This is a genomic window from Rhodococcus zopfii NBRC 100606 = JCM 9919, assembly GCF_001895025.1.
GTDB classification, from domain to species: Bacteria; Actinomycetota; Actinomycetes; order Mycobacteriales; family Mycobacteriaceae; genus Rhodococcus; species Rhodococcus zopfii.
Map to the genome: position 1 here is coordinate 1 of NZ_BCXI01000020.1, position 57,054 is coordinate 57,054.

56 protein-coding genes and 1 pseudogene (1 of these 57 only partly in view) are annotated in these 57,054 nt (G+C 69.4%); 32 read left to right on the forward strand and 25 right to left on the reverse strand.

Annotated features, from left to right (window positions below):
- Nucleotides 1-624: 624 nt before the first annotated feature.
- Nucleotides 625-1,451 (reverse strand): annotated as a pseudogene (locus tag RZ1_RS14835) (flavin-containing monooxygenase); the annotation flags it as partial.
- A 400-nt stretch (nt 1,452-1,851) separates the two neighbouring features.
- On the opposite strand from RZ1_RS14835, the gene RZ1_RS14850 reads away from it, so the two are divergent.
- The 5 genes from RZ1_RS14850 to RZ1_RS14870 all read left to right on the forward strand — a co-directional run bounded on the left by RZ1_RS14850 (nt 1,852) and on the right by RZ1_RS14870 (nt 6,512).
- Entirely contained in the window at nt 1,852-2,139 is a 288-nt protein-coding gene (locus RZ1_RS14850; protein ID WP_072813014.1) for an Rv0250c family protein, read from the forward strand.
- Nucleotides 2,136-2,945: a succinate dehydrogenase subunit SdhC gene (sdhC, locus tag RZ1_RS14855; protein ID WP_072813016.1), complete on the forward strand. Its 810-nt coding sequence runs from the start codon at nt 2,136-2,138 to the stop codon at nt 2,943-2,945. The genes RZ1_RS14850 and sdhC overlap by 4 nt, the downstream gene beginning before the upstream one ends.
- 39 nt (nt 2,946-2,984) lie before the next feature.
- Nucleotides 2,985-4,901, forward strand: a complete 1,917-nt coding sequence (locus RZ1_RS14860; RefSeq protein WP_072813017.1) for a fumarate reductase/succinate dehydrogenase flavoprotein subunit — start codon at nt 2,985-2,987, stop codon at nt 4,899-4,901.
- Nucleotide 4,902: 1 nt separating this feature from the next.
- Nucleotides 4,903-5,649, forward strand: a complete 747-nt coding sequence (locus RZ1_RS14865) for a succinate dehydrogenase/fumarate reductase iron-sulfur subunit (protein WP_072813019.1) — start codon at nt 4,903-4,905, stop codon at nt 5,647-5,649.
- A gap of 65 nt (nt 5,650-5,714) precedes the next feature.
- Complete coding sequence (locus tag RZ1_RS14870; RefSeq protein WP_072813021.1) at nt 5,715-6,512, forward strand: SMP-30/gluconolactonase/LRE family protein; 798 nt, start codon at nt 5,715-5,717, stop codon at nt 6,510-6,512.
- A gap of 42 nt (nt 6,513-6,554) precedes the next feature.
- Here RZ1_RS14870 and RZ1_RS14875 read toward each other — a convergent pair whose 3' ends face one another.
- Nucleotides 6,555-6,833, reverse strand: a complete 279-nt coding sequence (locus RZ1_RS14875) for a hypothetical protein (protein WP_139281854.1) — start codon at nt 6,831-6,833, stop codon at nt 6,555-6,557.
- A gap of 221 nt (nt 6,834-7,054) precedes the next feature.
- On the opposite strand from RZ1_RS14875, the gene RZ1_RS14880 reads away from it, so the two are divergent.
- The 3 genes from RZ1_RS14880 (at nt 7,055) to RZ1_RS14890 (ending at nt 10,160) form a co-directional block, all read left to right on the forward strand.
- Nucleotides 7,055-7,684 (forward strand): hypothetical protein, encoded by a 630-nt coding sequence (locus tag RZ1_RS14880; protein ID WP_072813024.1) that lies wholly within the window; start codon nt 7,055-7,057, stop codon nt 7,682-7,684.
- A gap of 234 nt (nt 7,685-7,918) precedes the next feature.
- Nucleotides 7,919-9,511, forward strand: a complete 1,593-nt coding sequence (locus tag RZ1_RS14885) for an MFS transporter (RefSeq protein ID WP_083583712.1) — start codon at nt 7,919-7,921, stop codon at nt 9,509-9,511.
- An 82-nt stretch (nt 9,512-9,593) separates the two neighbouring features.
- Nucleotides 9,594-10,160: a class I SAM-dependent methyltransferase gene (locus tag RZ1_RS14890; RefSeq protein WP_072813027.1), complete on the forward strand. Its 567-nt coding sequence runs from the start codon at nt 9,594-9,596 to the stop codon at nt 10,158-10,160.
- Between the two features lie 184 nt (nt 10,161-10,344).
- On the opposite strand, the gene RZ1_RS14895 is transcribed toward RZ1_RS14890, so the two are convergent.
- From RZ1_RS14895 to RZ1_RS14935, 9 genes are all read right to left on the reverse strand, one after another.
- Complete coding sequence (locus RZ1_RS14895; protein WP_072813029.1) at nt 10,345-10,833, reverse strand: SRPBCC family protein; 489 nt, start codon at nt 10,831-10,833, stop codon at nt 10,345-10,347.
- Complete coding sequence (locus RZ1_RS14900) at nt 10,833-11,543, reverse strand: hemerythrin domain-containing protein (RefSeq protein ID WP_072813030.1); 711 nt, start codon at nt 11,541-11,543, stop codon at nt 10,833-10,835. The genes RZ1_RS14895 and RZ1_RS14900 overlap by 1 nt, the downstream gene beginning before the upstream one ends.
- Before the next feature lie 14 nt (nt 11,544-11,557).
- On the reverse strand, nt 11,558-12,214 hold the full coding sequence (locus RZ1_RS14905) for a TetR/AcrR family transcriptional regulator (RefSeq protein WP_072813032.1): 657 nt from the start codon (nt 12,212-12,214) through the stop codon (nt 11,558-11,560).
- 85 nt (nt 12,215-12,299) lie between these two features.
- On the reverse strand, nt 12,300-13,457 hold the full coding sequence (locus RZ1_RS14910; protein WP_072813034.1) for a VWA domain-containing protein: 1,158 nt from the start codon (nt 13,455-13,457) through the stop codon (nt 12,300-12,302).
- The gene (locus tag RZ1_RS14915; RefSeq protein WP_072813036.1) at nt 13,454-15,712 is read right to left on the reverse strand and encodes a DUF5682 family protein; all 2,259 of its coding nucleotides are present in this window, start codon (nt 15,710-15,712) and stop codon (nt 13,454-13,456) included. The genes RZ1_RS14910 and RZ1_RS14915 overlap by 4 nt, the downstream gene beginning before the upstream one ends.
- Entirely contained in the window at nt 15,670-16,773 is a 1,104-nt protein-coding gene (locus RZ1_RS14920) for an ATP-binding protein (protein WP_072813038.1), read from the reverse strand. The genes RZ1_RS14915 and RZ1_RS14920 overlap by 43 nt, the downstream gene beginning before the upstream one ends.
- Nucleotides 16,770-18,239 (reverse strand): DUF5691 domain-containing protein, encoded by a 1,470-nt coding sequence (locus RZ1_RS14925; protein ID WP_244899334.1) that lies wholly within the window; start codon nt 18,237-18,239, stop codon nt 16,770-16,772. The genes RZ1_RS14920 and RZ1_RS14925 overlap by 4 nt, the downstream gene beginning before the upstream one ends.
- Nucleotides 18,236-19,531 (reverse strand): SWIM zinc finger family protein, encoded by a 1,296-nt coding sequence (locus RZ1_RS14930; RefSeq protein ID WP_072813039.1) that lies wholly within the window; start codon nt 19,529-19,531, stop codon nt 18,236-18,238. The genes RZ1_RS14925 and RZ1_RS14930 overlap by 4 nt, the downstream gene beginning before the upstream one ends.
- A 42-nt stretch (nt 19,532-19,573) precedes the next feature.
- On the reverse strand, nt 19,574-20,200 hold the full coding sequence (locus RZ1_RS14935; RefSeq protein WP_072813041.1) for a TetR/AcrR family transcriptional regulator C-terminal domain-containing protein: 627 nt from the start codon (nt 20,198-20,200) through the stop codon (nt 19,574-19,576).
- A 125-nt stretch (nt 20,201-20,325) separates the two neighbouring features.
- Between RZ1_RS14935 and bioB the strand changes: the two genes are divergently transcribed.
- Both bioB and bsaP read left to right on the forward strand, forming a co-directional pair.
- Nucleotides 20,326-21,339, forward strand: coding sequence for a biotin synthase BioB (gene bioB, locus RZ1_RS14940; protein WP_072813042.1), 1,014 nt, complete (start codon nt 20,326-20,328; stop codon nt 21,337-21,339).
- A gap of 1 nt (nt 21,340) precedes the next feature.
- Nucleotides 21,341-21,541: a biotin synthase auxiliary protein BsaP gene (gene bsaP, locus RZ1_RS14945; protein ID WP_072813044.1), complete on the forward strand. Its 201-nt coding sequence runs from the start codon at nt 21,341-21,343 to the stop codon at nt 21,539-21,541.
- 69 nt (nt 21,542-21,610) lie between these two features.
- On the opposite strand, the gene RZ1_RS14950 is transcribed toward bsaP, so the two are convergent.
- Nucleotides 21,611-23,317 (reverse strand): cutinase family protein, encoded by a 1,707-nt coding sequence (locus tag RZ1_RS14950; protein ID WP_072813045.1) that lies wholly within the window; start codon nt 23,315-23,317, stop codon nt 21,611-21,613.
- A 229-nt stretch (nt 23,318-23,546) separates the two neighbouring features.
- Complete coding sequence (locus RZ1_RS14955; protein ID WP_072813047.1) at nt 23,547-24,257, reverse strand: NUDIX hydrolase; 711 nt, start codon at nt 24,255-24,257, stop codon at nt 23,547-23,549.
- A 79-nt stretch (nt 24,258-24,336) separates the two neighbouring features.
- On the opposite strand from RZ1_RS14955, the gene nadA reads away from it, so the two are divergent.
- The 5 genes from nadA to RZ1_RS14980 all read left to right on the forward strand — a co-directional run bounded on the left by nadA (nt 24,337) and on the right by RZ1_RS14980 (nt 31,107).
- Nucleotides 24,337-25,368: a quinolinate synthase NadA gene (gene nadA / locus RZ1_RS14960; RefSeq protein WP_072813049.1), complete on the forward strand. Its 1,032-nt coding sequence runs from the start codon at nt 24,337-24,339 to the stop codon at nt 25,366-25,368.
- On the forward strand, nt 25,365-26,951 hold the full coding sequence (locus RZ1_RS14965; protein WP_072813051.1) for an L-aspartate oxidase: 1,587 nt from the start codon (nt 25,365-25,367) through the stop codon (nt 26,949-26,951). Before nadA ends, RZ1_RS14965 begins: the two co-directional genes overlap by 4 nt.
- Nucleotides 26,952-26,954: 3 nt before the next feature.
- Nucleotides 26,955-27,821, forward strand: coding sequence for a carboxylating nicotinate-nucleotide diphosphorylase (gene nadC / locus RZ1_RS14970; protein WP_072813053.1), 867 nt, complete (start codon nt 26,955-26,957; stop codon nt 27,819-27,821).
- A gap of 126 nt (nt 27,822-27,947) precedes the next feature.
- Nucleotides 27,948-29,531: an MDR family MFS transporter gene (locus RZ1_RS14975; RefSeq protein WP_083583720.1), complete on the forward strand. Its 1,584-nt coding sequence runs from the start codon at nt 27,948-27,950 to the stop codon at nt 29,529-29,531.
- Nucleotides 29,532-29,709: 178 nt separating this feature from the next.
- Nucleotides 29,710-31,107, forward strand: coding sequence for a WS/DGAT/MGAT family O-acyltransferase (locus RZ1_RS14980; RefSeq protein WP_174565207.1), 1,398 nt, complete (start codon nt 29,710-29,712; stop codon nt 31,105-31,107).
- A 9-nt stretch (nt 31,108-31,116) separates the two neighbouring features.
- Here RZ1_RS14980 and RZ1_RS14985 read toward each other — a convergent pair whose 3' ends face one another.
- Complete coding sequence (locus tag RZ1_RS14985) at nt 31,117-31,545, reverse strand: CBS domain-containing protein (protein ID WP_072813058.1); 429 nt, start codon at nt 31,543-31,545, stop codon at nt 31,117-31,119.
- Nucleotides 31,546-31,705: 160 nt separating this feature from the next.
- Between RZ1_RS14985 and RZ1_RS14990 the strand changes: the two genes are divergently transcribed.
- The gene (locus RZ1_RS14990; protein WP_072813060.1) at nt 31,706-32,002 is read left to right on the forward strand and encodes a DUF2470 domain-containing protein; all 297 of its coding nucleotides are present in this window, start codon (nt 31,706-31,708) and stop codon (nt 32,000-32,002) included.
- Between the two features lie 26 nt (nt 32,003-32,028).
- Here RZ1_RS14990 and ctaD read toward each other — a convergent pair whose 3' ends face one another.
- The 7 genes from ctaD to RZ1_RS15025 all read right to left on the reverse strand — a co-directional run bounded on the left by ctaD (nt 32,029) and on the right by RZ1_RS15025 (nt 39,719).
- Complete coding sequence (gene ctaD, locus RZ1_RS14995) at nt 32,029-33,783, reverse strand: aa3-type cytochrome oxidase subunit I (protein WP_072813195.1); 1,755 nt, start codon at nt 33,781-33,783, stop codon at nt 32,029-32,031.
- Nucleotides 33,784-33,936: 153 nt separating this feature from the next.
- A complete protein-coding gene (locus tag RZ1_RS15000; protein WP_072813197.1) occupies nt 33,937-34,569 on the reverse strand; it encodes a LysE family transporter in 633 nt (210 codons plus the stop codon).
- Between the two features lie 27 nt (nt 34,570-34,596).
- Nucleotides 34,597-35,784, reverse strand: coding sequence for a glycoside hydrolase family 1 protein (locus RZ1_RS15005; protein ID WP_072813199.1), 1,188 nt, complete (start codon nt 35,782-35,784; stop codon nt 34,597-34,599).
- 5 nt (nt 35,785-35,789) lie between these two features.
- A complete protein-coding gene (locus RZ1_RS15010) occupies nt 35,790-36,914 on the reverse strand; it encodes a DUF3141 domain-containing protein (RefSeq protein WP_072813061.1) in 1,125 nt (374 codons plus the stop codon).
- A 76-nt stretch (nt 36,915-36,990) separates the two neighbouring features.
- Nucleotides 36,991-37,380, reverse strand: coding sequence for a hypothetical protein (locus tag RZ1_RS30550; RefSeq protein ID WP_072813063.1), 390 nt, complete (start codon nt 37,378-37,380; stop codon nt 36,991-36,993).
- A gap of 86 nt (nt 37,381-37,466) precedes the next feature.
- Entirely contained in the window at nt 37,467-39,155 is a 1,689-nt protein-coding gene (locus RZ1_RS15020; protein ID WP_072813064.1) for a PHA/PHB synthase family protein, read from the reverse strand.
- A gap of 168 nt (nt 39,156-39,323) precedes the next feature.
- Nucleotides 39,324-39,719, reverse strand: coding sequence for a helix-turn-helix domain-containing protein (locus RZ1_RS15025; RefSeq protein WP_072813201.1), 396 nt, complete (start codon nt 39,717-39,719; stop codon nt 39,324-39,326).
- 142 nt (nt 39,720-39,861) lie between these two features.
- On the opposite strand from RZ1_RS15025, the gene hisD reads away from it, so the two are divergent.
- From hisD to hisF, 10 genes are all read left to right on the forward strand, one after another.
- Entirely contained in the window at nt 39,862-41,190 is a 1,329-nt protein-coding gene (gene hisD, locus RZ1_RS15030; protein ID WP_072813066.1) for a histidinol dehydrogenase, read from the forward strand.
- The gene (locus tag RZ1_RS15035; protein ID WP_072813068.1) at nt 41,187-42,329 is read left to right on the forward strand and encodes a histidinol-phosphate transaminase; all 1,143 of its coding nucleotides are present in this window, start codon (nt 41,187-41,189) and stop codon (nt 42,327-42,329) included. The genes hisD and RZ1_RS15035 overlap by 4 nt, the downstream gene beginning before the upstream one ends.
- Nucleotides 42,326-42,940, forward strand: coding sequence for an imidazoleglycerol-phosphate dehydratase HisB (gene hisB / locus RZ1_RS15040; RefSeq protein WP_072813069.1), 615 nt, complete (start codon nt 42,326-42,328; stop codon nt 42,938-42,940). Before RZ1_RS15035 ends, hisB begins: the two co-directional genes overlap by 4 nt.
- 3 nt (nt 42,941-42,943) lie before the next feature.
- Entirely contained in the window at nt 42,944-43,099 is a 156-nt protein-coding gene (locus RZ1_RS30555) for a hypothetical protein (protein WP_169917967.1), read from the forward strand.
- A complete protein-coding gene (locus tag RZ1_RS15045; RefSeq protein ID WP_072813071.1) occupies nt 43,096-44,265 on the forward strand; it encodes an MFS transporter in 1,170 nt (389 codons plus the stop codon). Before RZ1_RS30555 ends, RZ1_RS15045 begins: the two co-directional genes overlap by 4 nt.
- A complete protein-coding gene (gene hisH / locus RZ1_RS15050) occupies nt 44,262-44,897 on the forward strand; it encodes an imidazole glycerol phosphate synthase subunit HisH (RefSeq protein ID WP_072813073.1) in 636 nt (211 codons plus the stop codon). The genes RZ1_RS15045 and hisH overlap by 4 nt, the downstream gene beginning before the upstream one ends.
- Nucleotides 44,894-45,145 carry a hypothetical protein gene (locus RZ1_RS15055; RefSeq protein ID WP_072813074.1) on the forward strand — a complete coding sequence of 84 codons (252 nt, stop codon included), beginning with the start codon at nt 44,894-44,896 and terminating at the stop codon, nt 45,143-45,145. Before hisH ends, RZ1_RS15055 begins: the two co-directional genes overlap by 4 nt.
- A gap of 163 nt (nt 45,146-45,308) precedes the next feature.
- A complete protein-coding gene (gene priA / locus RZ1_RS15060) occupies nt 45,309-46,043 on the forward strand; it encodes a bifunctional 1-(5-phosphoribosyl)-5-((5-phosphoribosylamino)methylideneamino)imidazole-4-carboxamide isomerase/phosphoribosylanthranilate isomerase PriA (RefSeq protein WP_072813075.1) in 735 nt (244 codons plus the stop codon).
- Between the two features lie 4 nt (nt 46,044-46,047).
- Nucleotides 46,048-46,875 carry an inositol monophosphatase family protein gene (locus RZ1_RS15065; RefSeq protein WP_072813076.1) on the forward strand — a complete coding sequence of 276 codons (828 nt, stop codon included), beginning with the start codon at nt 46,048-46,050 and terminating at the stop codon, nt 46,873-46,875.
- Complete coding sequence (gene hisF, locus RZ1_RS15070) at nt 46,872-47,645, forward strand: imidazole glycerol phosphate synthase subunit HisF (protein WP_072813078.1); 774 nt, start codon at nt 46,872-46,874, stop codon at nt 47,643-47,645. Before RZ1_RS15065 ends, hisF begins: the two co-directional genes overlap by 4 nt.
- Nucleotides 47,646-47,713: 68 nt before the next feature.
- Here hisF and RZ1_RS15075 read toward each other — a convergent pair whose 3' ends face one another.
- The gene (locus RZ1_RS15075; RefSeq protein ID WP_238072267.1) at nt 47,714-48,841 is read right to left on the reverse strand and encodes an RNA-guided endonuclease InsQ/TnpB family protein; all 1,128 of its coding nucleotides are present in this window, start codon (nt 48,839-48,841) and stop codon (nt 47,714-47,716) included.
- 119 nt (nt 48,842-48,960) lie between these two features.
- Between RZ1_RS15075 and hisI the strand changes: the two genes are divergently transcribed.
- On the forward strand, nt 48,961-49,311 hold the full coding sequence (hisI, locus tag RZ1_RS15080; protein ID WP_072813079.1) for a phosphoribosyl-AMP cyclohydrolase: 351 nt from the start codon (nt 48,961-48,963) through the stop codon (nt 49,309-49,311).
- A gap of 27 nt (nt 49,312-49,338) precedes the next feature.
- On the opposite strand, the gene RZ1_RS15085 is transcribed toward hisI, so the two are convergent.
- Nucleotides 49,339-49,779 (reverse strand): hypothetical protein, encoded by a 441-nt coding sequence (locus RZ1_RS15085; RefSeq protein WP_072813080.1) that lies wholly within the window; start codon nt 49,777-49,779, stop codon nt 49,339-49,341.
- 61 nt (nt 49,780-49,840) lie between these two features.
- On the opposite strand from RZ1_RS15085, the gene RZ1_RS15090 reads away from it, so the two are divergent.
- Both RZ1_RS15090 and pepN read left to right on the forward strand, forming a co-directional pair.
- Nucleotides 49,841-50,020, forward strand: coding sequence for a tautomerase family protein (locus RZ1_RS15090; RefSeq protein WP_072813081.1), 180 nt, complete (start codon nt 49,841-49,843; stop codon nt 50,018-50,020).
- A gap of 24 nt (nt 50,021-50,044) precedes the next feature.
- A complete protein-coding gene (gene pepN / locus RZ1_RS15095) occupies nt 50,045-52,543 on the forward strand; it encodes an aminopeptidase N (protein ID WP_072813083.1) in 2,499 nt (832 codons plus the stop codon).
- Nucleotides 52,544-52,670: 127 nt separating this feature from the next.
- Here pepN and RZ1_RS15100 read toward each other — a convergent pair whose 3' ends face one another.
- Nucleotides 52,671-52,937 carry a helix-turn-helix domain-containing protein gene (locus tag RZ1_RS15100; protein WP_072813084.1) on the reverse strand — a complete coding sequence of 89 codons (267 nt, stop codon included), beginning with the start codon at nt 52,935-52,937 and terminating at the stop codon, nt 52,671-52,673.
- 97 nt (nt 52,938-53,034) lie between these two features.
- On the opposite strand from RZ1_RS15100, the gene map reads away from it, so the two are divergent.
- Nucleotides 53,035-53,808, forward strand: a complete 774-nt coding sequence (gene map / locus RZ1_RS15105) for a type I methionyl aminopeptidase (RefSeq protein ID WP_072813203.1) — start codon at nt 53,035-53,037, stop codon at nt 53,806-53,808.
- 45 nt (nt 53,809-53,853) lie between these two features.
- Here the strand turns inward: map and RZ1_RS15110 are convergent, their stop codons facing one another.
- Complete coding sequence (locus RZ1_RS15110) at nt 53,854-54,282, reverse strand: Hsp20/alpha crystallin family protein (RefSeq protein ID WP_169917973.1); 429 nt, start codon at nt 54,280-54,282, stop codon at nt 53,854-53,856.
- Between the two features lie 189 nt (nt 54,283-54,471).
- Between RZ1_RS15110 and acsA the strand changes: the two genes are divergently transcribed.
- Nucleotides 54,472-56,265 carry an acetate--CoA ligase gene (gene acsA, locus RZ1_RS15115; protein ID WP_238072274.1) on the forward strand — a complete coding sequence of 598 codons (1,794 nt, stop codon included), beginning with the start codon at nt 54,472-54,474 and terminating at the stop codon, nt 56,263-56,265.
- On the forward strand, nt 56,262-57,054 hold the 5' portion of the coding sequence (gene pdhA / locus RZ1_RS15120) for a pyruvate dehydrogenase (acetyl-transferring) E1 component subunit alpha (protein ID WP_072813087.1). It continues 224 nt past the right edge of the window; only the first 793 of its 1,017 coding nucleotides appear in the window; the start codon lies at nt 56,262-56,264; its stop codon lies beyond the right edge, outside the window. The genes acsA and pdhA overlap by 4 nt, the downstream gene beginning before the upstream one ends.

The window sequence follows — 57,054 nt, forward strand, 5'->3', positions numbered from 1 at the left end:
GTACCGCGGCGGCGGCTCCGGCGAGAAGAACGAATTCCCAGCCGGGGACCGTCCCCGCGGTGGCTCCGATGACCGCCGCCGCTGGAGAGTGAGGCACGCGACATACCATCATCGCCGCCGTTGCGTGAGCGCCGGCCACAGCGCCCAGCCACAGGGAGTGCCCGCCCAGCCACAGGGAGTGCCCGCCCAGTCCGACCAAGGGGAACATGCCACGGCCACGATCGGAACACCCCGCGCCGCAGCCGAAATCCGGCTTCCGGGGTCCCGGTAGTAACGGCGCAGAAACAACGAAGTTCGCGTAGCGCCTGCTCGGCGGTGATCTGCCGGTTCGGGGCTGCGGGCTGGATTCGATGGTGCTTGGCTGCGTGATGAGGTCGATCGGCGCGGGTGGAGGCTGGGTTGGTGGCTATGCGGGTGTTCGCGGACGAGGAGTTGCAGCGGCTGCGCGAGTTCCCGGAGATCAGCCGCGAGGAGCTTTCCGGTACTTCACGCTGACCCCGGACCGGATGCGGCGACCTCTCCCGGGAAGTTCGTCGAACCACCATGCATGGACGCCACCGGTTTTCGGTACTGGAGTCTCCCGCACTCGTTCTGACGCAATTCGAGCATGCAGGTCGCTACTGAGAAAACCTCGTTGTAACCGGTCGCGTAGACGATGACGTCGAACTCGCCGCACGTCCCGTCCTCGAAATGCACCGTGCGGCCGTCGAGCCGGCGGATATCGGGCTTCGGGGGTAGGTCACCGGAACCGAGGCGCAGCGGGCAGTTCCACCGACTGAGTCGGGTGTGCTTCGAAGAAGCGGTGATTCGGGGTGGCAGACCGTACGGTTCCGGGCGTCCCGTCAGCAGCGGCTGGCCGAGCTGCGCGGCCTTGCGCTGCCACGCGAGCGGCAGATACGGGCTGGTGCTGTTGCCGAGTCCGACGACGAGGATGCTCCGGCCGGTGAAATCCAGCGGGGTCTGCGGGTCGATGTAGTGGTGCGAATGGATCTCGGTGCCGGTGAACTCCGCCATCCGCGGATCCCAGTGATGGCCGTTGGCGACGACCAGCAGATCGGAGTGCCGGATGCTGCCGTCCTCGAGGTCGAGATCCCAGCCGCCGCCGTCGACGGGTTCGGCGTGCACCACACCGTTGCGGAACTCGATGTTCTTCTCGAGGTCGAACGCGCGTGCGTAACCGTCCAGGTACGTCTTGATCTGGTGTGGTGCGGGGAATCGGGATACGACTCGGGCATCGGATAGTCCTTGAAGGACAATTGATGCTTCGAGGTGTCGATGTGCAGCGACCGGTAGGCGCTGCTGCGACCGTTCGGGTTCCCGAACGCCCAGTTGCCGCCGATGCGGTCGGAGATCTCGAAACAGGTGTAGGGAATGTCGTAGTCGCTCAGCATTTTTGCGGTGGTCAGCCCGCTGATACCTGCTCCGATGACGGCCGTGGTCGGTGCCGGCATGCGTCAGCTCCTCGATCCTGCCGCCGGAGCGGTCCGGCGCGGTGCCGCCAATCTAGAACATGTTCCGCCAGGTGGGTACACAGATCTCGAAAGCTGTCGACTGCGCGCATCGTCGCGGTCGTCACGGTGTCGTAGCGGACAGGTGGGCCGGCAGGTCGGGTGCCGGCGAGCGTGGGCGCCGCCGTTGATGTCGGTGCTTGACGCTGGACTCGTTCCGCACGTCGACAGGCCTGGTACCCCGGTTCCGGATCCCCCGCTGCCGCGAGCGTGGAGAACCGGCTGGAGGGGCGGTGACGATTGCTGAGAACCCGCCGATCGTCTGCCAGGTTTGTCGTACTGTGAAGAGCACCACATCGTGTCGGCCGGCCCGACGTGCCGACCCGCCAGCTCGGAGGTTCGGATGTCCACCACCGAAATGCAGGAACTGCAGCGCACCATCGGTCACCTGCGGCAATGCGTCGGATCGCTGCGCTCGCGCTACGGCGATGCCGCCGCGGTCAAGCGTCTGGCCAACGATCTCGACCGCCTCGACATCGACGCCAAGGATCTCGACGGAGCGCCGCCCGCCGAATTGCGGGGGAGAACGGCCGAGCGTATCCCGGTTCCCGACTCGCCCTATGACGAAAGCCTGTTCCGGGGCGTCGACGCCGACGACGAAGGGCTCGGCGGACTTCACGGGGAGCGGTGAGCGCCCCGGCGGCCACCGGTGTCCGTTCCGCGACCCGCGCGAGGATCGCGGAACGGACGCTGCGCAGCGACCGATGGTGGCTCACTCCGCTGCTCACCGTTCTGGGTCTGACGGTCTTCGTCGTCTACGCCACGATCCGGTCGTTCGTGCGCACCGCGTACTGGGTCGACGACTACCACTACCTGACGCCGTTCTATTCGCCGTGTGTCAGCGCGTCGTGTGCCCCGGGCTCGAGCCACTTCGGGGTGTGGGTGGGCGAGCTACCCATGTGGATACCGCTGGCATTCCTGTCGCTGCCGTTCCTGCTGGGCTTCCGGCTGACGTGCTACTACTACCGCAAGGCGTACTACCGGTCGTTCTGGCTGTCGCCGCCGGCTTGCGCGGTCGCGGAACCTCGCGCCCGCTACACCGGCGAGACGCGACTGCCGCTCATCCTGCAGAACGCGCACCGCTACTTCTTCTACGTGGGTTTCGTGATCTCGCTGGTCAACACGTACGACGCGATCCTCGCGTTCCACAGTCCGGGTGGATTCGGGTTCGGGCTCGGCAACGTGATCCTCGTCGTCAACGTGATCCTGCTGTGGGGGTACACGCTCTCGTGTCACTCCTGCCGGCACGTCACCGGCGGGCGGCTCAAGCATTTCTCGAAACATCCTGTGCGCTACCGTATCTGGACGTTCGTCTCGAAACTCAATACCCGGCACATGCAGTTCGCATGGATCACTCTGGGCACGTTGATCATCACCGACTGCTACATCATGCTCGTCGCGAGCGGCACCATCTCGGATCTGCGGTTCGTCGGCTGACGGCACCGTGCGGGGCACCAGGGGACAGGGAGGGCAGCGATGCCGGAGGTCGAACGGCACGAATACGATGTCGTGGTCATCGGAGCGGGCGGAGCGGGCCTGCGCGCGGTCATCGAGGCACGGCAGCGTGGGCTGCGCGTCGCGGTCGTGTGCAAGTCGCTGTTCGGCAAGGCTCACACCGTCATGGCCGAGGGGGGCTGTGCCGCCGCCATGGGCAACGCCAATCCGCGCGATTCGTGGCAGGTGCACTACCAGGACACCATGCGCGGCGGGAAGTTCCTCAACAACTGGCGGATGGCAGAACTGCACGCCCGGGAGGCCCCGGACCGGGTGTGGGAACTGGAGACGTACGGAGCGCTGTTCGATCGCACTCCCGACGGCCGGATCAGCCAGCGCAACTTCGGCGGGCACACCTATCCGCGGCTCGCCCACGTCGGTGACCGCACCGGACTCGAACTGATCCGGACCATGCAGCAGAAGATTGTGTCGCTGCAGCAGGAGGACCACGCCACCCGCGGCGATTACGAGGCCCGGGTCAAGGTGTTCGCCGAATGCACGATCACCGAACTGCTCGTGGACGAGTCCGGTCGCATCGCCGGGGCGTTCGGATACTGGCGTGAATCCGGCCGGTTCGTGCTGTTCGACGCGCCCGCCGTCATCATCGCGACCGGCGGCATCGGTAAGTCCTACAAGGTGACCTCGAACTCGTGGGAGTACACCGGTGACGGTCACGCCCTCGCGCTGCGGGCCGGCGCGGCGCTGATCAACATGGAGTTCATCCAGTTCCATCCCACCGGCATGATCTGGCCGCCGAGCGTGAAAGGCATCCTCGTCACCGAGGGGGTACGGGGCGACGGCGGGGTGCTCAAGAACTCCGAGGGCGAGCGGTTCATGTTCTCGTACGTTCCGGCCGTGTTCAAGGGCCAGTACGCCGAGACCGAGGAGGAAGCCGACCGCTGGTACGAGGACCAGGAGAACAACCGTCGCACCCCGGATCTGTTGCCCCGCGACGAGGTGGCCCGCGCCATCAATTCCGAGGTCAAGGCCGGTCGCGACAGCCCGCACGGCGGGGTGTACCTCGACATCGCCTCCCGTATGCCGGCCGCCGAGATCGTGCGGCGGCTGCCGTCGATGCACCACCAGTTCCTCGAACTCGCCGACGTCGACATCACGAAGGAGCCGATGGAGGTCGGTCCCACCTGCCACTACGTGATGGGCGGCATCGAGGTGGACCCGGACACCGCGGCCGCGTCGGTGCCCGGACTGTTCGCCGCCGGGGAGTGCTCCGGTGGCATGCACGGATCCAACCGGCTCGGCGGCAACTCGCTGTCGGACCTGCTGGTGTTCGGCCGGCGCGCCGGGCTCGGCGCCGCGGACTACGTGGACGGGCTCACCGACCGGCCGCGGGCGTCCGACGCCGACATCGACGCGGCGGCGCGAACCGCGCTGTCGCCGTTCGCCCCCGACATGCCCGACCGTGCCGAGAACCCGTACACGCTGCACGCGGAGTTGCAGCAGTCGATGCACGACCTGGTCGGCATCATCCGCCGCGCCGACGAGATCGAGCGTGCCCTGACCGAACTCGATGCGCTGCGCACCCGCATCCGCAACGTCGCGGTCGAGGGCAACCGGCAGTTCAACCCGGGCTGGCATCTCGCGCTCGACCTGCGCAACATGCTCCTGGTCTGCGAGTGCGTCGCGCGAGCGGCGTTGCTGCGCACCGAAAGCCGGGGTGGGCACACCCGCGACGATCATCCGTCGATGGATGCGCAGTGGCGGCGGACACTGCTGGTGTGCCGCACCGGCGGCGACGACAGGGCGATCCCCGACGTGACGGTGACCCCCGAACAGCAGCAGCCGATGCGGCCGGACCTGCTCGCGCTGTTCGACATCGACGAATTGGGCAAGTACTACACCGACGAGGAACTCGTCGATCATCCGGGACGGAGGTCCTGACATGGGCTACCAGGCGGCCTTCCGGGTGTGGCGCGGCGACGCCGCCGGCGGTGACCTGCGCGACTACACCGTCGAAGCCAACGACGGCGAGGTGGTGCTCGACGTCGTGCACCGGTTGCAGGCCACCCAGACCCCGGACCTGGCGGTGCGCTGGAACTGCAAGGCGGGGAAGTGCGGTTCGTGTTCGGCGGAGATCAACGGCCGTCCCCGGTTGATGTGCATGACGCGGATGTCCACCTTCGACCCGGACGAGACGATCACCGTCACCCCCGTGCGCACCTTCCCGATCATCCGCGACCTCGTCACCGACGTGTCGTTCAACTACGAGAAGGCCCGCGAGATCCCGTCGTTCACACCGCCGCCCGGGCTGGCGCCGGGGGAGTACCGCATGCAGCAGGCCGACGTCGAGCGCTCGCAGGAGTTCCGCAAGTGCATCGAATGCTTCCTGTGCCAGAACGTGTGCCACGTCGTGCGCGACCACGAGGACAACAAGTCCGCCTTCGCCGGTCCCCGCTACCTCATGCGCATCGCCGAACTCGAGATGCACCCGCTCGACGTCGCCGATCGACGCGACGCCGCGCAGGATCAGCACGGCCTGGGCCTGTGCAACATCACCAAGTGCTGCACCGAGGTGTGCCCGGAGAACATCCACATCACCGACAACGCGCTGATCCCGATGAAGGAACGCGTCGCCGGCCGGCGCTACGACCCGATCGTCTGGCTGGGCAACAAGCTGTTCCGGCGCTGAGGGCGCCTGGCGCACCGGGCACGCCGTCGGTGTGCAGGCGCCGCCGCATCGTCTATATGTATGGGATGGAAAACGCGAGCATCGTGTGCGAAGCGGAGGGGCTGCTCGAGGCCCCGCTCGTGCACGCGGACGGATCCGTGCTGTTCGTCGACACCACCGGGGGAGGTGTGCACCACTGGACCTCGACGGGTACGGAGACGGTCCTCGGGCGCCGCCGCGGGATCGGCGGGCTCGCAGCGCACGCCGACGGAGGGCTTCTCGTGAGCGGACGCGACCTGACGTACGCCGACCACGGGGAGACCAGCACGATCCTCGCGCCGGACGGAGCCACCGGCATCAACGACATCGCGGTCGCGGCCGACGGGTCGCTGTTCGCGGGTGTGCTGCGGCACCGACCCGCGCTGGGTGAGACCGCGCCGCCGAGCGAACTGCTGCAGATCGCGACCGACGGATCCGTGCGGATCGTCGCCGACGATCTGCTCTGGCCCAACGGGATCGGATTCTCCCCCGACGGCGCGTCCACCTACGTCTCAGAGTATGCGGCGTCGCAGGTGCGGATCCTCGGTGGCGATGGATCGGAGGTGTTCGCCGAGGCTCCGCGCGGTGAGTGCGACGGTCTCGCGGTCGACGTCGAGGGTGGCGTGTGGGTGGCCCTGGGGAGCGGTGGCGGGATCGCCAGGTTCACGCAGGCAGGAGAGCTCGACGAAATCATCGAACTGCCGGGACGTTTCGTGTCCTCGCTCGCCTTCGCAGGCACGAGCATCTACGTCACGACGGCAGGGGCCCTGCTGCGACTCCACGTCGGGGTCGCCGGCGTGCCCGTCTCCGACGCGACGATCCCCACCGGCCGCACCCTGGGATGATCCCGGTCCGGGGGCGGCGGGTTTGCGAACGTGTTCGAACGTTCAGCGCGACCTCAGCGCGCCCGCCGCGCCCGCGACGGCGGACGCGGCTCCGGCGCCGGCCAGTCCCGTCACCATCACCGCCGCGACGGTCGCGGAGAACACGGTGCCGACCGCCGATTCGACGACGGCCCGCAGCCCCGTGGCGTGGGACGTCGACGGCGCCGGGTCGATCGCGGCGATCGGGGCGTGCGCTACCGGGAACCTGGCCTGCGCCACGTGCAGGGGCCGCCGATCTGTCCGATCGGCGATGAAGTCGGTGGCGAAAGCGATCTCAGTCATGTCCGGGTCCTCCCCGTGTGCCATCTCACAGTGGCCTCCAGTGTTCCGGTCCACTATCGCCGGGATGTGGCGTCGACTTGAACTCTGTGTTTCGGAACCGGGCTACTTCGGCAAACGAGGCCCCGATCCCTCTGGACCATTGCCTGCATGGGGGCGGAGGAGCAGTCTGGAACACGGGGAAAGGACCGGCGACGCCGCGCGGCGCCGCCCTGAGGAGAAGGGTGCAGATCGTGTTTGCACGCTCGACCACACTTCATGCGCATCCGTCGTACATCGACGCCGGAATCAAGCACGTACGAGACACTGTGATGCCCGCGTTGACGGACATCGAGGGCTGCTTGGGAATGTCCCTGTTGATCGATCGCGGCTCGGGCCGCTGCATCGCGACCAGTTCGTGGCGGGACGAGGAATCGCTACGCGCCAGCGAGGGACCGGTGCGCGCCCTGCGCGACACCGCCGCCGAGATCTTCCACGGCACCACGGAGGTGTCGCGGTGGGAGATCGCTGTCATGCATCGCGACCACCATTCCGAGCGTGGGGCCTGTTGCCGGGTCACGTGGATCAAGACCGAGCCGGCCGACATGGACCGCGGCGTGGACCTGTGGAAGATGACCGCACTGCCCAGGATGGAGGAACTGCCCGGCTTCTGCAGCGCCAGCCTGATGTTCGACCGCGCGGCAGGCCGCGGAGTGTCGTCACTGACGTTCGACAGCGCCGAGGCAATGGAAGGCAACAGGGAGCGTCTCGACGGCATCCGGTCCGAAGTGGTGCGCGCGGCGGGTGCCGAGGTACTCGATACGTGCGAGTTCGAGCTCGCCATCGCGCACCTGCACGTCCCGGAGATGGTGTGACCTGTTGAGCTGGTCGCGAAGGACGACCCCATCGGGTCCGGTGGCCGTCGCAGCCGGGCGGTTATCCGAAAGTCGAATACGCGCTCGAAGTGCCCGATGGTCCGCGAACGGCGTCGTGGAGGATACGTCCGTCCGTTGACCGTCCTGTCTCGGACAGGATGACAACTTCCGCCGAACCCGAGTCATCCTCCCGAATCCGGGCGCAGGACAGCCGCGATCGCGCACCATTGTTCCGTGACCACATCCGACGTGGAACGTCCCACCCGGGCACCGCTGGTGCTCGCATCGCTGATCCTCGTCGCGGCGGTAGCGAACCTGAACCTCGCCGTCGCGAACGTGGCTCTCCCCGACATCGGGAAGGCGTTCGATGCCGGCCAGACCGAGTTGAACCTGATCGCGGTCGGCTACTCGGTGGGGCTGGCGGCGTCGGTGCTCTACCTGGGTGCCGTCGGTGACCGCTACGGCCGCAAGACCATGCTGGTGCTCGGCATGGTGTTGTCGGTGCCGGCGTCGCTGGTGGCCGGGTTCGCGCCGAACACCGAGGTACTGTTCCTGGCGCGGCTGCTCGGCGGTGTGTCCGCCGGTCTCGCCTTTCCCACGACACTGGCGCTGATCACCGCGTTGTGGTCGGGTCCGGTGCGGACCCGGGCGATCGCGTTGTGGTCGTCGATCGGTGGTGGTCTCACCGCCCTCGGTCCGCTCGTCGCCGGGGCCCTGTTGGAGGGGTTCTTCTGGGGATCGGTGTTCCTGGTGACGATCCCGCTGGCGTTGCTGGCGCTGGCGCTGACGTGGATGTTCGTGCCGAGTCACGTCAACGAATCCACCGATCCCGTCGACCATCTCGGCGGGATCGTCTCGGTGGTCCTGGTCGGTTCGCTCGTGCTCGGCATCAACTTCGTGCCGGTCGACGGGATGCAGACCGTCGCCGTGTCCGCATTGGTGATCGCGCTCGCGTCCGGTATCGCCTTCGTGCTCCGGCAATTGCGGGCGCGCAATCCACTGTTCGATCTCCAGGTCGCGCGGCGGCGCATCTTCTGGGTCGCCGCGGTCGCGGGCATCGTCGTGTTCGGCACGCTGATGGGCACGATGTACATCAGCCAGCAATATCTGCAGAACGTGCTCGGGTATTCGACATTGGCGGCAGGGTCGGCGGCGCTGCCCGCGGCCCTGGTGATGGTGCTGGTCGCGCCGCACTCCGCGAAGCTCGTCGAGTCGCGGGGGTCGCGATTCACCCTGCTGTCGGGCTACGTGGCGATCGTGGTGGGACTCGTCGTCGCGCTGGTGCTGTGGGACGAGGATGCGCACTACTGGGTGATCGCGCTCGGATTCATGTGCCTCGGTGCCGGTGTGGGTCTCGCGGGGACACCGGCGTCGCATTCGCTGACCGGTTCGGTGCCGGTGTCCCGGGCCGGAATGGCCTCGGGCACAGCAGATCTCCAGCGCGACCTCGGCGGGGCGATCGTCCAGTCGGTCCTCGGTGCGCTGCTCACGGCCGGCTACACGGCGTCGCTGACGGCCACCATCGCCGCGAGCCCGCAGGCGACATCGGTCAGCGAGCAGACGCAGGCGGCCCTGGAGAAGTCCTTCGCGGGCGCGGTGAATATCGCCGAGCGGTATCCGCAGTACGCGCAGCAGATCATCGCGGCGGCGCGGTCGGCGTTCCTCGACGGCGACAGCCGAGCGTATGCCGCGGCCATCGGGATCGTGCTGATCGGCGCGGCGCTCGTGTTCTTCGTGTTCCCCAAGCGCGACGCCGAGGTCGCGCTGCTCGCCGCCTATGCGGCGCAGGATGCGACGGTGAGATCCGGTAGCGCCTGCGAGCGGTGACCGACTGCCGACCGGCATCCTCGATTGCTCGCGGGGCGGGAGCGGCCTACCGTCGAATTGAGCTTGTCGAGGAGCTGGTCGCATGAGCATCTTGTATCGCTTCGCCTACGGGATCGGCTTCCGGCCGTGGGAGCACGCGGATGTTTCGCGGGGCGCCCATTTCGAGGCGCTGCTCGAATCGGTTCCCGGTCCCGGTCGTGCGCTCGATGTGGGGTGCGGCGGCGGCGAGTTGTCGATCCGGCTCGCGCGACACGGCTGGGATGTCACCGGGATCGACAACGTGCCGGCGGCCATCGAGTCGGCGACCGCTGCGGCCGAGGGGGCCGGGGTCGAGGTGAGATTCGTCGAAGGCGACGTCACGGTGATGGCGGACACGGTCGGGACCGGCTACGGCCTGATCGTGGATTTCGGTTGTTTCCACGGGCTTTCGGGCAGTGAGCGAGCCGCGTATCGCCGGCAGCTCGACCGCGTGTCCGCACCTCACGCGACACTGCTGATGTTCGCGTTCGAGCCGCATTTCCGGGGGCCGTTGCCGCGCGGGGTGGGATCGGCCGACATCGAGCAGATCTTCGCCGGCTGGTCGGTGGAGGACGAGGTTTCGGTGCGGGTGGGGTTCCATGCGAAGTGGTATCGGCTGGTTCGATGCTGACGGGTGCCCGAGCGGATAGCTGTCGCTGAAGTCGACGGTCGGATCGTGCAGTTTCGATGGTATGGAATCTGCACGATACGGAATTGATAAATTATCCGAATCTATGTCGATGGGTCTCCCACCATGTCTCGCCGCCGGCGCCGAGCGGTGCCGACTCGCCTCGTATTCGGAGGTCGCGCAGGACCTACGCCGCCTGCCTGGACCCGGAAGCCTCGGCGAGCCGAGCCAGCCGCTGCAGGTCGTCGGCGAGCGCGTTGCGGCGGTCCCGGTGTGCCCTGACGAGGAGCCAGTACACGCGGTCGAGTCCCGGGGCGACGTGCACGACCTCGTAGGATTGCACGATCCGTGTGCCGGTTCCGTTCGGGTTCAGGTCGATTCGCCACACCGTGCTGTCGACCTTCCCCCACAGGCCGACCGTTCTCCATGCGAGGGATCGCGGGGGATCGACCGCGGTGAACCGGCACGAGCGCGTCCAGACGAAGATGCCGGACCTGTTCGTGCCTCGGAACCGAACGTCCGCCGCAGCTCGTCGGTCGGCGCCGATCCAGTGGGCGGCCCGGCATTCGTGACTCCATTCACCGATCCTGGTCACGTCGGTGATGATGCGCCACACGGCTTCTGCCGGGGCGGCGGTGACCGCTTCGGAACGCCCGTGCCGTGCCGGCGTGCCCATCAGGAACGCTCCTTGATCGGCGTCACGTGCAGCGCCGGCACGGAGGCTGCCGGACCTGTTCCCCGGCGCAGCGCCGCCTGCCGGCGGTACCTGCGGGCGAATCCGTGGAGGATCAGGAAGCGGGGCACGGCGGGCACGACGCTCAGGATCGCGTCGCGATCGTCGGAGGGCGCTCCGTCGATGACCCAATGCCCCTCCATGCCGAGCTCCACGAACCCCTTCGGCTTCACGAAGTACTCGTGCTCGAGTGCGCGATACTCCGCGGTCGTGATCGTGGCCGCGACGACAGGCATCATCTCGAGTTCCTCGCGACGGAGGTGCGGAAGCAGGACGTCGTCGAGGCTGCTCAGCGCGGTGAGTAACCGCCCCCGCGCCGACGCGTCCTCGTCGTATGCCTGGGCGGCCTCCTCCACCGCGGCGAGTGCCGGTGCGATCTGTGCGTGGTCGGCCTCCATTCGGTCGAGCAGCGCACCGGCGGTCCGATTGCGCTTCCGGATCAACGGCCACAGTCCGGCGTCCTCGCCGGCATGGTGCCGGTGCAGGAACCGGCACATCCAGAGGACGTGCGCGGCGAGTGCTCGTCGACGAGACTCGTCGGGATAGGGCGGAGTCTCGAGCGCCATGTGCGTTCGTCGCAGATCACGACGCAATGCGCTGTGCACGATTCCCATGCTTCGTGTGTCGGCGGGCTCGTTCCGGTAGGTGTTCATGGCCCGCGCTCCTTTCAGTCGTCGAGGGTCAACAACCTGACGATCGTGTCGGTGAGCCACTGCTCGTACCGGACAGGGGTCCACCCTGCGCTGCCGGTGAGAAGGTCGTAGACCTCCATCGTGATCACCACCCAGAGGCCGTCCCCTTCGACCGGGGTGAGTTCGCGGCCCGCGATGGCTGCACCCGCGATGCGAACGGTCTGCCGCTGGGCCTGTCGTATCTCGTCGAGCCTGGACGCGAGATCCGGGTCCGCTGCCGCCCCCTCGCGCAGCGCGCGTTGCAGGCCGGCGGTGCGCCCGTTCACGCCGGCGACCAACCTCGCGGCCGCGGCGGCCCGTTGCAGCCGACTGCCGCGGGAAAGCGCGGCGAACTCGGGCCGGTCCATCAGCGCCACCGGCTCGTCGTCGCCCACGACCGCGACGTCGACCACCTGGCTGAACAGTCGAGGCTTCGAACCGAAGTGGCTGTACACGGTCTCGAACGAGACGCCGGCCGCGCGTGCGATCTCGCGCATCCCGACGGACCAGCCGCGCTCGGCGAACAGCGCCGCGGCGGCATCGAGGATTCGGTGCCGGCTCTCTTCTGCCTGACGGCGCCGGAGCGTCGCGTCGTACCGCCGCGCCTTCGGGGTGGTCGATGCAGTCCCGCGTCCGTCCGCGTTCGTGCTCACCACTCCATTGTGTAACGCCATTATTTTCAATACAAGTGTTTGTGGCGAATTATGGACGGAGGCGCCGTTGCACTCGGGCGCTCCCCTACAGCGACTGCGCCCACCGCCCGATATCGCCGCGTTCGAGGGCCAACGCCAGCAGTTCCGGGAACCGGTCGGGTGTGCACGCGAACGCCGGGATGCCCAGCGCGCCCAGCGCCGCCGCATTTTCCCGGTCGAACGCCGGAGCGCCGTCGTCGGACAGTGCCAGCAGCACCACCACCTGCACGCCGGCGTCACGCATCGACGCGATCCGGCTGAGCATCTCCGCGCGGATCCCGCCCTCGTACAGATCGGAGATCAGCACGAACAGCGACTCGGTGGGCCGGGTGATCAGCGATTGGCTGTACGCGATCGCACGGTTGATGTCGGTGCCGCCACCGAGTTGCGTGCCGAACAGCACCTCCACCGGATCGGACAGCTTGTCCGTCAGATCCACCACCGCGGTGTCGAACACCACCAGCGACGTGCGCAGCGCCCGCATCGACGCGAGCACCGCACCGAACACCGACGCATACACCACGCTCGACGCCATCGACCCCGACTGGTCGATGGCCAGCACCACGTCGCGCTGCACGGCCTGCGATCGCCGGCCGTATCCGATCAGCCGCTGCGGCACCACCGTGCGGTACTCCGGCAGATAGTGCGCGAGATTCGCGCGGATCGTGCGATCCCAGTCGATGTCGCGCAACTTCGGATTCGACGTCCGCGCGGCCCGGTTCAGCGCGCCGGTCACCGCGGACCGGGTGCGCTGCGCGATGCGCGCCTCGACCTCGCGCACCACCTTCTCCACCACCATCCGCGCGGTCGCGCGGGTCGTCTCCGGCATCACCTTGTTCAGGCTGAGCAACGTGCCGACGAGATGCACGTCCGGTTCGACGGCGTCGAGCAGTTCCGGTTCGAGCAGCAGCTGCGTCAGCCCCAGCCGCTCCATCGCGTCGCGCTGCATCACCTGCACCACCGAGGTGGGGAAGTACGTGCGGATGTCGCCGAGCCAGCGCGCCACCCGCGGCGCCGAACCGCCCAGGCCGGCACTGCGCCGGCCGCCCGGATCGGGTTCGCCGCGATCGTAGAGGGCCGCGAGCGCCCCGTCCATCGCCTCGTCGTCGGTGGAACGTAGCCCGCCGGTGGAGTTCTCCGCGGCCTCACCGAGCAGCAACCGCCAGCGGCGCAGTCGTTCCGTGTCGTCCGATGCTGTTGTCATGCAGGAACTCCCAGAATGAGTGCGGTGGCGCGGATGGCCCGGGCCCCGCGCTCGGTGTCGACGGAGGGGGCGGTGCTGCGAGTGCGCTCGCCGCCGCGCACCACCGCGCCGAGCGTGCGGCGCTCGGCGGGAGCGAACGCGCCGAACGTGCGGCGCAGCACCGGCAGCACGTCCACGAAATCCTGTGCGGGAAGCGCCGAGACCCAGTCGTCGATCAACCGCAGCAGGCTCTGGTCGTGCATGAGCAGCACCGCGCCACCCCCGACGAAACCGTCGATCCAGCGTGCCTTCGCACCCGGATCGCTGCCCACCGACAATGCCCGCGACACCCGCAGCGCGGTCTCGTCCTCGTCGATCCGGCCCATGTCGCGCAGCAGTCGCACGGTCCGGCCGGTGAGGATGCCGTCGACGTCGTCGCGGTCCGCGATCACCCGCAGGGTGCCGAGCCATCGCCGTCTCGTGGCCGGATCGTCCCGCACGGCGATGGCGATGTGCACGTCGTCCACGGCCGTGCGCAGCGCATCCGCCGCATCGGAATCGAGACCGGTCGCCGCGGCCGGCAGACCGGCGCAGATCCGGGCGAGCATCGCGTCGGTGACGTCCCCGAGCGACGACAGATCGGTGCCGCGGACATCGCCGTACCGCAACGTGCGGATGAGCGCCGGCAGCGCCGACATCAGGTGCAGCACATCGTGATCGAGCGCGGCCGCGGCATCGACCGCGGCGAGCACGTCCGGGATCGCCGTGCGCAGGTCGGCGAGCAACGCCTTCTCGAGTGTGTCGGTGACCTCGCCGAGCGAAATCGCGGGCCGCCACACCCGGTCGAGGACGATCGCGTGCGCCGCCGACTCGACGGTCGTTCCCCACCGTGAGGCCTCGACGACCGCGACCGACAGTTCCGGCTCCCACCGCAGGGTCCACGATTCGCGGAACGTGCCGGTGGAGCGGACCGCGCTCGTTGCCGCCCTCGCCCAGTCGATGCCGAGCAGCGCGAGGCGGTGCAGCAACCGCGACCGCTGCAGATCGTTGTCCTTGCGCAGATCCAGGTCGAGATTCTTGTCGACCGCAGATCGCTTGAGCCGCAGCGTCTTCGACCGCGCCTGCAGGTCCGCGTCCAGGGGTACCGTCGGGGTCTCGTCGGGGACCCCGCCGAGCGCCTCGCCGACGACGAGCCGCCGGGTCACCAGATCGAGCAGCACGTCGTCGCCGTCGCACAGCACTGACCGGGTCGCCTCGGTGACCTCGGCGAGGCCGGGCAGCGGCCGCTCGCGCAGCGCGGCCAGCGTGTGGGCCAGGCGGGTGGCCTCGATGACGTGCGCGCTCGACACCGGCAGGTCCTCGCTGCGCAGTTCCCGCGCGACCCGCGTGAACCACCGCTCGATCGTCCGGTCGTGGTGGGTGAACAGGTGGTGGTACCAGCCGGGCGAGGTGATGCCCGCACCGTATCCGGAGGCCGACGACAACCGCGAATGCGTCCACGGCACCCAGGTGAGCGACGTCTTGACCTTCGGCAGGCCCTTGAGCAGCCGCGCGTCGGGCGCCGCGGGGCCGGGCTTGCCGGACAGCGCCGGAGCGTGCATCGCCCCGCACACCACCGCGATCTTCTGTGCACCGGCCTTGATCCGCGCGCGGAGCACCTGCCGCATGTGCGCCTCGCGCCGCAGCGTGTGCTCGTCGATCTCCATCGTCTCGCGCAGCGCCGCCATCGCCTCGGTGATGGCATCGAAACCGTCTGCGTGATAGTCATTTGCGAGCTCAGCGGTGTTGTCCGGATACCGGGTCCCGGACTCGACGACCGCGTCCCACCACTGCTCGAAATCGTCGTAACCACCGGCGGCGGCGAGCGCGGCCAGCGGATCAGGCCCCCGGTCACCGGCCGTCCGGTCCGCCGCGAGGCTCGACGCCGCGGGCAGATCACAGAAGCGGACGTCCGCGTCGTGCAGGATCGCCCACTGCAGCGCCTGCCATTCCGGGGAGAACGTGGCCAGTGGCCAGAAAGCGGCTGTCGACGGGTCCGTGCTCGCGTAGCCGAGCAGCGCGACGGGCGGGCGCATCTGCCCGGACGCGGCCAAGGCCACCAGCGGATCGGCGTCGGCGGGACCCTCGATGAGCACGGTGTCCGGCTCGAATTCGGTGAGGGCGCGCAGCAGTGCGCGTGCCGAGCCCGGTCCGTGGTGCCGGATGCCCAGCACCCGGACCTGCGCGGTCACGCTCACCCGGCGACCTCGCGGCACGCCCGGTAGAAGTCGGCCCATTCGGGGCGGCCGCGGACGACGGCCTCGAGGTATTCGTCCCACACCACGGTGTCGGCGACCGGGTCCTTGACGACGGCGCCGAGGATGCCGGCGGCGACATCGGCCGAACGCAGGACGCCGTCCCCGAAGTGGGCGGACAGGGCCAGGCCGTTGGTGACCACCGAGATCGCCTCGGCGGTCGACAGGGTGCCCGACGGTGACTTCAGCTTGGTGCGGCCGTCGGTGGTCACGCCGCGGCGCAGTTCCCGGAAGACGGTCACCACGCGCCGGATCTCCTCGGCCGCCGCCGGGACCTGCGGCAGCTCGAGCGCGGACCCGAGCTGGGCGACGCGCCGCGCGACGATCTCGACCTCGTCGTCCTCGCTGGCGGGCAGCGGCAGCACCACCGTGTTGAAGCGCCGGCGCAGCGCCGACGACAGGTCGTTGACACCGCGGTCGCGGTCGTTGGCGGTGGCGATGACGTTGAACCCCTTCGTCGCCTGCACCTCGAGGCCGAGCTCGGGGACCGGCAGCGTCTTCTCGGACAGGATCGTGATCAGCGCGTCCTGCACGTCGGCGGGGATGCGGGTCAGTTCCTCGATGCGGGCGACCGCGCCGTCGCGCATCGCCGTCATCACCGGTGAGGGCACCAACGCGGCCGGGGTCGGACCCTCGGCCAGCAGCCGCGCGTAGTTCCAGCCGTAGCGGACCGCCTCCTCGGCGGTGCCGGCGGTGCCCTGCACGAGGCGCGTCGAGGTTCCCGAGATCGCCGCCGCCAGGTGCTCGGACACCCACGTCTTCGCGGTGCCGGGCACACCCAGCAACAGCAACGCGCGATCGGTGGCCAGGGTCGCGACCGCCACCTCCATGAGCCGACGCGGCCCGACGTACTTGGGGCTGATGACGGTGCCGTCGGACAGCTCCCCGCCGAGCAGGTACGTCACCACCGCCCACGGCGACAGCCGCCAGGACGGTGGCCGCGGCCGGTCGTCGACGCGAGCGAGCGCGGTGAGTTCGTGCGCGTACTGCTGCTCGGCGTGCGGGCGCAGCAGGCTCTGCTCGTCGATGACGGTGTCGGTCAACTCAACTCCTCGTGAAGGGTTCGGCGAAGTTTCAGGATGTCGGCGGCGGTCGCGAAGCGATTGAGCCGGACGAGATCGTCGGTGCGGGTGGCGGCGTCGTCGAACAGGTCGACCAGTTCGAACGGTGCGCGGCGTGCGAGGAGGTCGGTCAGTGCCCGGAAGCTGTGCGAATTCGGCGCCGCGGCGGTGTACAGGACGGTCAGGGCCTTCTGGGCGATGTCGGCGGGCCACGGTGCGGGCAGTGCGGCGAAATGGTCGACGAGCAGCGGTTGCCGCGCGGACATCCGTCGTAGGTGCTCGACGAGCACGTCCGGTGGCGCGTGCCCGGCGACGCGGGAGCCGGTCCGGTCGTCGCGCTGCAGGAGCTCCGAGGCCCAGGCGCTGTCGCGCTGATGATCGACGGCGGTCGCCCGGGCGTGCCGCAGAACGTCCCGCAGGTGCTCGCTCACCTCGAGGTCCAGCGCGTCGCCGATCGGCGTGCCGGGCGTGAGCCACGCGGACAGGGGCGCGGATGTCGCCAGCGCCCACACCCGCGCCCGGTCGCGTGTCTCCTCGTCCGTGTACGTGCGGTCCGCGCGTGCCGGCTCGACCGCGCGGGGCAGCGGGTCGTCGAGACCGTCCCGCACCGCGTCCGCGTCGAGCACGTCCGGGATCGTGAACTCGAGAGCGCCGTCCTGCACGCGTGTCCAGTCCTGCACCCGCCGGGTCATGCGGCGGCCGAACGAGGAATCCGGGAGCCGGCGCGACAGGTCGAGGGCGACCTCGCGGACCTTGCGGCTGCGATCGCCCAGCGCGGTCTCGAGCAGATCCTCGTCGTATACGCCGGACCCGGTCGCGAGTTCCCCGAGCAGGGTCTGGCGGCCCGAGGCGGCCTCGGTCTTCCACGACGCGGTGAGCAACTCGGTCGCGGCGGCGGGGTCCTGTGCACGCAGCGCCCGGAACCATCGGCGCCGGGTGGCCGCGGAACCGTGCTGCCACACGGACGGATCGCCGGTGTCGGGTGCCACCAGGTCGGACCAGTGCGGATTCTGCTGCGCCAGCCATCGGCCGCGGGGTCCGAGAAGGACGACCAGCTTGTCCCGCTGATCCTCGTCGAGCGCGGAAGCGCGCTCGAGCAGATCCACGACGATGCCGTGCGGAGCGCGGAAACCCTGTGCGGCATCGAGCCATTCGCCGATCAGATCGGACCGGACGGTGAGCAGCGCGCGGAGCCGCTCGGCGGCGGCCGGGGGCAGCAGCGGCCGGTCGTCGTCGGCGGCGGGCTCGGGCAGCGCGCAGGTCGCCGGCGCCGATCCGGCGGCGACGAATGCGCGTTCCAGTGCCGCGGCGCCGAGCAGTCGGTGTTCGGCCGTCCCGTCGATCGCTCCGGCCGTGGCGTGGGTGTGCAGCGCGGCGAAGTCGGGTTCGGTGCGGGCGGTGCCCAGCAGCGCCGCCGAGGTGAGGGACTCCAGTCCGTCCGTGCTCACAGGGCGATCGCCTCCTGCCCGGGTTCGAACACCGACGCCGGGGTGACCGCACGCCCGTCCCAGTCGCCGCACACCGTCACCGGGTGACCGCCCGAGACCGCGAGCAGACGCCAGCGGCCGTCGAGGTCGCCGCCCAACGGCAGCGCGCGTTCGGCCCGGTCGACGAGCCACCACCGGTCGCCGACGCGGGCGGGTGTCACGGCGCCGAGCAGCACCGGCCACGAGCGGATCCACGGGTCGGCGGCGAGCGCGGTGGCGTAGTCGCCGAGCGCGGTGTCGAAGTCCGTCGCCCGCAGGGTCGTGAACGGTTCCGGTGCCTGATGGCGTGTTCCGATCATCGCGCGCAGCGGGGCGGCGCCGGGACAGTAGTGCAGATCGGCGTCGACGAAGGTGCCGGGCGCGGGTGCGTCGGCATCGAATCGTGTTGTGCCGTGCGAGAAATCGAGAACAATCGCCCATCGTCCGGACTCTCGGCCGCGCAGCCACAGTTTCCGGGTGTAGATGCGGTTGTCCTCGGTGGTGCGGCTCGCGACCGTCTGCCAGCGGTCGCGGACCGCGGGTTCGCGGCGCACCTCGACCGTCCTGGTGGGGAACCCGAGGTGGGTGTGTACCGACCGGGTCAGGGGCTCGGGCAGCTCCGCGAGGGTGCGGACGGCACGGATCAGCAGATGCAGGCGCGCATACTCGCCGAGAACCCTTGTGGGCCAGTCGTCCTCGCTCGCGACGACGGACGGCAGCGCACGCAGCGCCCCTGCGACGCCGGGCATCTGCGCGTCGACCATGCGGCCGGCGATCTCGTCGTAGGTGGCGTAGCCGTGATCGACGGCGCCGAGTCCGCTGCGCATGCGGTCGGTCAGCCAGCGATCGAGATCCTCGAGTCCCGCGGTGGCGCGTTCGAGGCGGCGCCCTACCGTCGCCGGATCGGGTTCCTTGCCCGCGTCGTCCTCGGAAGTTGTTGGCTTCTCGGATTTTTCGGCGCGGTTGGTGAGCCACGTGGCGACCGTGTCCGGCGCGGGCGCCTCGGGGACGGTGCCGCCGGACCATTGCATGAGCAAGCCCAGGGCGTGTTTGCAGGGGAACTTTCGGCTCGGGCACGAACACCGGTAGGCGGGGCCGGTCAGGTCCACCGAAGCCAGATAGTGGGTCGAGCCGCTGCCCCGGCACACGCCCCACAGGGCGTGGTCGTTGCGTCCGGTCGCCGTCCATCTCGCGGCCAGCCCGCGGGCCGCCGTCACCGACGAGGGGTCGGGGGCGGCCGCGGCGATCTGCGCGGGGGACCAGGGTGTCGTCACGTCGGAGGAACGTACGGGAGGGGTCCGACAGGACGCCAACCGTCAGTGCGTCACGTGTTCGGTGAGCCGGCGCCGGATGCCGTCGACGAACAGGTCCAGGCCGAAGTCGAAGCGGACCGCCGGGTCGCCGTCGAGCAGGTCGTCGTCGGAGGTCCCGGGGGTTTCGGTGGTCACGTCGGGGGAAACGGGGGAGCGCGTCAGGGCGCCGATCTCGGCGAGCTGGATGCGTGACTGCTCGTCGACGGTGTGGCCGAGCACATAGTGCAGGAGCGCGTAGCCGGCGAGTTCGGCGTGCGCGCGGGACAGGCCGGCGTGCTGTGCGGCGGCGACGAAACTGTCGCGGGCGCGGGAGGTGGTCAGTCGCGACGCGTAGCTCGAGGCGACGAGTTCGGCGCCGTCGCGATGCGCGAGCAGCGCCGCGCGGAATCGGTGGGCGAGTTCGGCGAGGGCCTCGTCCCACGAGTCGGTGGTCGGCGGTGCGTCGACACCCTCGAGGATTCGGTCGGCCATCGCGCCCAGCAGCGTCTGCTTGTTGGGGAAGTGCCAGTACAGCGCGCCCGGCTGCACGCCGAGTGATCCCGCGAGCTTGCGCATCGTCAGGTCGCCGAGACCGTATTCGTCGAGGATTGCCATCGCACCGTCGAGGACGTCGCCGCGTCGCAACTGCACGTGTTCGCTCCCTCTGGTTTTCGTGCCGGTTCCCTTTGACAGTAGACGACCGCCACCCTAACCTGAACGTTGTTCAAGTGAACGGTGTTCAAGTTCGTTTCGTCCGCTACTCCAGGAGATCCGCCGTGACCAAGGCACTCGCCCCCACCGACATCCTCGCGGTGGCCCGCGAACAGGTGCTCGACCGCGGTGACGGTCTGCGCCGCGACCAGATCCTCGAAGTGCTGCAACTGCCCGACGACAGCCTCGAGGACCTGCTCACCCTCGCGCACGACGTGCGCATGAAGTGGTGCGGACCCGAGGTCGAGGTCGAGGGCATCATCAGCCTCAAGACCGGCGGCTGCCCCGAGGACTGCCACTTCTGTTCGCAGTCGGGACTGTTCGCCTCCCCGGTGCGGTCCGCGTGGCTCGACATCCCCAGCCTCGTCGAGGCCGCCAAGCAGACCGCGAAGACCGGAGCCACCGAGTTCTGCATCGTCGCGGCCGTCCGCGGACCCGACGCCCGGCTGATGGCGCAGGTCGCCGCGGGTGTCGAGGCCATCCGCAATGAGGTCGACATCCAGGTCGCGTGCTCGCTGGGCATGCTCACCCAGGAGCAGGTCGATCAGCTCGCCGCGATGGGCGTGCACCGCTACAACCACAATCTCGAGACCGCCAGCTCGTACTTCCCCAACGTCGTCACCACCCACACGTGGGACGAACGGTGGGAGACGCTGCGCATGGTCCGCGAAGCGGGCATGGAGGTGTGCTGCGGCGGCATCCTCGGGATGGGGGAGACACTCGAGCAGCGCGCCGAGTTCGCCGCCGAACTGGCCGAACTCGGCCCCGACGAGGTGCCGCTGAACTTCCTCAACCCGCGTCCGGGTACGCCCTTCGGCGATCTCGAGGTGCTGCCCGCGGCCGACGCCCTGCGCGCGGTCGCCGCATTCCGGCTCGCGCTGCCCCGCACCATCCTGCGTTTCGCCGGTGGACGCGAGATCACCCTCGGCGACCTGGGTGCCAAGCAGGGCATCCTCGGCGGCATCAACGCCGTCATCGTCGGCAACTACCTCACCACGCTGGGGCGTCCCGCCGAATCCGATCTGGACCTGCTCGGTGAACTGAAGATGCCGATCAAGGCCCTCGGCGAGAGCTTCTGAGATGTTCGATCCGTACACGGGCGTCGCGCTCGACAGCGGCGCCGATCCGGCCCGCCCGCGCGCCGCGCAACTCGGCCTCGAACCGCCGCGCTTCTGCGCGCAGTGCGGGCGCCGGATGATCGTCCAGATCGCCCCGGACGGATGGTGGGCGCGGTGCTCCCGTCACGGCACGATCGATTCGGCCCTGTACGAACAGCGCTGAATATGCGCCGGCGCTGAACATGCAACGAGGCCCGGAGGGAAACCCCTCCGGGCCTCGTCGTCGCTGCGCTCAGCGCTGTTGCGGCGGAACCGGGGTGGTCGTGGTCGGAGCGACCGTGGTGGTGGACGTCGCCGCGGTGGCCGGCGAGGCCTCCGTCGCAGGAGTTCCGGTCGCCGCGGGCTCGGCCACCGCCTGCGGCGTTGTGGTCGGGGTGACCGTGGCCGGATCGGTCACGAGCGGCGCGGCAGCCGGGCCGGTGCCCGGTGCAGGGACCGTGCCGGGCGTGGCGGTGGCTGCGATTTCCCCGGTCGACGGGGTGGTCCCGGTCTCCGTCCTACCCGGGTCCGTGGTCACCGCCTCGGGGCTCGGGATTGCCGTGGTGCTCGTCGGGGTCGCCGAGGTGGTGTCCGCGGTCACCGCGAGCGTCGCCGCGGGAGCGTTCTGAGCGGTGGTCTTGGGCAGTTCACCCTTGTCTGCCTGCTCCGCGAGATGGGTGAGCCACTCGGCGGCGTACTCGGCCGAGCTCACCGGCTTGCCGTTCGACGCGTCCGCGTCCCGCCAGTAGTCGAAGTGGTGCCCGCTGACCTCACCGAGGGTCTGCTGGTACGGGTCGCTCAGCGCGACCGGGATGGTGTTCGCGTTGTCCGCGATGAACCCGATGATCTCGTTGCGCACCTTGGCGGGCAGGTACACCAGGTTCTCCGCCGCGCTGAGGTTCAGTTCCGTGTCCGCGGCGACGTTTGTCGGCTGGGTCGGCGTGTAGCTGGGATCGGACACCTTGATCAGGACGTCGAGGAAGGTCTCGTCGGTCTGCATCCAGTTGCCCTGCGCCTGGATGTCGGCGAACGCGAGCATCGCGACGCGACCGACCGTGACCGCCAGATCCTGCCCGGTCGCCGGGGTGAGGCCTTCGTCCTGCATTCGGTCGACGTTGAGCTGGCGGCCGACGTTCGCGGCGAGCTGGATCAGCGCGACGTTGTCGGGGGCGTCGCACGTGAAGTCGCCGTCGGAGCAGAACGAGGCGATCTTGCCGTTCAGGGCGCCGAAACCGCCGCTGGTGTCGGTCGCGATGCCGCTGCCGTCGGCGCTGGTGTTCCCGGCCTGGTAGGGGCGGTCGTATCCGTCGGGATTGCGGAACGGATCGTCCGCGCCGGGGAACGGGCCCTCGCCGGCGGTGCGCCCGGCGTCGGCGAGGATGACGACACCGACCACGGAGTTGGGGTCGATGATGTCGTACGAGCCGTCCTCGTTCGGGGTCTGGTTGCCGATCTCCATCGCGGCCCGGCGGGCCACGTCGGCGCCTTCGCTGTATCCGACGATCGCGAACTGCGTGTCGGGGCACTCGGCGCGGATTGCCTGCATCACCGTCTGGGTGTTGTCGACGCCCGCCTCGACCGCGTCCTCGTAGGACGCCATGTGTGCGGGGTACTCGATGTAGAACGCGGCGTAGTCCGTGCCGGCGTCGCGCGGGGCGTTGACCACCGGATCGACCCAGTGGCTGTTGTAGTCCCCGGACATCGCCGCGGGCAGGGTGGTGCCGTCGGGTGTGGTGAGCATGGCGTGTGTGCCGTCGCGGGGGCTGTCGCCCCGGCCGCCGATGGCGATGCTCACCATGTCGTGGCATTCGTTGGTCATCGCGACCAGTGTGGTGTCGGTCCTGACCGGTGTGTCGGTCCCCGTGACCGCTACCGCTACGAGAGCCGCGATCCCCAACACTGCCGGTGCTGCCAAACCCGCTGCGATCCGCCGTCGATGCGACGCCGTCTGCTCTGCCATATCCGTCCAATCCGGTTGTGGTCACCAGTCGACCACCCCGCAATGGGGCGCCCCCGCGTCACAGGGCATGTCGGCGGTTCGGAGGACGGCGTTACATCCAGATCTCCCGCTGCACCCGCGAACCAGGGTGACGGGAACCGATATTCGGTCGGACCGGGTGAAGGTTCGCATCACCCGGTGGGGCGGGCGGCCGGGCACGGGCCGGGGTGGCGGAGGAGCGAGGGTGGCTTCAGACGGGTGGGCGCAGGGCGGCGAATTCGTCCGTGACGCGCAGGTTCGAATCGGTGAAACGGTAGAGGGCGGCGGGGCGACCGCCGGTGCGTCCGGGCGGCGCGGTCGTGCCGGTCGCAGTCAGGACGTTGCGGCGCTTGAGGACTCGCTGAAGATTGGTCGCATCCACCTGGTAACCCAGTGCAGCGCAATAGATGTCGCGCAGTTCCGACATGGCGAACTCGGCGGGGGCGAGTCCGAACGCGATGTTCGTGTAGGACAGTTTCGCGGCCAGTCGTGCACGGGCGTTGTCGACCATCACGCCGTGGTCGAAGGACATCTCCGGCAGGTGCGCGACCGGGTGCCAGGCGGTGTCGTCGGGCAGCTGCGGATCCGACGTACTCGGCACCAGGCCGAGGTAGGTGGACGCGATAGTGCGGGGGCCGGGGATGCGGTGCGGCGCGGAGAACACCGACAACTGCTCGAGGTGCGAGACCTCGCGCACGTCCACCTTCTCGGCGAGCTGGCGGCGAGCCGACGTGGTGAGGTCCTCGTCGTCGCGCAGCCATCCACCCGGCAGCGACCACGTCCCGGCCTCCGGATCCAGTGCCCGCTGCCAGAGCAGAACGGCCAGTTCCGGCCCGGTGGCGGGCTTCTCGGAGGTGGCCGGAAAGTGGCGAACCTGGAACACCACGATGAGCACTTCGTGATGGGTGTTACTATGTGGCATGTTTTCGATCCTAAGTCGAAAACCCCCGAATACGGAAATCCGGGCGCAGCCCGTCCGGATTGCACGAAGGAGCTAGGCCATGACCACGACCGAGTGGGCGGGAGCCGCCGCCATCGTCGACGGCCCCGGCGGTTACACCGGCATCGAGGCGACGCCGGAGTGGGCCGAAGAGGTCCGTCGGCTGGCCCGCGAGCGCAACGCGACGCTGCTGGCGCACAACTACCAGCTTCCCGCCATCCAGGACATCGCCGACCACGTCGGCGACTCCCTCGCGCTCTCGCGCATCGCCGCCGAGGCAGAGGAGGACACCATCGTCTTCTGCGGTGTGCACTTCATGGCCGAGACCGCGAAGATCCTCAGCCCGAACAAGACCGTGCTCATCCCCGACGAGCGCGCCGGCTGCTCCCTCGCGGACTCGATCACCGCCGACCAGCTGCGCGAATGGAAGGCCGAGTACCCCGACGCCGTCGTGGTCTCCTACGTCAACACCACCGCCGAGGTCAAGGGCCTGACCGACATCTGCTGCACGTCCTCGAACGCGGTCGACGTCGTCGCCTCCATCGACCCCGACCGCGAGGTGCTGTTCCTGCCCGACCAGTTCCTCGGCGCCCACGTCAAACGCGTCACCGGCCGGGAGAACATGCACATCTGGGCGGGCGAATGCCACGTCCACGCCGGCATCAACGGTGAGGAACTGGCCGCGCAGGCCAAGTCGCACCCGGACGCGGACCTGTTCGTGCACCCCGAATGCGGCTGCGCCACCTCCGCGCTGTACCTGGCCGGGGAGGGCTTCGTGCCCGACGACAAGGTCAAGATCCTCTCGACCGGCGGCATGATCGACGCCGCCCGCGCGACCGGCGCCAAGCAGGTCCTCGTCGCCACCGAGGTCGGCATGCTGCACCAGCTCCGCAAGGCGGCCCCGGGCATCGACTTCCAGGCCGTGAACGACCGCGCCTCCTGCCCGTACATGAAGATGATCACCCCGGCCGCCCTGCTGCGCTGCCTGCGCGACGGCAAGGACGAGGTGCACGTCGACCCGGCCGTCGCCGAACGCGCCCGGCTGTCCGTGCAGCGGATGATCGCCATCGGCAACCCCGGCGGCGGCGAGTGACGACCCCCACCGGGGTCGGAGTGCGCTGGGAGGCCCACGCCGACCTGGTGGTGGTGGGCGGCGGCGTCGCGGGACTGACCGCGGCGCGCGCCGCCGCCCGTCGCGGGCTGACCGTGCTCACCCTGAGCAAGGGCGGTCCCACCGACACGTCCACCCAATACGCGCAGGGCGGCATCGCCGTGGTCGCCCCCACCGGCGACAGCGTCGACTCGCATGTCGCCGACACCCTCGCCGCCGGTGGTGGCCTGTGCGACGAGGAGGCGGTCCGCTCCATCGTCAGCGCCGGCCCGCACGCCGTCGCCGCGCTCACCGACCTCGGTGCCGTGTTCGACCGTGGCCGCGACGGTGATGTCGCCCGCACCCGCGAAGGCGGGCACTCGACCCGGCGGATCATCCACGCCGGCGGCGACGCCACGGGTATGGAGGTGCAGCGCGCCCTCAACGCGGCGAGCCTGCCCGTGCTGTTCGGGGCCGCCGCCGCCCGGATCCTCACCGACGCCCGCGGCGTCACCGGGGTGCTCGTGCTCGACGAGCGCGGCCTCGGCGTCGTACACGCCCCGGCCGTGCTGCTCGCCACCGGTGGTCTCGGCCAGCTGTACGCATGCAGCACCAACCCGCCCGGCGCCACCGCCGACGGCATCGCGCTGGCGTTGCACGCCGGTGCCGCGATCGCCGACGTCGAATTCGTGCAGTTCCACCCGACCGTGCTGTTCGCGCGCGGCGGAGAGGGCCGGCGCCCGCTCATCAGCGAAGCGGTCCGGGGCGAGGGCGCGCGCCTCGTCGACGCCCACGGCGCCTCGATCACCGCGGGGGTGCACCCGCTCGGTGATCTCGCACCCCGCGATGTGGTCTCCCGTGCCATCGCCGAGCGGCTCGCCGTGCTGGGGGAGGACCACGTGTTCCTCGACGCGCGGCACCTCGACGGCTTCGCCGAACGATTCCCGACGATCACCTCCTCGTGCCTGGCCGTCGGTCTCGACCCGTCCGCCGACCTGATCCCGGTCGCCCCGGCCGCGCACTACTCGTGCGGAGGCGTCGTCACCGACGTGCACGGCCGCACCGCGGTGCCCGGCCTGTACGCGGCGGGGGAGGTGGCCCGGACCGGCCTGCACGGTGCGAACCGGCTGGCTTCGAACAGTCTCCTCGAGGGACTCGTGCTCGGTGAACGCGCCGGGCACGCCGCCGCCGCGGAACGCGCCGGGATGCGCGTCGAGGCGACCGACGCGGCGCTGCCGATCCGCCGCTGCGCCGACCGCGCGACCCTGCAGTCCCTGATGACGCGGCACGCTCCCGTCGTGCGCGACGACGCCGGACTCGCCGCCGCCCAGGCGGGCCTCGCGGACGCCGAACGGATCCCGTGCACCGATACCATCGCGCTCGAGGACGCGGCGCTGACCGTCACGGCGAATGCCCTGCTCGCCGCGGCCCGCGCCCGCACCGAGAGCCGCGGCTGCCACACCCGCAGCGACAGCCCCGACACCGACCCGGCGCAGGCCCGCAGCCTCGAGATCCGCCTGATCGACGGCGACGTCGCGCTCAGCCCCACCGCCGTGACCACCCCCGACCTGACAGGAGTGCGTTAGACAATGGCCACCGAGTTACCCGACGGCCTCGACCGCGACGAGATCCTCACCCTGATCCGCGTCGCGCTCGACGAGGACCTGCGTTACGGCGCCGACGTCACCTCCGAGGCCACGGTGCCTGCGGACGCGGTCGCGACCGCCGCGGTGGTGCCGCGTTCACCGGGCACGATCGCCGGCATCGACGTTGGTCTGCTGGTGCTCGACGAGGTGCTCGGCGACGGCAACTACCGGGTGCTCGACCGGGTCCCGGACGGGCATCGGGTGCAGGCAGGTGAGCCGGCGCTCACCGTCGAGGCGCCGACGCAGGGTCTGCTCACCGCCGAACGCACCATGCTCAATCTGCTGTGCCACCTGTCCGGCATCGCGACCGCAACCGCGCACTGGGTGGATGCGGTCGCCGGGACCGAGGCGAAGATCCGCGACAGCCGGAAGACGCTGCCCGGTCTGCGCGCCCTGCAGAAGTACGCGGTGCGCGTCGGGGGCGGTGTCAACCACCGCATGGGGCTCGGTGACGAGGCGCTCATCAAGGACAACCACGTCGCCGCCGCCGGGTCGGTCGTGGCGGCCCTGCGCGCGGTCCGCGCGCACGCACCGGGCATCCCGTGCGAGGTCGAGGTGGACAGCCTCGAACAGTTCGACGAGGTGCTCGCCGAGAAGGCCGAGCTGATCCTGCTCGACAACTTCCCGGTGTGGCAGACGCAGATCGCGGTGCAGCGCCGCAACACCCACGCGCCGCAGACCCGGCTCGAGTCGTCCGGTGGTCTGACCCTCGACGTCGCCGCGGACTACGCGCGCACCGGTGTCGACTACCTCGCGGTCGGCGCGCTCACACACTCGGTGACGGTCCTCGACCTCGGCCTGGACATGTAGGCACTTGCCGACCGGCCGGGCCGGGCACAGAGTGGAACGGTGACGGGCACCGACCGCGACAGTGCCGGCCCGGCCGCACCGGTCGCGTTCACGCACCGCGAGATCCTGTCCATCCTCAGCGGCCTGATGCTGGGGATGTTCCTGGCCGCGCTCGATCAGACCGTCGTCGCGACCGCGATCCGCACGATCGCCGACGACCTGAACGGCTACGCGCTGCAGGCGTGGGTCACCACGGCGTATCTCGTCACCGCGACGATCACCACTCCGCTGTACGGCAAGCTGTCCGACATCTACGGGCGGCGCCGGCTCTACCTGACGGCGATCACCGTGTTCCTGGCCGGATCGCTGCTGTGCTCGTTCGCCACGTCGGTGTACATGCTCGCCGCGTTCCGGGCGATCCAGGGGATCGGCGCCGGCGGCCTGATGTCGCTGGCACTGGCGATCCTCGGCGACATCCTCGCCCCCCGAGAACGAGCGAAATACCAGGCCTATTTCCTCGCCGTGTTCGGCGTCTCCAGCGTCCTCGGGCCGGTGCTCGGCGGATTCTTCGCCGGGACCGGCAGCCTCCTCGGGATCACCGGCTGGCGGTGGGTGTTCCTCGTCAACGTCCCCGTCGGGGTGCTCGCTCTCGCGGTGGTCGCCCGCAACCTGCGGTTGCCCCCACAGCACCGGGCGATCCGCATCGACTGGTGGGGTGCGCTGGCGCTGGTGGTCGCGGTGGTGCCGCTGCTCGTCGTCGCCGAACAGGGCCGCGAATGGGGCTGGGGCAGCGGACCGGCGGTGGCGTGCTACCTCGCCGGCTGTGTCGGTGTCGCGGCGTTCGTCGCCGTCGAGATCGCGATGAAGGACGCGGCGCTGATCCCGATGCGGTTCTTCCGCAATCGCACGTTCGCGCTGGGTGTGCTGATCTCGCTGCTTGTCGGCACCGCGATGTTCGGCGGGATCTCGCTGCTGCCGCAGTACCTGCAGGTGGTGCGCGGATCGACACCGACGGTCGCCGGGCTGCAGATGATCCCGATGGTGCTCGGTATCATGATCGGCTCGGTGTTCTCGGGCCAGCTCATCTCGCACACCGGCCACTACCGGATCTATCCGATCATCGGATCGGTGATGCTCACCGTCGGCATGTTCCTGCTGCACACGATCGCGACCGACACGGCACTGCCGATCGTGATGGTCTACATGGCGATCGTCGGGTTCGGCTTGGGCAACCTCATGCAGCCGCTCACCTTGGCCTTGCAGAACGCGTTGCCGCCGCAGGACATGGGCGTGTCCACCGCGGCGGCCACGTTCTTCCGGCAGATCGGCGGCACCGTCGGTGTGGCGGTGTTCCTGTCGATCCTGTTCGCCCGGGTCACTCCCGCGATTGCCGATCGTCTGGCCGTCGCGGCCGGCGATCCCGGATTCCGGTCGGCGCTGACCGAGGCGGTGCGCGGTGGTGATCCGGTCGACGGGTCGTTCGCCCGCGGTGTGCTCGACCGGGATCCGGGTGCACTCGGTTCGGTGCTGGGCGACAGCTCGATCGTGCAGCGCCTGAACCCGGTCCTCGCGCGCCCGCTCGCCGACGGTTTCGCAGACGCGATGGACACCGTGTTCCTCGTGACGTCCCTCGTCGGTGCGCTGACGGTCGTGCTGGTGCTGTTCTGGCGGGAGGTGCCGCTGCGACCGGACTCCGGGCTCGCTGCGGCGCGAGCCGGTTCCGGCAGCTGAACATGCATTTGCAGTGCAATTGATCAAACGTTCGAACGAGTGGCGATCGCAGTGGTTGATGCCGTAGAACTGGGAGGGCACCCGATGTGATCGTTCTCACCGCGGGTGCATTCCGGTGAGCTGCAGGGGGCTCACCCCGAAGTGAGCTCTCGCGTCGCGGGTAGCGGAAAGACTCCGAATGCGGCTACCGATGCCACCGACCGATTCGATGTTCCTCCTCGGCGAGTCCCGTGAGCATCCGATGCACGTCGGGGGACTGCTGCTGCTCCAGCCCCCCGAAGGCGCCACCGCCGAGGATGTGCGGGCCCTGTTCGACGTGGCGTTGACCCGCGACGACGACGTGGCGCCGCTGTGGCGACGCCGCGCCGCGCGGTCGCTGTTCACACTCGGACAGTGGGCGTGGGAGGAGGATCCGCGCTTCGACCTCGACCATCACGTGCGTTTCAACGCTCTGCCGCGACCGGGTGGCGTCGACGAACTGTGGGAACTGGTGTCGCGGCTGCACAGCAGCGTCCTCGACCGTTCCCGGCCGCTGTGGGAGATGCACCTGATCGAGGGACTCGCCGACGGCCGATATGCGATCTACGTCAAGATCCATCATTCCCTCGCCGACGGTGTCGGCGCGATGAAGCTGTTGCGCCGCGTGCTCACGACCGATCCGTGCGAGACCGGTATGCCGGCGCCGTGGGGCACCGTCGATCGTTCCGACCCCCCGAAGTCCGGGGTCGGCACCGCCATCGACCTTCCCGGCGCGATCGTGCGCGCGGTGCGGACGACGGCCACGGAGGCGATCGGGATCGTGCCCGCACTGGTGGGCACCGTCGACCGGGCGCTGCACGCCCGCGGCGGGTCGATGTCGCTGTCCGCCCCGCGCAGCATGCTCAACGTGCCGATCGCCGGGGGACGCCGGTTCGCGGCGCGCTCCTGGTCGCTCGAGCGGCTGCAGATGGTCGCGAAGGCCGCCGACGCCACCGTCAACGATGTCGTCCTGGCGATGTCGGCGGGCGCGCTCCGCACATTCATGCTCGAACACGAGGCGCTGCCCGACGATCCGCTCATCGCGATGGTTCCGGTGGCGCTGCGCAAGGACAAGGATCCCGGCGGCGGTAACGACATCGGCGTCCTCATGTGCAATCTGGCGACGCACCTCGGCGACCCGCGGGCACGGCTGGACACGGTCCGGGACTCGATGGCCGAGGGCAAGCAGTCGATGGTCGGAATGTCGACGGTGTCGCGGCTTGCGGCCAGCGCCTTGGGTATTGCGCCGCTCGCGGTGGGGGTGCTCACCGGGAACCGGGCGCTGCCGCGGCCACCGTTCAACGTGATCGTCTCGAACGTGCCCGGTCCCACGGATCCGCTGTACTGGAACGGCTGCCGGGTCGACGCCCTGTATCCGTTGTCGGTGCCGGTCGACGGCCAGGCCCTGAACATCACGTGCACGAGCACCGACGGCGAGATCGCGTTCGGTCTCACGTCGTGCGGGCGCAGCATCCGGCAGCTGCATCCGCTGCTCGATCATCTCGGTGCGGAACTCGAGGCGCTCGAGAAGGCGCACGGGGTGAGCGCGCCGGCGTAGGTGGGACCGTCAGCCCTGGTCGATGTACGACTCGAGTTGATCGCGTTCGGCCTGCAACTCGTCGATGCGGCTCTTGACGACGTCGCCGATGCTGACGATGCCGGCGAGTTGCCCGTCCACGAGGACGGGCAGGTGCCGGATGCGCCGCTCGGTCATGGTGGCCGCGAGACTGTCGACGCTGTCGCTCGGCAGGCACGTGTACATCGCCGTGGTCATCACGTCGGAGACGCGGGCGTCGAGAATGCGGGGGCCGTGTACGTGGATCAGCCGGACCACGTCGCGTTCGGTGACGATGCCGATCGGCGTGGTGTCCTCGAGGACGACCAGGGCACCCAGGTTCCGGGTGGCCAGAACCTCGACGACCTCCCCGACCGTCGCGGTCGGAGGCACGGTCACCACGGTCCGGCCCTTGTTGCGCAGCACATCCGCGATTCGCATCCGGATACTCCGATCCATCCGCTCGTCCGTTACCCACCCGCGTCCGGCGCCGGCAGACATCGAGCGTATGTCAGCGCCGAGACCCACCTCGGCTTCTTTACCCACTCGTGACCGAGGCGCGCCGCCGTGCGGCGGGCACGGCTTCGCTAGGCTCACCGCCGTGACCCGTTTCGATGCCGCTGTCGTCGCCGCCGTGCTCGGCCATATGAACGACGATCATGCCGACGACAACCTGTTGATCGTGCGTGCCTTCGCGGAACCGGCCGTCACGGCCGCGCGCATGATCGGTCTCGACGGGGAGTCCGGTCAGTGGCAGCTGACCACCGGCGACGGCGAGAAGACCGTGCGGGTGCCGTGGCTCGAGCCCGTCACCGACCGGGCGTCGATCCGCGTCGCAGTGGTCGCGTTGTACCACGCGGCGTGCGAACGACTCGGAGTTGCACCCGCCGAGCACTGACTCGGAGAGGCTGATCGGGAGATGCGTCAGGTCCCCTCCGGGGTGCGATCGGCGAGATCCTTGAGGTGCGGTTCGGCGACCTCATGGCTGCCGCTGCCCCAGCCGACGTGCGATTCGACCCGCATCTGCTCGGACATGTGCGGGTAGTGCAGCTCGAACGCCGGACGCTCCGAGCGGATGCGCGGCAGCTCGTAGAAGTTGTGCCGCGGCGGCGGGCATGTGGTCGCCCATTCGAGGGAGTTGCCGTAGCCCCACGGGTCGTCGACCGTGACGACCTGGCCGTACCGGTAGCTCTTGAACACGTTCCACAGGAACGGCAGTGTCGACGCACCGAGGATGAACGCGCCCACCGACGAGATCGTGTTCAGGGTGGTGAAGCCGTCGGTCGGCAGGTAGTCGGCGTACCGGCGCGGCATGCCCTCGTTACCGAGCCAGTGCTGCACCAGGAAGGTGGTGTGGAAGCCGATGAAGGTCAGCCAGAAGTGCCAGCGTCCGAGGCGCTCGTCGAGCATGCGGCCGGTCATCTTCGGGAACCAGAAGTAGATGCCCGCGTAGGTGGCGAACGCGATGGTGCCGAAGAGCACGTAGTGGAAGTGGGCGACCACGAAGTACGTGTCGTGCACGTGGAAGTCCAGCGGCGGGCTGGCGAGGATGACGCCGGTCAGGCCACCGAAGAGGAACGTGACGATGAAGCCGACCGAGAACAGCATCGGGGTCTCGAAGGTCAGCTGCCCCTTCCACATCGTGCCGATCCAGTTGAAGAACTTCACGCCCGTCGGAACGGCGATGAGGAACGTCATGAACGAGAAGTACGGCAGCAGCACCGCGCCGGTGGCGTACATGTGGTGCGCCCACACGGCCATCGACAACGCCGAGATCGCGATCGTCGCATACACCAGGCCGGTGTAACCGAAGATCGGCTTGCGGGAGAACACCGGGATGATCTCGGAGATGATGCCGAAGAACGGCAGCGCGATGATGTACACCTCCGGATGGCCGAAGAACCAGAACAGATGCTGGTAGAGGATCACCCCGCCGGTGCCGGGGTCGTAGATGTTCCCGTTCAGCACCCGGTCGACGAGGGCCCCCATGAACGCGGCGGTCAGCAGCGGGAACACCAGCAGGATCAGGATCATCGTGATGAAGATGTTCCAGGTGAAGATCGGCATCCGGAACATCGTCATGCCGGGCGCACGCAGACACACCACGGTGGTGATCATGTTGACCCCACCGAGGATGGTGCCCAGACCGGCCACCGCGAGGCCGGCGAACCACAGGTTTGCGCCGACGCCGGGGGTGTGCAGACCGTCGGCGAGGGGCATGTAGGACGTCCAGCCGAAGTCCGGCGCGCCGCCCGGGGTGATCAGGCTGGAGGCGACGACCAGCGCCCCGAACAGAAACAGCCAGTAGCTGAAGGCGTTCAGGCGCGGGAACGCCACGTCGGGGGCACCGATCTGCAGCGGCAGGATGTAGTTCGCGAAACCGAATACGACCGGTGTCGCGTACATCAGCAGCATGATGCCGCCGTGCATGGTGAACAGCTGGTTGTACTGCTCGTTGGACAGGAACTGCAGACCCGGGAGGGCGAGCTCGCTGCGGATCAGCAGCGCCATCAGGCCGCCGATCAGGAAGAAGGTGAACGAGGTCGCGATGTACATGACCCCGAGTGTCTTGGGATCGGTGGTGGTTATCAGCTTGTAGAGCACCGAGCCCTTGAGGTGGTAGCGCGCAGGCGTGGGGCGCGTAGCTCGGGGCGAGGGGGCGGTCACCACAGGATTCACGATGTCTCCTGTCCGCCGTCCGAGGACGGTCGAGTCGTGCACCACCGAGAGGTTCGGACACGGGTACCGACACCCGGCACCGGACGACCGGCAGTTGGCGGTCGGGGCCAGCGTAACCCCGTCCGGCTCGAGCGCGAGGGGCTTTCGGCCGGGTCAGACCGTCGCGGCGCGGCGGACCGTCGCGAGGACAGCGGCCGCGGTCAGGAACAAGCCGGAGAACACCCGGTTGGTGATCGTCTGCTGCCGCGCGGAGCGCATCGCGGTCAGCACACGTGCGGCCAGGCCGGTGTAGCCGGTCATCACGATGACGTCGACGGTCACCATGGTCGCCGCGATGGCGAGATACTGCGGCACCAGCGGCGCCGCGGGGTTCAGGAACTGCGGCAGCACCGCCAGCATGAAGACGACGGCCTTCGGATTCGAGGCGTTGACGAGGAAACCGCGCAGCACCAGCGCCGGCGCGGAACCACCCCGCGTCGGCGATTCGGTCTCGGTGTCGGCGGGGCGGGCCCGCCACTGCCGGACCCCGAGGTACACCAGATACACGACGCCGAACCATTTGATCACGGTGAACGCGGTCGCGGACCGGGCCAGGACCGCGCCGACACCCGCGGCAACCACCGCGATCTGCAGCAGCAGACCCAGTTGCAGACCCAGTATGTTCCAGTAGCCGCGGCGCAGGCCGTGCGTGAGCCCCGAGGACATCGACGCGACGGCTCCGGCGCCGGGCGACAGGCTGATCACCCATGCTGCGCCGAGGAAGGCCAGCCACATTTGCCACGTCACCCGGAAGAGCGTAGTGCAGCGTGGCACCTAGGGTGTGCCACCGACGATCGTGCGATAGGCCTCGACTCCGTCGGTGGGGCGGCGGGTCAGAGCCGGATCGGTGCGGGCGTCGACGGTGTAGAGGCCGAATCGCGGAGTGTACGAACCCCATTCGTAGTTGTCGGTGAGCGACCAGTAATTGTATCCGAACACCGGTGCGCCGTCGTCGATCGCGCGGGCCACCGCGGCGACGTGTTCGTGCAGATGCCGGGAACGGGTCCAGCCGTCCGGGCGCGGCGCCCCGTTGGCGGTGGGCATGCCGTTCTCGACGATGTACAGCGGCACACCCGGATATCGCCGCGTGTAGTCCATCAACGCGTCGTACAGTCCCTGCGGATGCGGCCGAACCGCCGCGAAGTCGTCGACCGCGGCATGGATCGCGGTCAGATTGCCGGGCGCGACCCCGTAATAGTAGTCGACGCCGACGAAGTCCACACTGTCCCGGATGCGATCGAGGAACAACGTGTCCAGATAGGGCTGCGCTCCCGGGACGTACGCGACGTTCGAGGTGACGTTCGCGCCGGGATCGAGCCGGTGGATCAGCGTGTAGGCCTCGCGGTGCGCGGCGACGAGTCCGTCGAACATGCGGCGGACCTCGGTGGGGAACAACCCGCCGAACGTGATCTCCTTCTGCACGTAGATCGTCGGTTCGTTGACGGTGACCCACATCGCCCCGAGGCCCGAGTACCGGGCGACCACCCGTTCGGCGTTGGCCAGCCAGGCCGCGACCGTGCCGGGATCGGCCCAGCCGCCGCGGTCGGCGATCCACCCGGGGTACACCCAGTGGTCCAGGGTGATCATCGGGATCATGCCGTGCTCGCGGATCACGGCGACCACGTCGTCGTAGTACGCGAGTTCGGTCTCGTCCCAGCGACCGGGGTGCGGCTGGATCCGGGCCCATTCGACGGAGAACCGGAAGACGTCGACGCCGAGGTCGGCGGCGCGCGCGACGTCCTCGCGATAGCGGTGACGGAAGTCGACGGCGGCACCGATCGGGTCATGGGTGCGGCCCGATGCGGAGTAGCGGGACCAGTTGCTGTCCGGCGACGAGCCCTCGGACTGGAATCCCGAGGAGGAAACGCCCCACAGGAACTCGGTGGGCGCCGCCCCGGCTGTCGTCGTCGAGAGGACCGATGCCGTCAGGATCAGCGCAAGCGTGACGACCGCTGCACGCACCCGGTTCACCCCGGCCCCGCCGCGACGGCGGATGCGATCGGTGTCCACCGTTCGGACAGGACCCGGCGGCCGACGAACAGCCCGATGTGCCCGTCGTCGACGGTGTACACGGTGATCCGTTCGGGGGCGGTGCCCACGAGCGCGGCCAGCGCGTGAACCTGCGCCGGTGGAGCCAGCAGGTCGCCGGTTCCGGCGAGCAGGGTCAGCGGGCAACCGATCGCGGTGAGGTCGACGCGCCGCCCGCCGACCACCAGTTCTCCGCCGGCCAGTTCGTTGCCCACGACGAGGTGCTCGATGATCCAGTCGCGGAACGCGGCGGGGATCGGTTGCCGCCACACGAACCAGCGGCGCTGCTCGGTGATCCGCGCAATCACGTCCGGGTTGTCGAGCCCGGCGAGCAGGTCCATCGCCCGCTGGACCTCCCCGACGGGATCGGTCAGGTGCACGCCGAGAGCGCGCCCGGTGTCGTAGAGCAGGGCCGCGACGGCGGCGCCCGCCCCGTGGGGCAGGCTGCCGAGCAGTCCGATTCCGGGGCGGCCGGCGTGGAAGTCGGTCGGCGCTCCCGCGACGGTCAGGGTGTGCACCTGGCCGGGATGCAGCGCCGCGTACACGGTGGCGAGCCATCCGCCCTGGCTGTCACCGATCAGGTTGACCCGTCCGCCGAGCTGGGCCACCGACTCGGCGACGACGGCGAGATGTTCGTCGATCGAGGCGCCGTCGGTCTCGGCGGTCGCGGGCAGCCAGTCCAGGCAGTACAGCCGGGTCAGTCCGCCGGCGTGCAGGGCCGTGACCTGGCTGCGCTCGGTGGAGTGGTCGACGATGCACGAATCGGTGCCGGCCTGCGGGGGCAGGAGCAGAGTGGGCACGATCCCGGCCGCCGACGGGGACGCAACGGTGCAGTCCCGCAGCCGTGCCAGCGGCCAGTGACGGACGACGGGCCACGGGTGGGCCCACCCGGGACGGTCGCGGTCGGTGAGGACGTTCACGAGTGCGGCGGCATCGTCGACGATGTCGAGGGGCCCGGCACCGCGCCGGGCCAGGCCGAGCAGGTAGGCGCTCCAACCGGCGATCGCCGCGGCCCCGATGCGGAACGGGGCGGCGGTGATCGCGGCAGGTGATACGGCGTCCATGCTGCAGCCTAAGCCTGCGGCTCGGGAGCCGGTGCGCGTTTCCTGTCGTCCGGTTCGGAGACGGGGCGCGCGGCGCTCACTTGAGGAGGTCGCGAGCGGTGGTGGCGGTGGTGGCGGTCAGTTCGCGGGCGAACGAGACCTGGGCCTTCGCGAGATCGGCGACCCACTCGACGGGGGTGGCCTCGGCGAACTTCTCCTGCAGGTCGAGAAGGCTGAAGACGGTCTTCTCATAGGTGTCGACGGCCAGGTTGCCGCTCTGCTTGGCGGCGTCGACGATCTTGCCGTTGAAGTCGTTCACGCGGGCGGTGGTGTCGTCGACGGCCTTGCTCAGCTCCTCGGTGGCGCGGGTGGCGGCCTGAGTGGCGGAGGCGGCGACCTTCTGCGCGGCGTCGGTGGCGTCGGTGGCGGCCTTGGCGGCGGCGTCGGTGGCGGCCTTGGCGGCGGAGGGGGTCTTGGGGGTGGTCATAGCGAGTCCTTCTGTCGGTGGTGGAAGCGCCTCGAACAACGCTGTTAGCAAGTTAGCACGATGATTGCTAACGCGCTACCGGCGCGCTAAGCGAACACGTAGGTGCCCGGTGCGTCGCACAGCGCCGGATGCGCGGTGCTGCCCAGCGACGGCGGCGCCACCAGCGCGCCCGCCCGCGCGCCGGACCACGCCGCCCAGTCCTCCCACCACGACGCCGTCGTGCGGGTGGCCCGGTCCTTCCATTCCTGCGCCGAATCCGGCAGGGCGGCAGGGGTTTCCGCATCGGGTGCGCCGACCGTCTCGAACCAGCACTTCGGCCCGGGCGGATTCACCGCTCCCGCAATGTGACCGCCGTTGGACAGCACGAACCGGACGGAGCCGCCGAGCAGCCGCACCGACTCGTACGACGACGTCCACGGCACGATGTGGTCGTTGATCGCACCGACGATGTACGTGTCGCACCGGACGTCGCCCAAATTCACTGTCGCACCGTCGAGTTCGTATACGCCTTCGGCGAGCTCGTTGCGCCCGTACAGGGTCCGCAGGTAATGCGAATGCATGGCCGCGGGCATCCGGGTGCTGTCCTCGTTCCAGGCGAGGATGTCGAACGCCGTCGGTTTCTCGCCCTTCATCCACCGCGACACCCAGTACGAGAAGATCAGATCCTTGGCCCGGATCATGTCGAAGCTGCCCGACATCTCGTGGCCGGACAGGAAACCCTGGGCGCGCATCCGGAATTCGACGTTGTCGAGGGTGGCCGGATCGGTCAGCAGTCCGAGTTCGCCGACGTCACTGTAGTCGAGCAGAGTGTTGAGCATCGTCAGCGCGCAGATGCGGTGGTCTCCGTCGGCGGCCAGTCGCGCGGCGGCCATCGCGGCCATCGCGCCACCGAGGCAGATGGAGAGCACCTCGATCCGGGACGATCCGGTGATCTCCTCGACGACGTCCAGCGCCGACGCGATGCCCTGGACGTAGTAGTCGCTCATGGTCACGTTCTGCATCGACTCGTCGGGATTGCGGTACGAGATCATGAACACGGTGCGGCCGTGACGGATCGCCCACTCGACCAGGCTGCGCTCCGGCGCAAGATCGAGAATGTAGTACTTGTTGATCCACGGCGGCGCCGCCAGGATCGGGATCTCGTGCACCTGCTCGGTCTGCGGTGCGTACTGGATCAGCTCGATCAGTTCGTTGCGGTAGACGACCTTGCCCGGCGTCGCCGCGAGGTTCTCTCCGACGGTGAAGGCGTCGACGTCGACCTTCAGGGGCTGGCCGCCCCGGTTGGTGAGGTCGTCGAGCGCGAACCGGGCGCCGCGCAGCAGGCTCGCGCCGCCGGTGTCGAACGCGCGGGTCAGCACCCCGGGGTTGAGCAGGAAGTTCGACGGCGCCAGGGCATCGAACATCAGGTTCGTGAACTGGCGGGCCTTGCCGTCCTGCAGCGGGTCACCGGCACCGGCGTCGGCGAGCTCGAGCGCGTACTCGCGGGTGGCCAGGTAGCCCTGCAGCAGCGAGAAGTAGGCCGGGTTCTCCTTCCACGCGGTGTCGGCGAACCGCCCGTCCCGCGGATCGACGGGCAGGGGCGGCTGTGCGTCGGCCTCGTTGAACACGCGGGTCGCGGCGGCGGGGATCCGGGCCAGCCGCGTGGTGTATCCGGTGGTGGCCGAGGCGACCTTCTGCGGATTGCGGACGGCGCGTCCGGCCACGGACGCGACGGCGGGGGCCCAGCCGATCGGATCGAGGGTGGACTTCAGCTTCTTGTGCACATGGTCGAGCACGGGCTCACTCCAGGGGTCGGGGATGCCCGAGGGTGACACGGAGGGTGGGGGCCTGCACCTTACTTCGAGGTACATGGTCCCTGCAGGTAGCGGCGCCGCGGATGAGACGCCGTCCCACCTGGACCGACTGTGACGAGTTCGTGGAACGTGTTTCAGATGTGAATCACGTCACGGTGCGGGGGATTCGTCCGGGTCGTCCCGAATGCCGCGGCGTCGTTTGGCGACGGTGATCTCCCGGAACGCCTCGTACATTTCCTCGAGCGACCGGCGCTGCGGATTGGTCAGGTCCGGATCCTCCCGGATCGCCCGCAGCACCGCCGATTCCGCGGCGCCGTCGGTGGGGGCGACCTGGGCCGCCAACGTGTCCGCGGACAGGTGCAACTGCTCGGCGATGGCGTTGAGCACCCGATCGCTCGGCGCCCGCAGATTCCGCTCGATCTGCGACAGATAGGGGTTCGAGATCCCCACCATCGCGGCCAGCTGCCGCATCGGCAGTGCCGCGAGTTCGCGCTGGCGCCGAATCAGCTCACCCAGGGTCGCCGGGAGTGGTGCGTCCTCGTCCATGCCGCCCAGCATAGGACCGCCGCCCCCCGGAATCGGTCCGCCCGCGGCCGCGACGCCGCGCCGCCGGGTGACCGGCTGACAACTCGTTTGCGTGTATCGCGGATAATGGAGCAGATCCCTGTTCTGCGAGAGAGGACACCTCATGCTTGCCCGCACCGACCTGCGCGGTCGTACACCCACCACCGCGGAGCTGAGGGGCGCCCTGCCCCGCGGCGGAGTGGATGTGGACGCGGTGCTGCATCACGTCCGTCCCGTCGTCGACGACATCCGCGACCGCGGAGCCGACGCCGCCCTCGACTACAGCGAGAAGTTCGACGGTGTGCGCCCCGCGCGGGTGCGCGTGCCCCAGGCCGAGATCGACCGGGCGCTCGCCGAACTGGACCCCGCCGTGCGTGCGGCCCTCGAGGTCGCCATCACCCGCACCCGCCTCGTCCACGCCGATCAGCGGCGCACCGACACCGTCACCGAGGTCGTGCCCGGGGGAACCGTCACCGAACGCTGGGTGCCGGTCGACCGCGTCGGCCTGTACGTGCCCGGCGGTAACGCCGTCTACCCGTCGTCCGTCGTGATGAATGTCGTCCCGGCCCAGGCCGCCGGGGTCGAATCCCTTGTCATCGCCTCCCCGCCGCAGAAGAACTTCGACGGGCTGCCGCACCCGACCATTCTCGCCGCGGCCGCGCTGCTCGGCGTCGACGAGGTGTGGGCCGTCGGCGGCGCCCAGGCAGTCGCGCTGCTCAGCTACGGCGGCACCGACGTCGACGACGACGCGACCGAACTCGTCCCCGTCGACATGATCACCGGCCCCGGCAACATCTATGTCACCGCAGCCAAGCGGCTGTGCCGCGCCGTCGTCGGTATCGACGCCGAGGCCGGGCCCACCGAGATCGCGATCCTCGCCGACCGCACCGCCGACGCCGTGCACGTGGCCGCCGACATGATCAGCCAGGCCGAGCACGACGTGATGGCCGCCTCCGTCCTGGTCACCACCAGCACCGAACTGGCCGACGCCGTCGACGCGGCCCTCGCGGCGCAGCTCGAGATCACCAAACACCACGAACGCGTGCGGACGGCGCTGTCGGGCAGCCAGTCCGGGATCGTCCTTGTCGACGACGTGAAGCAGGGCCTGCAGGTCGTCAACGCGTATGCCGCCGAGCACCTCGAGATCCAGACCGAGAACGCCGCCGAGGTGGCGGCGCAGGTTCGCGCCGCCGGCGCGATCTTCGTCGGACCGTGGGCGCCGGTCAGTCTCGGCGACTACTGCGCCGGATCGAACCACGTGCTGCCCACCGCCGGCTGCGCGCGGCACCAGTCCGGGCTGAGCGTGCAGACCTTCCTGCGTGGGATCCACGTCGTCGACTACAGCCGCGAAGCATTGCAAGACGTCGCCGGGCATGTCATCACCCTCGCGAACGCCGAGGACCTGCCCGCCCACGGCGAGGCCGTCCGGCTGCGTTTCGAGGGGCTGCGATGAGCGCCGCGCAGACCGGGACCGTGCCCGGCAGCCGCATCACCGTCGACGACCTGCCGCTGCGGGAGAACCTGCGCGGCAAGTCCGCATACGGGGCGCCGCAGCTGACGGTGCCGGTGCAGTTGAACACCAATGAGAACCCGCACCCGCCGACACAGGCGCTCGTCGACGACGTCGCCGAGGCCGTGCGGGAGGCGGCCCGCGAGCTGCACCGCTACCCGGACCGCGACGCCGTCGCCCTGCGCACCGACCTGGCCGCCTACCTGACCCGGCAGACCGGCGTCGCGGTCGCCGTCGAAAATCTGTGGGCGGCAAACGGATCCAATGAGATCCTGCAGCAGATCCTGCAGGCGTTCGGCGGGCCGGGCCGCAGCGCGATGGGTTTCGTGCCGTCGTACTCGATGCACCCGATCATCTCCGACGGAACACAGACCGAATGGCTGGCCACCTACCGGCGCGAGGACTTCACCCTCGACGTCGAGGCATCCGTCGCGGCGATCCGGGACCGCAAGCCCGACGTCGTGTTCGTCACCAGCCCCAACAACCCGACCGGACACAGCATCCCGCTCGACCAGCTCCGGGCGATCGTCGACGCCGCGCCGGGCATCGTGATCGTCGACGAGGCGTACGCCGAGTTCTCCGCCGTGCCCAGCGCGCTCGCGCTGATCGACGAGTACCCGGCGAAGGTCATCGTCTCGCGCACCATGAGCAAGGCGTTCGCGTTCGCCGGCGGTCGCCTCGGCTATCTCGCCGCGGCGCCTGCCGTCGTCGAGGCGCTGCTGCTGGTGCGCCTGCCGTACCACCTGTCGGTGATCACCCAGGCCGCCGCGCGCGCGGCGCTGCGGCACGCCGACGACACCCTCGGATCGGTCGCGGAACTGACCTCCGAACGCATCCGTGTCGCCGCGGAACTGGCCCGCCTGGGCTACGAGGTGATTCCGTCGGACGCCAACTTCATCCTGTTCGGCCGGTTCGCGGACGCCGCCGCGACCTGGCAACGTTACCTCGACGAGGGGGTGCTGATCCGGGACGTCGGCATCCCCGGATATCTCCGCACCACCATCGGGCTGACACACGAGAACGACGAATTGTTGCGCGTCAGTGCACAACTGGCCGCAACGGAAATCGAGGGAGCCCGATGAGCGATCGGATCGCGAAGGTCGAACGGACCACGAAGGAGTCGAGCATCAGCGTCGAGATCAATCTCGACGGCACCGGACGCACCGACATCTCGACGGGTGTCCCGTTCTTCGATCACATGCTCACCGCGCTCGGCCAGCACGGCTCCTTCGACCTGATCGTCCACGCGAAGGGCGACGTCGAGATCGAGGCCCACCACACCGTGGAGGACACCGCGATCGTGCTCGGTCAGGCGTTCCACCAGGCGCTCGGCGACAAGCGCGGCATCCGCCGCTTCGGCGACTGCTTCATCCCGATGGACGAGACGCTCGCGCACGCGTCGGTGGACGTGTCGGGGCGGCCGTACTGCGTGCACACCGGGGAACCGGACCACATGGTGCACTCGATCATCGGCGGCTACCCGGGCGTGCCGTACGCCACGGTGATCAACAGGCACGTGTTCGAGTCCTTCGCGTTCCATGCCCGCATCGCCCTGCACGTGCGGGTGCTGTACGGCCGCGACCAGCACCACATCACCGAAGCCGAGTTCAAGGCGGTGGCGCGGGCGCTGCGCGAGGCGGTCGAACCGGACCCCCGGGTCAGCGGCATCCCGTCGACCAAGGGCAGCCTGTAACCGATGGATGTCGTACTGACCTACGGTTGTTTCCTGCTCGCAGGACTCGGCGCCGGCGGAACCTGGTCGGCGTGGAAAGCCGGCAGCCAGTTGTTCGCCGGCGTGTTGCTGGCCCTGACCCTCCTCGCCGCGATCGCCGGGATCCTGAGGTTGATGTGACCGCTGCGCCGGGCCTGCTCGGCGTTCGCGGGCTGCCCGCGTCGTGGGTGCTCGCGGCCGCCGCGTTCGGCGGATTCTCGCTCCTGCTGCCCGTAGTTCCGTGGGCGATCGCGCAGGCCGGAGGCACCGACGCGCTCGCCGGATCGGTGACGACGGTGTTCATGACGACCACGGTGCTCACCCAGTTGGCGATGCCGAAGCTGATGCACACCCGCGGTCATCGGCAGCTGCTGATCGCCGGTTGCCTGCTGCTCGGCCTGCCGTCGCTGGGACTGCTCGCCTCGACCGCGCCGCCGGTGGTCCTGGGGATTTCGGCGGTGCGCGGCATCGGCTTCGGCATGATCACCGTCGCCGCGGCCGCGCTCGTCGCGGAACTGGCCCCGGCCCGGCAGCTGGGCCGGGCCACCGGCACCCTCGGTATCGCGATCGCCGCGTCGCAGATGATCGGTCTGCCGCTGGGCCTGTTCCTGGCCGAACGATTCTCCACCGCACCGGTGTTCGTGCTCGGTGCCCTCGTCCCGACCCTCGGCCTCGTCGTGGCCGCACGGCTCCCGCAGGTCCGTCCCGCACCCGGCACGGTGCACGGCCGGCCCCCGCTGCTCGCGCTGCTGCTGCCGACCGTAGCGATCGGCGCCGGGGCCATCGCCTACGGCGGCCTGACGTCGCTGCTGCAGATCGCGGCGGTGGGTCTGCCGGTGCCGATCGCCCTGGCCACGCTGAGCGCATCCACACTCGTCGGACGGTTCGGTGCCGGCTCGCTCGCCGACCGGATCGGTGCCGGCCGGTTGCTGCCGGTCGGGTTGGCGCTCGCCGCGCTCGCGATGGTGCCGTTCGCGCTCGTCGCCGACGACCGCGCCGGCGCGGCGGCGCTGATCGGCGCGGCGGCGTGCTTCGGCCTCGGCTTCGGCATCGTGCAGAACGAGGCGCTGCTCATCGCATTCCGTCGTGCGGGTACGAACCACATCGGATCCGCGAGTGCCGCCTGGAACATCGGCTTCGACGCCGGTGCGGGCCTCGGCGCGCTGCTCCTCGGTGCTCTTGCCACCTCCATGGGATACCCGGCGGCCTTCGCCATCGCCGCGGTGCTTGTTCCCGTGCTGCCTCTCGTCGCTCGCCTTGCCGGGCCGTCCGACCCCGAACCACGACCCATAGAATCGAACCCATGAGCGCAAAGAACGTCGCCCTTCTCGACTACGGTTCCGGCAACCTGCATTCGGCCGCCCGGGCGCTGGCCCGCACCGGAGCGAACGTCGAAGTCACGTCCGACCACAAGGTTGCGCTCGCCGCGGACGGTCTCGTGGTGCCCGGCGTCGGCGCGTTCGACGCGTGCATGAAGGGGCTGCGCGCGGTCGGTGGCGAGAAGATCATCGGAACCCGACTCGCCGGCGGCCGCCCGCTGCTCGGTATCTGCGTGGGCATGCAGGTCCTGTTCGAGAGGGGTGTCGAGCACGGCGTGGAAACCGAGGGCTGCGGCGAATGGCCGGGCACGGTCGCCCGCCTCGACGCGCCGGTGCTGCCGCACATGGGCTGGAACACCGTCGAAGCCCCGGCCGACTCGGTGCTGTTCTCCGGTCTCGACGCCGATACCCGCTTCTACTTCGTCCACTCCTACGCCGCGCAGGTGTGGGAACTGCCCGAACCGGAACGCATCGCGCCGCCGAAGCTCACGTGGGCCGAACACGGCGTGAAATTCCTCGCCGCCGTGGAGAACGGCCCGCTGTCGGCGACACAGTTCCACCCCGAGAAGTCCGGTGACGCCGGCGCGGCCCTGCTGCGCAACTGGGTCGGCAGCCTGTGACCGGCGCCGGCGGCAGGGGCGACGATCCACGCGGGGATCTGCCGCTGGGGAAGCTGGCGCTCGCGGTCGTCGGCTCGGCGACCGTGGTGCTCGCGCTCGTCACCGTGCTGATGATCGTGCTGCAGCCGCGTCCGGTCGTCGGGCTGATCATCGTCCTCGTCGGCATTGCCTGCGCGATCGCAGTGATGGGACTGGTGTCGACCCGGATGACGCGCCGCGCCTACGGGCGCGGCGACGACCGGTCGTGACAACAGATCGACTCCGCCGGCCGCCGACCGGACGGACAGCCGCGCGCTGCCGGTCGCGCGCGGCTGTCGCCTGGCTCGGCGGCTGCGTCGCCGCGCCCGCCGATCCGGCCGTTCACCGTCCACGTTTTCGGTGTTGAGGAGTCCAGGCACTAATGTGGGCGCAGTGAGCCTGGTCCTTTTGCCTGCAGTCGACGTTGCCAACGGTGAAGCAGTTCGCCTTGTTCAGGGAGAGGCGGGCAGCGAAACCGGCTACGGCTCGCCGCGTGACGCCGCCCTCGAGTGGCAGAACGCCGGCGCCGAGTGGGTGCACCTTGTCGACCTCGACGCGGCCTTCGGTCGTGGCGACAACCGGGACCTCCTCGCCGGTGTGATCGGTGAACTCGACGTGAAGGTCGAGTTGTCCGGTGGCATCCGCGACGATGCGACGCTCGCGGCGGCCCTCGCGACCGGCTGCGCCCGCGTGAACCTCGGCACCGCCGCCATCGAGAACCCGGAATGGTGCGCCCGCGCGATCGCCGAGTACGGCGACCGGATCGCCGTCGGCCTCGACGTCAAACTCATCGACGGACAGTGGCGGCTGCGCGGCCGCGGCTGGGTCTCCGACGGCGGTGACCTGTGGGAGACCCTCGAGCGGCTCAACCAGGAGGGCTGCTCCCGGTACGTCGTCACCGACGTCACCAAGGACGGCACCCTGACCGGCCCGAACCTGGATCTGCTGCGCGAGGTGGCCAACGCGACCGACGCGCCGGTCATCGCCTCCGGCGGCGTCTCGACCGTCGACGACCTGCGGGCCATCGCCACACTGGTGCCCGAGGGCGTCGAGGGGGCGATCGTCGGAAAGGCGCTCTACGCCGGACGGTTCACCCTGACCGAGGCGCTCGACGCCGTCTCCCGCTGAACCGATGACCGACACCGCCGACCTGTCGAGGCTCCTCGCGGTCGCGAGCGAGATCCTCGACGGCGCGGCGGAACGGTTCGTCGCCGGTCGGGGCGCACCCCGCTCGGTCGACAAGGGCCCCAACGACTTCGCGACCGAACTCGATCTCGAACTCGAACGACGCATCACCGATGAACTCACCGAGCGCACCGGGATCGCCGTGCACGGCGAGGAATTCGGGGGTCCCGGTGCCGGCGCGGGCACCGTGTGGCTGCTCGATCCCATCGACGGCACCGTCAACTACTCCGCGGGCCTGCCCACCGCCGGGATCCTGCTCGCGCTCGTGCGCGACGGCGAACCGGTACTCGGGTTGACGTGGCTGCCGCTGGTGGGGGAGCGGTTCGCCGCCGCGATCGGCGGACCGCTGTTGCACAACGGTGTGCCCGCCGAGCCGCTGAAGCCGGGCCGGCTCGCCGACGCGATGGTGGGTGTCGGCAGCTTCGACATCGACAGTCGCGGCCGCGTCCCGGGCCGGCGACGGCTCGAGGTCATCACCGAACTGAGCCGCCGCGTGTCGCGGCTGCGGATGCACGGCTCCACCGGAGTGGACCTCGCCTACACCGCCGCCGGAGTCCTCGGCGGTGCCGTCGTGTTCGGGCACCATCCGTGGGACAACGCCGCCGGTGTCGCCCTGGTGCGCGCCGCCGGCGGCATCGCCACGGACTTCACGGGCGCGCCGTGGCGGATCGGGTCCGGCTCGGTCCTCGCGGCCGCGCCGGGCGTGCACGACGAGATACTCGACATACTGGAATCGGTGACCGATTCCCGCTCCGAAGGAGAACAAGAGCCATGACCCTGGCAGTTCGGGTGATCCCGTGCCTGGACGTCGACGCCGGACGCGTCGTCAAAGGCGTCAATTTCGAGAACCTGCGCGACGCGGGCGACCCGGTCGAACTGGCCGCTGCGTACGACGCGCAGGGCGCCGACGAACTGACCTTCCTCGACGTCACCGCGTCGAGCGGTGACCGCGGCACCATGCTCGACGTGGTCACCCGCACAGCCGAGCAGGTGTTCATCCCGCTCACCGTCGGGGGTGGTGTGCGCACCGTCGAGGACGTGGACCGGTTGCTGCGCGCCGGCGCCGACAAGGTCAGCGTGAACACCGCCGCGATCGCGCGCCCCGAGGTGCTGCGCGAGATGTCCGAACGGTTCGGCGCCCAGTGCATCGTGCTGTCCGTCGATGCTCGTACCGTGCCCGAGGGACAGGAACCCACCCCGTCCGGCTGGGAGGTCACCACCCACGGCGGTCGCCGCGGCACCGGCATCGACGCCGTCGAATGGGCCCGCCGCGGCGAGGAACTCGGCGTCGGAGAGATCCTGCTCAACTCCATGGACGCCGACGGCACCAAGGCCGGATTCGACCTGACGATGATCGAGGCCGTCCGCGCCGCGGTGTCCGTGCCGGTCATCGCCAGCGGCGGCGCCGGGGCCGTCGAGCACTTCGCGCCGGCCGTGAAGGCCGGCGCCGATGCGGTGCTCGCGGCCAGCGTGTTCCACTTCGGGGAACTCACCATTGCGCAGGTCAAGGACGCGATGCGGGCAGAAGGGATCACGGTGCGTTAACGCCTCTCCTGCCTGACGGCAGGAGATTCCCGGCTCAGACCGCAACCGCACCACCCCAGGGGAGGTGATCACGTTTGACTCATGTCGTCGACACCGGTGTGGCCGCGCTCTGCCACAGCCAGAACCACTCTGGCAGCGTTCCGGTCCCGACACGCGGTATGCCCGCACGCCTGGCACCGGAATGTTCGTTCCCCGAGTTCGAGGGGTTGCTTGGCTCTCGCGAAACACCTCGAACACGTCATGCTCGTGTACGCGGGCCGCACCATCACCACCTTCCGGCCAGCCCGCCTGCCCCTCTCGATCAGCTCACGTTTCGTCGCCGAGATAGCCGCGTCCGCGGCCTCTCGCGCCATGCTGGATTTCGCGAGGAACCGGGGACGGAAATCTTCAATCCCGATCATCATATGGTTGTCGACGACACGGCGTGCCCACGCCTGCGCCTCGTGCCGGTTCCGCCCGGCCGCCCTGCTCTGGACCTTCGCCGCGCGCTTGCGGGCCCGTCGGTACCCGTTCGAGGGCGTCGTGCCTTTCCCACGACGGCGACGGGCCATCGTGCGTTGGGCCTTCGCCAACTCCGCCGCGCACCGCTTGCGATGCTGCCGGTGCGGCAGATCGAAGCGTTCGTCGGTCGTGGTCGCGGTCCGGGTCACGCCCCAATCGACACCGATACCCGAACTCTCCGACGCTGCGGGCGCGGGTTCGGCTTCGCGGGTGACCACGAACGAGGCGTACCAATGCCCCAAGGAGTCTCGGGTGATGCGCACACTCGACGGTTCCGACGGCAACTGCCGCGACCACACCACCGGGATACTCACGCCCTTGGCCAACACCAACCGGCCGTCGCGCAGCGTGAAGCCGCGGCGGGTGTACTCGAGCGATGGCAGTGTCTTCTTCCGCGCCTTGAACCTCGGACGGCCGCGGCCTTTCACCGTGAACGATGCGTCCAAGGCCCGGGCGTAGGTCCGCAACGTCTGCTGCTGGACCACCTGCGACCCAGCCCGCAACCACGACGACTGCTTCCGCGACGCGGTCAGTTGCTTGCTCAGCTTCCCGAACGTCAGTTTCGCACCGGACTTGTTTTGGTGTACCGCCTCGTTCCACAGGAACCGGCAGCGATGCCACTCGTCGAGCAGGGTACGTTCGGCGGTGCTGCCCGGCCGCAGCCGGTAGTTGTAGCGCACCACCTCGATCCCCATGCCTGGCACCGTAGCCGTCCCCACCGACACGTTTCCTCGACCCAACCATCCCCGCTCCCGGAAGGAGGACGGCGCTTCGTCTCCCTCGTGAACGAGCGAGTATCCGCGCCGAACACCAGATGACCAACATTCTCGATCCGCGGATCGCCGACCGGCTCAAGCGCAACGACGCCGGCCTGTTCGCGGCGGTCGTGCAGGAGAAGTCGACCGGCGACGTGCTGATGATGGCGTGGATGGACGACGAAGCGCTGGCCCGTACCCTCGCCACCCGCAAGGCCACCTATTTCTCGCGGTCGCGCGACAGCTACTGGGTCAAGGGCGAAACCTCCGGGCACACCCAGTACGTGCACGAGGTGCGGCTGGACTGCGACGGCGACACCGTGCTGCTCGTCGTCGACCAGACCGGTGCCGCCTGCCACACCGGAACCCACACGTGCTTCGACACCGACGTGCTGCTCGCCGCCGAGTAACACGTCGGCGCGGCCCGGTCCGGATACTCAGGGGGCGGTGAGCGACACGAGGAATCCGCCTCCGCCGGAGTCGATCCGCGTGGTGACCGTGAGGCCGGGTGCCAGGCGGGACATCCGGTCCACCAGCCAGGCTCCCGCCTCGGTCGCGTCGGCTTCCGTGGGGCAGCGTGCGACGGCGACGCGACCACCCTTGCGGGTGAGCTGTTCCACCACTCCGATGATCGGGGCGGGGTCGACGACGAAGAGATGCTCGGCCCACGGCACCACCGGTTTCACCGCACCCTTCTTCGTGTTGCACGCGCGGTGGGCCAGTCGTTCCTGCCCACCTTTCGCGCCCTTCTTCGCGGTGGAGAGGGCATCGACGCTGGGTCCGCGCGGATCGTTGACGGACATGTCCGGATCCACGGGTTCGTCGCACAGCCAGCATCGCCACGAGTCGCGCTCGCCCACTTCGTCCAACCTGCTCATGTCGTGAACGCTACACAGCACGTGTGGAGCGCCCGAGGACGGTTGTGGCACAGTACCGTGCATGCCACTGATCCAGATCAGCCAGACGCCCGGCCTGACCACCGAGCAGAAGGCCGCCGTCATCGCTGCGGTCACCAAGGCCTACGCGGAGACCTCGGGCAAGCCGGAGTCGTCGGTATGGGTGACCCTCACCGACGTGCCGCGTGAAAACTGGGGTGTCGGCGGGGTTCCGCTCGGCTGAGCGAGCACCTGGCAGGATCGAGGCGTGAGCACCGCGAACCTGACCCGAGCCGAAACCGCGATCCGCGCGAACGCCGTCCGCGTGCACGCCTACCGCGTGGAACTGGACCTGCGGGACGCGCCGGATCCGGCGACCGCCGGATTCGCGACGACCGCCACGATCGAGTTCACCTCCACGCACGGTGAGACCTGGCTCGATTTCCTCGGCGCGTCCGTCGAGTCCGTCACGGTCAACGGCGTCCCGGTCGCGGTCGCGTACGACGGCGCGCGCATCGCGTTGACCGGACTCGCCGAGGACAACGTCGTGACGGTCGCGGCCACGGGCGAATACAGCCGGTCCGGGGAGGGCCTGCACCGGTTCGTGGATCCTGCCGACGGGCAGACCTACCTCTACACCCAGTACGAGCCGGCCGATGCGCGCCGTGTATTCGCGTGCTTCGAACAGCCGGATCTCAAGGCTCCGTTCACCTTCGACGTGTCGGCGCCGGACGGCTGGCAGGTCGTATCCAATCAGGCGGTCGCACACCGGAATGCGGTGGCCGGTGGACAGCGGGTGGTGTTCGCGCCGACCCCGCCGATGTCCACCTACATCACCGCGGTCGTCGCCGGGCCCTGCCATCGCGTCGAATCATCCTGGAGTCGAGACGATCTCACCGTCGACCTCGGTGTGCTGTGCCGGGCGTCGCTCGCGCAGTACCTCGATGCCGACGCGATCGTCGAGATCACGAAGCAGGGACTGGACTTCTTCGCCGAGCACTTCGGCTACCCCTACCCCTGGGGCAAATACGACCAGGTGTTCGTGCCCGAATACAACCTCGGTGCGATGGAGAACCCCGGCTGCGTCACCTTCACCGAGGCGTACGTTTTCCGGGGCGCGGCGACCGCGGCGCAGTATCAGGGGCGGGCGAACACGATCCTGCACGAGATGGCGCACATGTGGTTCGGCGACCTCGTTACCATGAAGTGGTGGGACGACCTGTGGCTCAAGGAATCCTTCGCCGACTACATGGGAGCCCTCGCCAGCGTCGAGGCCACCGAATTCACCGACGCCTGGGTGGCGTTCGCGAACCGGCGCAAGGCGTGGGCCTACCTGCAGGACCAGTTGCCGACCACGCACCCGGTGGTCGCGGACATCGTCGACCTCGAAGCCGCCAAACTCAACTTCGACGGCATCACCTACGCCAAGGGCGCGAGCGTCCTGAAGCAACTCGTCGCGTACGTGGGCCGGGACGCGTTCTTCGAGGGCGCCCGCCGCTACTTCCGCGTCCACGCCTTCGGCAACACCACCCTCGACGATCTGCTCACCGAACTGTCCGCGACCTCGGGTCGCGACCTGAGCAGCTGGGCGCGCGCGTGGCTGCAGACCGCCGGTGTCTCCACGCTCACCCTCGAACCCGCCGGCAGGGACGGCCACGAGATCGTCCAGACCTCTGCGCGACCGCACCGCCTCGCGGTCGGACAATACGACTTCGACGAGAGTGGAAATCTGGTGCGGCGCAACCGCATCGAGGTTGATCTCGAACAGCGCCGCACGCGGGTGGACCTCGTCGACGCACCACTGACGCTGCTCAACGACGACGACCTCACCTACGCGAAGGTCCGGCTCGACACCCGCTCGCTCACCACCGTCGAGGACTCCCTCGACCGGATCACCGATCCGCTCGCCCGCGGTCTGGTGTGGTCGGCGCTGTGGAACGCCACCCGCGACGCCGAGCTGCTCGCCGCGCGGTACGTGACGATGGCGCAGCGCTTCGCCCCGGCCGAATCCAACCTCGCGCTGCTCGGTGCCGTGCAGGCCAATGTCGCCGCCGCGATCGAGCACTACCTGCCGGCCGCGGCGCGACCCGGCTACCGCCACGCGTGGCTCGACTCCGCGTGGGCCGCGCTGCACGCCGCCGCCCCCGGATCGGGTGCGCAACTGGCGTGGGCGCGGACGGTCGCGGCGGCGGCTGTCGTCGACGACACCCGTGCCGCGGACATCCGGGCATTCCTCAACGGCGCTTCACCGCCGCCGGACGGGCTCGCCCTCGACCCGGATCTGCGCTGGTTGCTGTGGCTGGCGCTGGCCGCCACCGGGCATGTCGACGCCGCCGACCTCGACGGCGAACTGACCCGCGACAACACCGGTTCCGGTCGCACCGCGCACCTGCGTGCCCTCGCGGCCCGCCCCGACGCCGACGTCAAAGCCGCCGCGTGGACCGCGGTCCTCACCGATCGCACCCTGTCGAACGAGCACCTCGACGCGACCATCGCGGGATTCCGCGCCGGTGGGCGACGGGACCTGACCGCGCGCTACGACACCGAGTACTTCGCCGCGATCCGCGGGGTGTGGGGCGAGCGCAGCATCGAGATCGCCCGGCGGATCGTCGTCGGCCTGTTCCCGGACTGCGACACCGTCGCACTCGCCGACGGTTGGCTCGACGCGCACACCGACGCTCCGGGTGCCTTGCGCCGGCTGGTGCTCGAGCAACGCGACCACCTCGCCCGGGACCTGCGAGCCCGGTTGTTCAACGCGGCGGTCTGAGCAACGGGCGGTCGCGACCGGCCCGCGCGCCGAGACTTCCGGGTACCCGCGGCACGCCCAGCCGTCCGCCCGGACGATCCGTTCGGTGCCAGGATTGCCGGCGGCCCAGCGGACCCGTCGGGTTCTGCTAGCCCGTTCGTTCGAGATCGGTCGGCGGTAGGCAGAGGCGGGCGAGATCGTCGAGCGAGACCGACAGTTCGGTCGCGAGCGCCGCGACCGTGGTGAACGCCGGCGTCGCCAGCCTTCCGGTCTCGATCTTGCGGAGGGTTTCGGGGGAGATGCCCGCCGCGCTCGCGACGTCGGCGAGGGTGCGTCCGCCGCGCGCGCGGCGCAGATGCTCGCCGAGGCGTTTGCCGGTGGCGAGTTGTTGCGGGGTCAGGGGGAGGCGGACCATGCGGACACTCTACCCGAGTCGGTATGAAAATACCGGTCCGATCCGCTACGATGGTATTTTAATACCGATCTTTCGACCGATGAAGGAGTGCCGAGCATTGCTGGAACTGAAGACCACACAAGAGATCACGGCCATGCGGACGACCGGCGCGTTCATCGCCGACCTGCTCGCCGACCTGGCGGGCATGGCGCGACCGGGCGTGAACCTCCTCGATCTGGAACATCGTGCGCGGCATCTCGTCGCCGAGCGGGGTGCGCAGTCCTGCTACTGGGACTACGCACCGTCCTTCGGTAGCGGCCCGTTCCGGAACGTCATCTGCCTGTCCGTCAATGACGCTGTTCTGCACGGTCTTCCGTTCGACTACGTGCTGAGCGACGGAGACCTGCTGAGCATGGACATCGCCGTGTCGATCGACGGCTGGGTCGCCGACTCCGCCCGCAGTATCATCGTCGGCACGCCGCGCCCCGAGGATCAGCGACTGATCGAGGCGACCGAACGGGCTCTCGAGGCCGGGATCGCCGCGGCCCGCCCGGGTAACAAGCTGGGGGACGTCTCGGCGGCGATCGGCGCGGTCGCCGCCGACTACGGGTACCTCGTCAACACCGAGTTCGGTGGCCACGGTCTCGGCCGCACGATGCACGAGGATCCGCACGTACCCAATGCGGGACGCGCCGGACGCGGCCTCAAATTGCGGCCCGGGCTGACGCTCGCACTCGAACCGTGGTTCGCGCAGGGCACCGACCGGATCGTCTACGACCCCGACGGGTGGACCATCCGGTCCGCCGACGGATCGCGCACCGCGCACAGCGAACACACGATCGCCGTCACCGACGGTGACGCGCAGATCCTCACGCTTCCCGCGGACCGCTGAGCCGCCGGAGGTCGGATCGACGGCGATCCGCCAGGTGGGTCGATCTCAGTCCGTGGTCTTGATGTCGATCTTCTTCGCGGTGTCGGGTTCCTCGCCGAGCCCGATCGAGATCGTGAGTATCCCCTGGGTATAGGAGGCCTCGACGTCGTCGTCCTTCGCGCCCGCCGGCAAGGTCACCGAACGATGGAAGGAGCCGTAGGAGAACTCGGAGCGGCCCTTCTCGGTTTTCTCTTCGGTGCGTTCTGCATGGATGTCGAGGCGGCCGTGATCGACGGTGACCGAGATGTCCTGGTCCGGATCCAGGCCGGGAAGTTCGGCACGGACGATGTAGCGTCCCTCGTCGATTCGGTCCTCGACACGAATCGGGTTGTTGCCGAAGACGGTGCCGAGTGCGGGCAAACGGAGCGAATCGAAAAGTTCGGACAACTCCGGGAAGACCGAACGGGGCTGACGAGCGGGCAGAGCCATCGCAATCTCCTTACGAGTTCGGAACGTTGGGCATCGACAATCGTCCCACCGTCGTGTGTCGGCCGAGACGAATTCGGAGGTTCTCGGCGCCCTGCGAGGTAGTGTGATGCACGGTCGGCAGGACCAAGTGCCCTATTCCGGCGTTCGGCCACGGCGCATGATCGGCTCGACACGTTTCGCACCGAGGGAGCGACCGTGACCATTGGCAGAGCAGAAACAATTCACAAGTCGGCCGCCGACTTGCGCGTGCCGCCGAACCTGTCGGACTACGACGCCACGTGTCGCGGGTTCTCCTGGAGCGAGATGGCGGCACAGCTGCCCTCACCCCCGGGTGGGGGATGCAACATCGCCTGGTCGGCCGTCGACCGGCACGCCGACGGCCCACTGAAGGACCGGCCCGCGCTGCGGTTTCTCGGCTCCGGAGATCCGGCCGGTCCCATCCCGGTCACCGAGCTCTCCTACGCCGAGCTCGCCGACCGGGCGGGTCGTTTCACCCGGGTGCTCCGCGACCTGGGCATCGGCAAGGGCGACCGGCTGTTCGTGTTCGCCGACCGCATCCCGGAGCTGTACATCGCCGTTCTCGGCGCACTGCGCAACGGCACCGTCGTGACCCCGCTGTTCTCGGCGTTCGGACCCGAACCCCTCGCCACCCGGCTCGGACTCGGCTCGGCGCAGGTGCTCGTCACCACCGAGGCTCTCTATCATCGGCGCGTCGCCGCGGTGCGCGACCGGGTGCCCACCCTCGGGCACGTGCTGCTCGTCGGCGACGGTGAGGAACGAACCGACGTCCCCGGCACGCTCGATCTGCGGTCCCTGCTCGACGCCGCCGAGCCGGCGGCGCCGACACCGACGACCGCCGACGACCCCGCCCTGCTGCACTTCACGAGCGGCACCACCGGTACCCCCAAAGGGGCGCTGCACGTGCACGGCGCCGTCGTCACCCACTACGCCACCGGGACGTACGCACTCGACCTGCATCCCGACGACATCTTCTGGTGCACAGCCGATCCCGGGTGGGTCACCGGCACGTCGTACGGCATCATCGCGCCGTTGCTGCACGGGGTCACGTCGGTTGTCGACGAAGCCGAGTTCGAGGCCGACCGCTGGTATCGCATTCTGCAGGACCAGCAGGTCAGCGTGTGGTACACCGCGCCGACCGCCATTCGGATGCTCATGCGCGCCGGACCGGAAGTCGCTCAGCGACACCGATTTCCGAATCTGCGGTTCATCGCGAGTGTCGGTGAGCCGCTGGCACCGGACGCTGTGTGGTGGGGCACCGACGTCCTGGGACTGCCCATTCACGACAACTGGTGGCAAACCGAGACCGGCGGCATCATGATCGCGAACACGCCGGCTTTCGACATCAAGCCCGGATCGATGGGGCGGCCGCTGCCGGGGGTCGAGGCGCACATAGTCCGCCGCGACGAGGACGGCGGCGTGCACGAGGTCACCGACGCCGACAGCGAAGGCGAGCTGGCGCTGCGGGCGGGCTGGCCGTCGATGTTCCGCGGGTACCTGAATCAGGACGAACGCTATCGCAAGTGCTTCGCCGGCGACCTCTACCTCACCGGCGACCTCGCCAAGCGTGACGCCGACGGCTACTTCTGGTTCGTCGGCCGCGCCGACGACGTCATCAAGTCCGCCGGACACCTGATCGGCCCGTTCGAGGTCGAAAGCGCCCTCGCCGAACACCCCGCCGTGCTCGAAGCGGCCGTGATCGGTGTGCCCGACGAGATCCTCGGCGAGAAGGTCAAGGCCTTCGTCGTGCTCGAACGCGGGACCGAACCCGACGATGCGTTGCGCCGCAAACTGATCGGGCACGCACGCGTCCGGCTCGGCGCGGCCGTGGCCCCGAAGGAACTCGAATTCGTCGACTCGCTACCGCACACCCGCAGCGGCAAGACCCTGCGCCGGTTGCTCAAGGCCCGCGAACTCGGCCTCGCCGAGGGCGACACGTCGACGCTCGAGAGCCCGGAGGTGACCCGATGACCCGCGAGATCGACCAGACCGGACCCGCCGCGGGATTCCCCTACGACCGCGACTTCGCGCTCACCCTTCTCACGGACATGCTGCGGATCCGCCGGATGGAGGAGAAAGCCGCCGAACTGTACGGGGCCGGCAAGATCCGCGGATTCCTGCACCTGTACGTGGGCGAAGAGGCGGTGGCGGTCGGCGCGCTGCACGCGCTCGACCCAGCGGACACGGTCGTCGGCACCTATCGCGAGCACGGGCATGCCCTCGTCCACGGGTTGTCCATGAACGCGATCATGGCCGAGATGTTCGGCAAACAGGAGGGCTGCTCGCGAGGGCGTGGTGGATCGATGCACCTGTTCGACGCCGCGACCCGCTTCTACGGCGGAAACGCGATTGTCGGTGGTGGCCTGCCACTGGCGGTCGGCCTCGCGCTCGCGGACAAGATGCAGCAGATCCCGCGGGTCACCGCGTGCTTCTTCGGGGAGGGGGCGATGGCCGAGGGCGCCTTCCACGAGTCGCTGAATCTCGCGGCGCTGTGGCGGTTGCCGGTGCTGTTCTGCTGCGAGAACAACCTCTATGCCATGGGCACCGCTCTCGCCCGTTCCGAGTCCCAGACCGACCTGTGCGCCAAGGCCGCGGCGTTCGGCGTGTCCACCCTGCGCACGGACGGTATGGACGTGCTCGCCGTCCACGAAACCGCCCGCGCCGGCGTCGCGCACGTCCGCAGCACCGGCGGCCCGATGTTCCTCGAGTTCCAGACCTACCGATTCCGGGCACACTCGATGTTCGATCCCGAGCTCTACC

Coding starts and splice junctions, on each gene's coding strand:
- hisH (WP_072813073.1), top strand. CDS start 44,262: ATGAGCGCAAAGAACGTCGCCCTTCTCGACTACGGTTCCGGCAACCTG.
- RZ1_RS14950 (WP_072813045.1), bottom strand. CDS start 23,317: ATGGCAGAGCAGACGGCGTCGCATCGACGGCGGATCGCAGCGGGTTTG.
- nadA (WP_072813049.1), top strand. CDS start 24,337: ATGACCACGACCGAGTGGGCGGGAGCCGCCGCCATCGTCGACGGCCCC.
- RZ1_RS14850 (WP_072813014.1), top strand. CDS start 1,852: ATGTCCACCACCGAAATGCAGGAACTGCAGCGCACCATCGGTCACCTG.
- RZ1_RS14955 (WP_072813047.1), bottom strand. CDS start 24,257: ATGCCACATAGTAACACCCATCACGAAGTGCTCATCGTGGTGTTCCAG.
- hisD (WP_072813066.1), top strand. CDS start 39,862: ATGCTTGCCCGCACCGACCTGCGCGGTCGTACACCCACCACCGCGGAG.
- nadC (WP_072813053.1), top strand. CDS start 26,955: ATGGCCACCGAGTTACCCGACGGCCTCGACCGCGACGAGATCCTCACC.
- RZ1_RS14900 (WP_072813030.1), bottom strand. CDS start 11,543: ATGAACACCTACCGGAACGAGCCCGCCGACACACGAAGCATGGGAATC.
- RZ1_RS14910 (WP_072813034.1), bottom strand. CDS start 13,457: ATGACAACAGCATCGGACGACACGGAACGACTGCGCCGCTGGCGGTTG.
- RZ1_RS15085 (WP_072813080.1), bottom strand. CDS start 49,779: ATGAGCAGGTTGGACGAAGTGGGCGAGCGCGACTCGTGGCGATGCTGG.
- RZ1_RS14895 (WP_072813029.1), bottom strand. CDS start 10,833: ATGGGCACGCCGGCACGGCACGGGCGTTCCGAAGCGGTCACCGCCGCC.
- RZ1_RS15065 (WP_072813076.1), top strand. CDS start 46,048: ATGACCGACACCGCCGACCTGTCGAGGCTCCTCGCGGTCGCGAGCGAG.
- RZ1_RS15025 (WP_072813201.1), bottom strand. CDS start 39,719: ATGGACGAGGACGCACCACTCCCGGCGACCCTGGGTGAGCTGATTCGG.
- RZ1_RS14860 (WP_072813017.1), top strand. CDS start 2,985: ATGCCGGAGGTCGAACGGCACGAATACGATGTCGTGGTCATCGGAGCG.
- bsaP (WP_072813044.1), top strand. CDS start 21,341: ATGTTCGATCCGTACACGGGCGTCGCGCTCGACAGCGGCGCCGATCCG.
- RZ1_RS14985 (WP_072813058.1), bottom strand. CDS start 31,545: ATGCGAATCGCGGATGTGCTGCGCAACAAGGGCCGGACCGTGGTGACC.
- RZ1_RS14890 (WP_072813027.1), top strand. CDS start 9,594: ATGAGCATCTTGTATCGCTTCGCCTACGGGATCGGCTTCCGGCCGTGG.
- RZ1_RS14865 (WP_072813019.1), top strand. CDS start 4,903: ATGGGCTACCAGGCGGCCTTCCGGGTGTGGCGCGGCGACGCCGCCGGC.
- RZ1_RS14975 (WP_083583720.1), top strand. CDS start 27,948: ATGCTGGGGATGTTCCTGGCCGCGCTCGATCAGACCGTCGTCGCGACC.
- hisB (WP_072813069.1), top strand. CDS start 42,326: ATGAGCGATCGGATCGCGAAGGTCGAACGGACCACGAAGGAGTCGAGC.
- RZ1_RS30555 (WP_169917967.1), top strand. CDS start 42,944: ATGGATGTCGTACTGACCTACGGTTGTTTCCTGCTCGCAGGACTCGGC.
- RZ1_RS15010 (WP_072813061.1), bottom strand. CDS start 36,914: ATGGACGCCGTATCACCTGCCGCGATCACCGCCGCCCCGTTCCGCATC.
- RZ1_RS15075 (WP_238072267.1), bottom strand. CDS start 48,841: ATGGGGATCGAGGTGGTGCGCTACAACTACCGGCTGCGGCCGGGCAGC.
- RZ1_RS15090 (WP_072813081.1), top strand. CDS start 49,841: ATGCCACTGATCCAGATCAGCCAGACGCCCGGCCTGACCACCGAGCAG.
- RZ1_RS14915 (WP_072813036.1), bottom strand. CDS start 15,712: ATGGGCCGACTTCTACCGGGCGTGCCGCGAGGTCGCCGGGTGAGCGTG.
- RZ1_RS14875 (WP_139281854.1), bottom strand. CDS start 6,833: ATGACTGAGATCGCTTTCGCCACCGACTTCATCGCCGATCGGACAGAT.
- hisF (WP_072813078.1), top strand. CDS start 46,872: ATGACCCTGGCAGTTCGGGTGATCCCGTGCCTGGACGTCGACGCCGGA.
- RZ1_RS14870 (WP_072813021.1), top strand. CDS start 5,715: ATGGAAAACGCGAGCATCGTGTGCGAAGCGGAGGGGCTGCTCGAGGCC.
- RZ1_RS15035 (WP_072813068.1), top strand. CDS start 41,187: ATGAGCGCCGCGCAGACCGGGACCGTGCCCGGCAGCCGCATCACCGTC.
- RZ1_RS15100 (WP_072813084.1), bottom strand. CDS start 52,937: ATGGTCCGCCTCCCCCTGACCCCGCAACAACTCGCCACCGGCAAACGC.
- RZ1_RS30550 (WP_072813063.1), bottom strand. CDS start 37,380: ATGACCACCCCCAAGACCCCCTCCGCCGCCAAGGCCGCCACCGACGCC.
- hisI (WP_072813079.1), top strand. CDS start 48,961: ATGACCAACATTCTCGATCCGCGGATCGCCGACCGGCTCAAGCGCAAC.
- RZ1_RS14980 (WP_174565207.1), top strand. CDS start 29,710: ATGCGGCTACCGATGCCACCGACCGATTCGATGTTCCTCCTCGGCGAG.